The following is a 54,451-nucleotide window of genomic DNA, read 5'->3' on the forward strand; positions in this document are numbered from 1 at the left end:
TGATTTGATCCAGTAGAAGCAAGACTGCTTACTGATCAAAAGCATACACATACAATCAGTCGTACGTGACTTGGACAGACACGCTTTGCGCTCCAATAGAGACGGAGCGGGAACGGGCATCCTTCGGATACCCCGCCTCCCGCCACCGCTCTCCTGCGCAGAGCGCTTCTAGGAATTTATTCGGTTTGGTGATCATAGCGCGAGCAAAACACCTGGTCCCATCCCGAACCCAGCCGTTAAGTGCCGTAGCGCCGATGGTACTGCGTCTTAAGACGTGGGAGAGTAGGTCATCGCCAAACCTAATAAGTTCCTAGACTACAGTATCTCTCTACGATGATCAGAATAACAAAACCGCCGCAGCTCAACGCTGCGGCGGTTTTGTGTTTGAGGGGGGCGCCCCGATCCAGCAGAGCATTATGACGCCCGGTTACCCGGGGCTGCGTCTGGCATCCGCTTGACGCTGCCCAAAGCCCTGTCACAGTAGCGGCGACAGTCGACGTTGGGAGGCGGGGCATGGATATTAAGACGCTCTTTGGCTTGGACGGAAAGACCGCTTTGATCACCGGCGGGGCCACAGGCATCGGGCGGATGGCGGCCGAGGCTTTGGTGCGGGCCGGGGCGCGGGTCCTTTTAGCCAGCCGGAACGGAGAGGCCTGCGCGGCGGTGGCCGATGAGCTGAATGCGCTTGGCGCGCGGGGCAGCGCCGAAGGGTTCGCGGGCGATGTGGGGACTGAGGCTGGTGTGGATGCGCTCGTGGCTCAGGTTCAGGCGCGCAGCGATCAGCTGCATATCTTGATGAACAACGCGGGCGTGACTTGGGGTGCGCCCTTGGGGCAGTTCCCTTACCGGGCTTGGGATAAGGTCATGGGCGTCAACGTCGCCGGGCTTTTCGATCTTACGCAAAAGCTGTTGCCGCTTCTCAGCGCCGGGGCCACGGCGGATGATCCCGCGCGGATCGTCAATGTCGGGTCGGTCATGGGGGAGCGCGAGATGGGCGACGGTGCCTATAGCTATGCCGCGTCCAAGGCGGCAGTCATTCATTTGAGTAAAATCCTCGCCAAGGAATTGGCCGGGGAAGGGATCACCGTGAACGCACTGGCGCCGGGGCCCTTCGTTTCGCGTATGACGGCATTCGCCACGGGCGATGAGAAGACGCGGGCCGTGGTGGGGCAGGATGTCCCGCTTGGCCGTGTTGGGCGGGATGAAGATATCGCGGGCTGCATGTTGTTTCTTTGCGGACGCGGCGGCGCCTATGTCACCGGGGCCGTGATCCCGGTCAGCGGCGGCATCAATGTGATGTCGGGACCGAATATTTTTGAAAAGGCACTGTGATGCCGAACGATAGACCCCGAACGGAGACCCCATATGCGTGACGACAGCCATCTACCCCAAGCCCTGCGCGGCCTGCGCCTGCCGCTGGTCGCCTCGCCGATGTTCATTCTCTCGGGGCCTGAGCTGGTCATCGCGCAGTGTAAGGCGGGGATCGTCGGGTCTTTCCCGGCGCTGAATGCGCGGGAGGCGGAGGGTGAGCCGCCGTTGTTGGATGCTTGGCTGACCCAGATCACCGAAGCCTTGGACAAGCACAATCAAGAGAACCCCGACCGGCCCGCGGCCCCTTTCGCCGTGAACCAGATCGTGCATCGGTCGAACGCGCGGTTGGAGCGGGATCTTGAGATTTGCGTCAAACACAAAGTGCCGATCTGGATCACCTCCCTCGGCGCGCGGGTCGAGGTGAACGAGGCCGCGCATTCCTGCGGCGGGGTGACGCTGCATGACGTGATCAACAACCGTTTCGCACGCAAGGCGATCGAAAAAGGCGCCGATGGGCTGATTGCCGTGGCGGCGGGGGCCGGGGGCCATGCGGGGCCGCAATCGCCCTTCGCGCTGATCCGCGAAATCCGCGAATGGTTCGACGGGCCGCTTTTGCTCTCCGGCGCCTTGGCCACGGGCGAGGGGCTGTTGGCAGCCCGCGCCATGGGGGCCGATTTGGGCTATATGGGCTCGGCCTTCATCGCCACGCGAGAGGCGAACGCCGTGCCGGGGTACAAGGATATGATCGTCTCGGGCGGGGCGGATGACATTGTGACATCGTCGCTCTTCACCGGGGTGTCGGGCAACTATCTGCGCCCATCGATCGAGGCGGCGGGGCTGGACCCGGACAATCTGCCATCGGCGGATGCTTCTTCGATGAACTTCGGCTCGGGCTCGTCCAAGCCCAAAGCGTGGAAGGAAATTTGGGGCGCGGGGCAGGGGATTGGCGCTGTCAAAGAGATTGGTGGCGCGGCCGACCTGGTGGACCGTATCGAGGCGGAGTATCGCGCCGCTGGCGCAAGGTTGGCAGCGGAGTTCGCATAGTGAGCACGGATACCCAAACCCTAGACGAAGATGCTGTTTGCCGCTGGTTGGAGGCGAACCTGCCGGGTTTCGCCGGGCCGCTGGAAGTCACGAAGTTTAAGGCCGGGCAGTCCAATCCGACATTCCTGCTTTCGACCCCGGCGCATGACTATGTGCTGCGCCGCAAACCGCCGGGGGTGCTGTTGAAATCGGCCCATGCGGTGGATCGGGAGTTTCGGGTGCAGAAGGCTTTGGCGGGCAGTCAGGTGCCGGTCGCGCGGATGCATTTACTCTGTGAGGATGAGAGCGTCATCGGCTCGATGTTCTATGTCATGGACCATGTCCCGGGGCGCAACTTCAACGACCCCACGCTGCCGGAGCTTACCCCGGCAGAGCGTGGCGCGGTCATGGATGAGATGAATGGCGTGTTGGCCGCGCTGCATGAGGTCGATATCGACGCGGCGGGGCTGTCAGACTACGGCCCGCCGGGTAACTATTTCGAGCGGCAGGTGGCGCGCTGGTCGAAACAATACCGCGCGTCGGAGACCGAGCCGCAGCCGGATATGGATAGGCTGATGCAGCGCCTCAGCGCCGAGCAGCCCGAGGACGACGGACAGCGCACGCTGGTGCATGGCGACTACCGGATCGACAATATGATCTTCGACACCCATGGCACCGCCTGCCGTGCGGTTTTGGATTGGGAACTGTCGACCATCGGCCATCCCTTTGCCGATCTGGCCGCCGTTATCATGCAGTGGCAGATGCCCGTAGGGGCTGAGGGGCGCGGCTTGGCCGGGGTGGACCGCAGGGCGCTTGGTCTGCCCAGCGATGCCGAATTCATCGCCGCCTATTGCCGCAGGCGCGGGCTGAAGGGCATCGACAACTTCGGCTATTACCTCGCCTTTTGCTTTTTCCGCATGGCGGCGATCATTCAAGGTGTGTTGAAACGCGCCTTGGAGGGCAATGCCTCTAACCCCGAATACGGGTTGAAATTAGGGCAATACGTCCCGGTTTTTGCGCGCCACGGGCTGGAGGCGCTGGATCGCGACCGCTGACCGGGCGGCGGGGTGTTTGGCGCTTGAGCTTTGCGGTGAAAACCTGTTGCTAGGGCCGAAACACCCCGGCCCGAAAGGATGACCCATGACCAATGCTGCGCGGCAATTGCTTGATCTGTTGGATATCGAACAGCTTGAGGTCGATCTGTTTCGGGGCACGGGGGCTGGCGGTGAGACCTCGATGCGAATTTTCGGCGGTCACGTCATCGCGCAGGCGCTGATGGCGGCTTACCGGACGGTGCCAGACCGGGCCTGCCATTCGCTCCATGCCTATTTCATCCGGCCCGGCGACCCGAAGATTCCGGTAATCTATCAGGTCGACCGCGCCCGCGACGGGGGCAGTTTCACGACCCGGCGTGTGGTGGCGATCCAGCATGGCAAGCAGATCCTGAACCTCTCCGCCTCTTTTCAGGTCGAAGAGGAGGGGTTCGATTGGCAGCATGAGATGCCGCAGGTCTCCGCCCCGGAAAACTGGCCCGACCGGCCCGAACTGCGCGAGGCCTTTGCCGAAAAGCTGCCCGAGAAATACCGTGGGGACTTCCTGCGCGAGCGCCCCATTGAGATCCGCGAGGTCGAGCCGCGCGATTTCATGACGCCGGAAAAGGTCAGCGACCGCAACTATCTGTGGTTTCGCATGGGAGCCGCCGAAGGGCAGAACCCGGTGATGCAGCACGCGCTGCTGGCCTATGCCTCGGACATGAACCTGCTCGGCTCCTCTCTGCGGCCTCATGGTCTGACGTGGTTTCAGGGCAAGGTGATGACGGCCAGCCTTGATCACGCCATGTGGTTTCACGCGCCGATTCGTTTTGACGAATGGCATCTTTATGCGCTCGACGCGCCGTTCACCGGCGGGGCGCGGGGGTTCAATCGTGGGATGATCTACAATCAAAACGGGCAATTGGTGGCCAGCGTGGCGCAGGAGGGGCTGCTGCGCCCGATCCGGCCCAAGGGTGAGAGCTGAGGGCCGCTAGCTCTCTTTCGCCGCCCCAAAGCGCCGGTTCAGCTTGCCCATCCCGCCGATCCAACGGTCGTAATCCCGCGCCTTGCCCTGCATATAGTCGCGCACCTGCGGATGCGGCAGCACCAGAAAGACCTCATCGCGGATCGCCTGCACGCAGGCTTCGGCCACCGGTTCAGGCTCCAGCATGCCGTCAATCGCGGCGACATGGTCCTCCAACCCGCGCATCATCTCGGTCCGGACCGCTTGCGGGCAGAGCACAGAGACCTTGATTCCGTCGTCGCCATAGCTCATCGCCAGCCATTCGGCGAGGCCGACGGCGGCGTGTTTCGTGACCCCATAGGGCGCCGCGCCGACCTGATTGAGCAGCCCCGCCGCCGAGGCGGTGTTGAGCAGATAGCCACCCCCGCGCGCCCGCATCAGCGGCACCAGGTGCCGCGCCGCGCGCACATGGCTCATCACGTTGATCTCCCAAATGCGCTGCCACTCGGCATCCGGCACTTCGACACCGCCCTCGACCGAGATACCGGCGTTAGAGCAGAAAAGATCAATCGGCCCGATGTCACGCTCGACGGTGGCGATCAGCGCGGCGATCTCCGCCTCGCGCGCGACATCGACGCGGAAGGCCGTGCCGCCGACCTCAGCCGCCGTCGCCTCGGCCCCCGCGCTGTCGATGTCCACGCAGACGATATGGGCGGGCGCTTCCCTAGCAAAGCGCAGCGCTAAGGCCCGCCCGATGCCGCTGGCGGCCCCGGTGATGACAATGACGCGGCCCGCGAGCTCCATATCAGCTGTCGCTGCCAGAGCCGCGCGCGTTCGACGCCTGAAAGGCCTTCACCTCGGCCCGGGCGATCACCTGATGGTGCACCTCATCCGGCCCATCGGCAAAGCGCAGCGCGCGCTGCCATGTGTACATGCCCGAAAGCGGGCTCCACTGGCTCATCCCCGTCGCCCCATGCACCTGCATAGAGGCGTCGATGATCTCGCAGGCCTTTTCCGGCACCAGCGCCTTAATCATGCTGACCCAGATGCGCGCCTCTTTATTGCCCAAGACATCCATCGCCTTGGCCGCTTTCAACACCATCAGCCGCATGGCTTCAATGTCGATCCGCGCGCGGCTGATCGTTTCCATGTTCTTGCCGAGGTCGATGATCTTCTTGCCAAAAGCCTCGCGCCCGAGCCCGCGTTCGATCATCAGGTCCAGCGCCTTTTCCGCCGCCCCGATCGAGCGCATGCAGTGGTGAATCCGCCCCGGCCCAAGCCGCACCTGACTGATCTCGAAGCCACGCCCTTCGCCCCAAAGCACGTTTTCGCGCGGCACGCGCACATCGGTGAAACGGATATGCATATGCCCATGCGGCGCATCGTCATGGCCAAAGACATGCATCGGGCCGAGGATTTCCACCCCCGGCGTGTCCATGGGCACGAGAATTTGGCTCTGCTGGCGGAAAGTCTCGGCCTCGGGGGAGGTTTTCACCATGACAATCATGATCTTGCAGCGCGGATCGCCCGCGCCCGAGATGTAGAACTTCTCGCCGTTAATCACCCAATCGTCGCCATCCAGCACCGCGCTCGTCGAGATGTTGCGCGCATCCGAAGAGGCGACATCAGGCTCCGTCATGGCAAAGGCCGAGCGGATTTCACCCGCGAGCAGTGGCTTCAGCCAGCGCTCTTTCTGCTCGGGCGTGCCGACACGCTCCAACACCTCCATATTGCCCGTATCCGGGGCGGAGCAGTTCAGGCTTTCCGGCGCCAGCGGACTTTTGCCCAATTCGGCGGCGATATAGGCGTAATCGAGGTTCGCCAGCCCTTCACCGGTTTCGGCATTGGGCAGGAAAAAGTTCCACAATCCCGCCTCCCGCGCTTTTTGCTTGGCCCCGTCGAGCAATTCCAACTGACCGGGCGCATAGGACCAACGGTCGGCGCGGCCTTCGCCAAGGCGAAAGAACTCCTCGGTGATCGGATCGACATTCTCGCGGATGTGCTTGATGACCGCCGCCAGTAGCGGCTTGGCCTTCTCCGACATTTCGAGATTGTTCATATCCAAGGTCTGATCGATCATCCTATGCTCCCGGTGATGATGGTTCGCGGTTCTGCCCGGTTCCTCCACAGGCGGCCCTTTGGGGCGAGCCTATGCAATCGCCGCGGCCTTGCCAATCGCGGGCAGGGGGCGGCAGGCTTGACGCCGCGTCATTAAGCCGTTGAAACCCGCGCGCAGGCGCTTAAGTTCAGCCTATGACAGATGCATTGATCAAAGACGTCCTCACCCGCACCCGCCGCATTGCGGTGGTCGGTGTTTCCCCCAATCCGGCGCGGCCCAGCCACTATGTCGCTGAATACCTTGCGCAAAAAGGGTATGACGTGGTGCCGGTAAACCCGGTGCACGCGGGCAAGGAGGTCTTTGGCAAGACTATTGTCGCCACTCTGGCCGAAATCGACCCGCCGGTGCAAATGGTCGATATTTTCCGCCGGTCCGAGGATGTGCCCCCCGTCGTGGACGAAGCGCTGGAGGCTTTTCCCGAGCTTGAGACCATCTGGATGCAAATGGGCATCACCAATGCCGAAGCGGCGGCCAAGGCCGAAGCACGCGGCGTGGATGTGATCCAAGACCGCTGCCCCAAGGTGGAAATCCCGCGCCTTATGGGCTGATTATTTCCGCGCGGCCTTTTCGGCAATGCCGGAGGTCGATTGCCGCCGGGCCAACTCATCCAGCACATCGCTCAGCGGCACATCCCGCACCGCCAGCATAACGAGCAGGTGGTAGAGCACATCCGCAGCTTCCGAGGTCAGACCTTTGCGGTCATCTTTTACCGCCTCGACGATTGCCTCGACCGCCTCTTCGCCGAACTTTTCGGCGCATTTCTCTGGCCCTTTGGCCAGCAGTTGCGCGGTCCAACTGCTTGACGGATCGGCGCTTTTGCGGCTCAGAATGGTGGCGTAAAGGTCATCAAGTGTCATGAAAGCCTCATTGGAATGCCAGCGGCGGCCATATGCTGTTTGGCCTCCTGCACGGTATATTCGCCAAAGTGAAAGATCGAGGCTGCCAGCACCGCCGAGGCACCCCCTTCGATCACCCCGTCCACGAGATGATCCAAATTACCGACCCCACCGGAGGCGATCACCGGCACCGATACGGCATCGGAAATGGCGCGGGTCAGGGGCAGGTTGAACCCCTGTTTGGTGCCATCGCGGTCCATCGAGGTCAGCAGGATTTCCCCGGCGCCCTTGGCGGCCACGGTGCGGGCAAATTCCACGGCATCGATGCCCGTGGGCTTACGCCCGCCATGGGTGAAAATCTCCCATTTGCCGGGGCTTACGGTCTTGGCGTCAATCGCGCAGACGATGCACTGGCTGCCAAAGTGATCCGCCGCTTCGGCGATCACATCCGGGTTCGCCACGGCGGCGGAGTTGAAGCTGACCTTATCGGCCCCCGCCAGCAGCAAGGCCCGCACATCCGCCACGGTCCGCACGCCGCCGCCCACGGTCAGCGGGATATAGCAATGCTCGGCGGTGCGGGTGACCAGATCGAACATCGTGCCGCGGTTCTCATGGGTGGCGTGGATGTCGAGAAAACAAAGCTCATCCGCCCCCGCCGCATCATAGGCAATCGCGGCATCCACCGGGTCGCCCGCATCACGCAGGCCGACGAAGTTCACACCCTTCACCACGCGGCCATCGGCCACGTCGAGACAGGGGATGATGCGGGTCTTCAGCATGGCTCAGCCCTTCAACATCTTCATGGCGTCGGTCAGATTAATCGCGCCATCATAAAGCGCGCGCCCCGAGATCGCGCCCTCAATGACCCTGGTGTCCCGCAACGCGCCCAAGTCTTCGAGCGATGACACCCCGCCCGAGGCAATCACCGGGATCGAAACGGCCCGCGCCAGATCGGCTGTCGCTTCCACATTCGGCCCGCCCATCGCGCCATCGCGCATGATGTCAGTGTAGATGATCGCGGCCACACCCGCGTCCTCAAAGGATTTCGCGAGGTCGGTGGCCATCACATCGGTCTCCGTCGCCCAACCTTTGGTTGCGACCTTTCCATTCCGTGCGTCGATCCCCACAGCAACTTGCCCGGGAAAGGCGCGCGCGGCCTCACGGACCAGTTCGGGTTTCTCAACCGCGACGGTGCCCAGAATGACCCGCGCGAGCCCCTTATCCAACCAGCCCTCGATCGTCGCCATATCGCGAATGCCACCGCCCAATTGCGCAGGCACCTTGCAGGCTTTCAAAATCGCCTCCACCGGGGCGGCGTTCACCGGGGTCCCGGCAAAAGCGCCATTGAGGTCAACGAGATGCAGCCAATCACAGCCCGCTTCGACAAAGCTAAGCGCCTGTGCGGCGGGATCGTCGTTAAAAACGGTGGCACGGTCCATGTCGCCATGCACAAGGCGCACGGCCTGACCGTCTTTGAGATCGATAGCGGGGTAAAGGATCATGGCCGGGCCCTTGTTAGAGAAGTCGCTTTCCTTTTGCACGTCGCCAGGGATTTTGCAACGCGACCCTAGGTCAGTCTTGCCTGATTGAAAGTTGTGGCCAACACTAAAGCCAGATCGGGAGGAGAGATCATGAAACAGCTTTTTGCAGCGGCCCTTCTGGGCCTTGGCCTGACCGGCGCCGCCCATGCCGCGGATCCGGCAGTCGGTACGTGGAAAACCCAAGTCGATGACGGCGCCTATGCCCATGTCAAAATGGCCCCCTGCGGCGGGGCGATCTGCGGCACCATCGCGCGCACCTTCAACGGAAGCGGCGAATATAAATCTCCCAATATCGGCAAAACGCTCGTCATCGACATGAAGCCTCAGGGCGGCGGCAAATACGCCGGTAAGGTTTGGCGCCCGTCAAACGGCAAAATCTATATCGGGAAGATGGACGTCTCAGGCAACTCGCTGAAGCTCTCGGGCTGCGTCGCGGGTGGGCTGATCTGCTCGAAACAGACCTGGGCGCGCATCAAGTAAGGGCCGTGCATCTCTGCGAAGGTTTGAAGGCGCGGGGCTAGTCCTTCGCGCCTTCATTGCGTTTTGCGTGAGGAAAGCGCAGCGCAGAGGTATTTGTAAAAGGATGAAGTTGAAGAGGAACTTTCTTCATCTTCATCCTTTCTTAAATACCTTCCGACGTTTCAACAGGCGCGGCGCGGGTTAAGGCGCCCAAGTCAGGAAGTTCGAGATCAGCCGCAGGCCGGTGGTTTGGCTTTTCTCCGGGTGAAACTGCATGCCCAGCATCGTGTCGCGGCCGATGATCGCCGTGACTTCGCCGCCGTAGTCGACATGGGCCAGACGTTCGGCGGGGTCGGCGACGGCCATGTGATAGCTGTGCACGAAATAGGTGTGATCGCCGGTTTGCAGCCCGTCGAAGACCGGGTGGTCGTGATCGATCACCAAATCGTTCCAGCCCATATGGGGGACCTTGAGCTTCGGGTCTTTCGGGGTGATCTGGGTCACCTCGCCACCGATCCAGCCTAAACCGGGGGTGTCTTCATATTCGCGGCCCATGCTGGCCATCAGCTGCATGCCGACGCAGATGCCGAGGAAGGGGCGGCCTTTTTCCTCGACCGCCTCGACCATCGCGTCATAGAGGCCGCCGGCCCCTTTCAGGGCGGCCATACAGGCCGGAAAAGCGCCATCGCCTGGCAGGACCAGACGGTCAGCGCGGGCCACAACCTCGGCATCCGAGGTCACGATGACCTCACCTGCGTCATGCTCGCGGGCCATACGCTCAAAGGCTTTATGCGCGGAGTGCAGGTTGCCGGATTCGTAGTCGATGATTGCTGTCAGCATTGGTTTACAAGGCACCCTTGGTCGAGGGGATGGCGTCCGCTTTGCGTGGGTCGGTTTCGACCGCTTCGCGCAGGGCGCGGGCGACGGATTTGAAAGCGGCTTCGGCGATGTGGTGGCTGTTGAACCCGTGGAGCGCGTCAACATGTAGGGTGATGCCGCCATGGGTGCTGAGCGCTTGGAAGAACTCGCGGACCAGTTCGGTGTCGAACTTGCCGATGCTGCTGGTGGGGAAATCCACGTTCCAGATCAGGAAGGGCCGCGCAGAGAGGTCGAGCGCGCAGCGGATCTGCGCGTCGTCCATCGCCAGCAAGCAGGAGCCGTAGCGGCGGATGCCGCGTTTGTCGCCGAGCGCTTGGGTCAGTGCTTGGCCCAGGGTGATGCCCACATCTTCGACGGTGTGATGGTCGTCGATGTGCAGATCGCCCTTGGCACGCACCTTGATGTCGATCAGCGAGTGGCGCGAGAGTTGGTCGAGCATATGGTCAAAAAAGCCGATGCCGGTTTCATTGTCATAGCTGCCGGTGCCGTCGAGGTTGATCTCGACCGTGATGTCGGTTTCGGCAGTGGTGCGGGTCAGGGTGCTGCGACGCATGGGGCATCTCCGAAGGCAATTGCTGCGCCCTTATAGCAGGGCCTGCCGCCGCGCCAAGCCCAAGCGGTGAAACGCCTTTGGGCAGGGACAGCGCGATCGGGGATTGCGGGGGCAGGGCCCATATGTCAGCTTGAACCAAATCCCAGAAAGAGGCGCGACATGACCACCTGCGTATTCATCCAGATCCGCTGCCGACCGGGCACGACCTATCGTGTGGCCGAAGAGATCGCCCTGCGCGAAATCCATTCCGAACTTTATTCCACCTCAGGCGAATATGATCTTTTGATGAAGCTTTATATTCCCAAGGGCGAAGATGTGGGCGTCTACATCAATGACAATCTGTTGGACATCGAAGGCATCGAGCGGTCCTTGACCACGATGACCTTCAAGGTCTTTTGAGGTGGCGCGCCAGCTCATCCTGACAGCAGCCGTCTGTTCTGCTTTGTCGATCGCCGCGCTCGTGGCCTTTCCCGGCACGGCCACGGCGGGTACGCGGGTCTATGAGGGGCGCGAAGCCGCGGCCCTGCGCTGTGCCAATACGCTGGCGCTGACGGCCGTGGCACTTTCCGCGGCGGAGTTGATTGGCGAGGGGGAGAAGAATGTGATGCTGGGCGTGACCGTGCGCATTCTCGACCGCCATGTTGAGGGGACCTGGGCGCAGAAACGCGCCGCGATGGAGGTGATGCGCGATCGGCGCAGCGTGCCTGACACGCTTGAGGATTACCGCCGCATCGCCGAACGCTGTTTGGTGCAATTCCCCATCAACTGAATGCGAAAACCCGCCCATGAGGCGGGTTTTTCTTGAGGCGATTGCCTTGTCGTCAATGGGCGGCGGAGACGGAGGGTTTCTCGGTCGGGGGGGTGTCGAGCTTGACCTTCTGCCGCATCGCCACGCGGCGGATGGCGCGGTCGAATGTCTTTCTGACCCGCTGAGTGCGGCTGGCATTGGGCTGGATCGGGCCACCGACGGAGAGCATCACCGTCATCGGGCTGTTGTCGTCATGGCGCAGGTCCATGCCGTCCAGCTCCCCTTGGATGAGCACCTCAATCTCAGGCCAAGCGGGCAGGCTGTCACCTGTCACGATGCACAGGAGCGTGCCGGATCCGTTATGGGTCATCAGCAGTTGGGGGCAATCGACCACGCGCGCGATGGCCTCGGCCGCAGCGGCGATGGCGCGGGCGAATTCGGCAGTGTTGCAGGTCGCGTAAAGCTCATCAATATGTTCGATCTTGGCCGCGAAGACCTGACAGATATTAAGGTGTTGCCGCGAAAGCTGCGACAGGTAATTGCCCAAGGAGAAGGGCAGCACCAATTGATCGACCCCATTGATATGCACAGGATCCGCCAGCGCAAAATCGTGGGCACCGGGCTCGCCCGCGTCTTTCAAATGCTGCGGGTCAAGGCGCGGGGCGCGTTGGGTGTTCTCCAACATGCGCTCGGCGATATGCACGCGGGTTGCGATGTCCTTCACGTCGAAAGGTTTGGTCACATAGTCGTTGGCCCCGGCGGCAAAGGCGCTTTCGATCGCGGTCGCGTCGGCGCGCGAGGTCACCATCAGGATCGGCGTGTCTTGATAGGCTTCCAGCGTGCGAATGCGGCGGCATAGGGTGATGCCGTCCATCTCGGGCATCTCGATGTCCAAGAGCAGGCAGTCGAAGTGTTCTTTGGTGGTTTCGAGCAGTTCCAGAGCGGCAGCGCCGGAGGCGGCCAATGTCAAATGGGGGTACTCGGCTTCGCGGAAAACAACGGGCAGCAATTCGCGGATAAATGGGTCATCGTCGACAGCAAGAATTTTCATTTTTGGCACCTCTTTCGTGGGGCAGACGGGCAGTCCGGGTGTCTTTATAATCTGTTCATATCTAGTCGTATAAACCCGGCGAAATTGTGACGCTTCTGCACCAATACCTTGTGCCGTTGCATAAATTATTAACCATATTTTGAAGCCTCGCGAAACCATTGAATTGGCGAAGAGAGATGGCCGTGGCCCCTTGCTTTCCCGCATTACGGGAGGTGATTGCGTGGAAATTGTGCAGCCTTTCAGGCGTTATTGGGCGCATCCCAGTGCGAAATCGGGGCGAGAATTTGCGGTTCTTGTGATCGTGCGAATTTCACGCTGCGACTCGCGAGCCAAAAATGAGCGAGCGGGGGAACTTTATCGGCTGTGGTGCGTAACGCCCAGTTGACGCTTTGCCTGTCGCGCGCTCAACTGCGGCGCGATACGTGAAGAGGATGAGTTAAATGCGTTTGCCCGATGATGTTTTGGCGGAATTCTTGTTGCCTACGCGGGAGCTTAGGGAGGATTTGCCTTTCTTCACCAAAGTGCTTGGCATGCGGCTTGAGACGATTTTTCCCGCGGATGATCCTTCGGTGGCCAGTTTCTCGGGCCATGGGGTGCGGGTGAGGCTTGAGCGGGGGGCGGATGTGGCACCGGGGCATCTGCGCCTGCTGACCGATGCGCCAGACAGCATCGCAGGGGGGCAGCGAGAACTTACGGCGCCAAACGGCACCAAGATCGAGATCCTGCCGCGCAGCCCCCGCGTGGACCAGCCCGAGACACAGCATGAGTTTGCCGTGCGGCGGCTGGCGGACGAGGCCCCATGGGTGATCGGCCGCGCGGGGATGCACTACCGCGATCTCATCCCGTCGCGCCTCGGCGGCTCAATCATCGCCAGCCACATCCGCATCCCCGACGGCGGCCCGGTGCCGGACATGGTGCATTATCACACCGTTGGCTTCCAACTGATCTATTGCTACCGGGGCTGGGTTGATGTGCTTTACGAGGATCAGGGCGATGTGATCCGGCTCCATGCCGGGGATTGCGTGACCCAGCCGCCGGGCATCCGCCATCGCGTTGTCGAAGCCTCGCCCTCGATCGAAGTGATCGAGATCGGCGTTCCTGCGGAACATGTCACCACCATCGACCACGAGATGACCCTGCCGAACGGCAAAGGCGATCCGGCACGCGAATGGGACGGCCAGACTTTCGTGCATCACGTGAAGGAGGGGGCCGAGTGGCAGCCCTTCCGTATTCCGGGCTTCGTCGCGCGCGACACCGGGATCACCAAAGGCACCAAGGGCGTGGCCGGCATTCAGGTGGCGCGTTTCGACGGTGGCACGCCGCCGCCCGCCAAACATGACGCGGACATTCACTTCAGCTTCGTCATGGAAGGCAGCATGACCCTGAACGCCGAAGGGCAGGAGCCGCGCAAATTGGAGGCAGGCGATGCCTTCGTCATCCCGCCGGGCATGGTGGCGCAATATAGCAATTGCTCGCCCGACCTCGAATTGCTCGAAGCCGGGCTGCGCGGCGATTTCTCGACGACGCTTTTAGCCTAGGCGCGCGGCCACCTCGGCCTGCACCTTCTCGGCGGCGGCCTCTTTCACGGGGCCGTAGCCGCGGATTTCCATCGGCGCGGAAAGCACCGTCAGTGCCGCGTCATGGGGCAGGGCGGCCGCCTTTGCCATGATCTCTTCGTACCAGCCGATCAGACCGACCTCGAGCTTGCGGTCGGCACCGTAGCTGAACGGGTCGGCCCATGTGCCGCGCAACGGTTTCATCGCCGCCAGAAGGTCGAAGGCGCGGCCCATCCACGGGCCGAACTTGCGCTTGTTGGGGCGTCCGCGGCCATCCGTGCCAGTGGGCCAAGCGGGCGGGGCGAGGTGATAATGCACCTTGTAGTCGCCCTCGAAAGTATCGGCGATGCGCTCCTCGAAACCGCTTTGACGGTGCAGGCGCGCGACCTCGTATTCGTCCTTATAGGCCATCAGTTTGAACAGCGATTTCGCCGCCGCGCGCATCAGGTCGTCGGAGCCTTCGGGCAGCTTGCCCGCCAGCGCATCGAGCTTGGCCTCGTAGCGCTGGGCATAGGCGGCGTTCTGGTAGCCGGTCAGGAACTCCATCCGCCGCGCGATCAGGCTCTCGACACTGTCGTCGGACGCAGGCGCGGGGGCGAAATGCGCCTCGATCGCCTGCGGGTTGCCCGCCATGACCCGGCCAAAGCCAAAGGCGGCGCGGTTCTTGTCCGGAACAACACCGTTCAATTCGATCGCCTGCTCAAGTGCTGTGAGCGAGACCGGCACCAGCCCCTTCTGCCAAGCGAAACCGAGCATCATCACATTAGCAAAGACCGCGTCGCCCATCAGCTTCTCGGCCATTGCGTTGGCGTCGAAAGCGGCAAGGTTCTCGGCCCCCACGGCCTGCGCGATCACCGCCTCGCGGTCGTCGATGCGCAACTCGGCATCGCGGTTGAGCACCAGATCGCCGGTGGGCATCTCGGCGCGGTTCAGCACGATCTGCGTCCCGCGCCGGTAGTGGGCGGATGCCTTCGGCGCAGAACTCACAATCATGTCGCAGCCGATCACCGCGTCGGCGCCGCCCTGATCGATGCGCACCTGATGCACTTCCTCGGGCCGTTTGGCGAGGCGCACGTAGCCCAGCACGGTGCCGAATTTCTGCGCAAAGCCGGTGAAGTCGAGCACGCTAGAGCCCAGCCCCTCAAGATGCGCCGCCATTGTGATGAGCGCGCCCACGGTCACCACGCCGGTGCCGCCGACGCCGGTCACCAGCAGGTTGAAGGGCCGGTCGAGCTTGGGCAGTTCCGGCATCGGAAGCTGCGCCGAGAGCCCCGCCACGTCCAGCCCCGCGCCGGAGCGTTTGCGGCGGCTGCCGCCCTCGACCGTGACGAAAGAGGGGCAGAAGCCGTTGAGGCAGGAGTAATCCTTGTTGCAGGTGGACTGGTTGATCTGCCGCTTGGTGCCGAACTCGGTCTTCTTCGGCTCGACGCTGAGACAGTTCGACTCGAGGCTGCAATCGCCGCAGCCCTCGCAGACCAGATCGTTGATCATCACGAATTTCTTCGGGTCGTCCATGAGCCCGCGCTTGCGCTTGCGGCGCTTCTCGGTGGCGCAGGTTTGTTCGTAGATCAGCACGGTGACGCCCGGGATCTCGCGCAGCTCGCGCTGCACGCGGTCCAGATCGCCGCGGTGATCGAAACTGGTGCCCGCGGGGAAGTCGCCCCGGGGCAGCAGTTCCGGCCGGTCCGAGACCAGCGCGATCCGCTCCACGCCCTCGGCGCGGCAGGCCTGCGCGATGGCAGCGACGGAGACGGGGCCGTCCACCGGCTGGCCGCCGGTCATCGCCACCGCGTCGTTGTAAAGAATCTTGTAGGTGATGTTGGTCTTCGCCGCGACCGCCTGTCGGATCGCCAGCGAACCGGAGTGATACCACGTGCCCTCGCCGAGGTTCTGAAAGACGTGCTTGTTCCCGTTGAACATCGAAGTCGCGATCCACGGCACGCCTTCGCCGCCCATCTGGGCGAAACCGGCCGTCTCGCGGTCCATCCAGGAGGCCATGACATGGCAGCCGATGCCGGAGTTGGCCTTCGACCCCTCGGGCAGCTTGGTGGAGGAGTTATGCGGGCAGCCGGAGCAGAAATAGGGGGTGCGGGTGGCGCCCTCGACGTTCAGCAGCACGGGCGGCTGGTCGGTCAACGCGCGTGCTTTCTCTAGCAGCTTCTCTTTGGGGAAGAAGGCATCGAGACGTGCAGCGATGATCGGCACCAGCTTCAGCGGCGACAGCTCCCCTGTCCAGGGCACCAGTTCCTCGAGGTTTTCGTCATGTTTGCCGACCATCCGCGCGGGCTTGGAGCCGGGCCAGTCGTAAAAGGCCTCCTTGAACTGGCTTTCGATGATGCCGCGTTTCTCTTCGATCACGAGCACTTCGCGCTTGCCCTTCACGAAGTCGAGCGCGTCGTCCAGCGCCAGCGGCCAGACCATGCCGATCTTGTAGATGTCGATGCCCAGACGGCGGCAGGCGGCCTCATCAAGGCCCAGAAGCCGGAGCGCCTCCATCGTGTCGAGATGGCCCTTACCGGTGGTGACGATGCCGAAGGAGGCGTCCTGCGTCTCGTAGATATGCCGGTCGATCGGGTTGGCGCGCATGAAGGCCTGCACGGCGTCGAGCTTGTGATGCAGCCGCGTTTCGATCTCGGGGGAGGGGAGATCGCCAAGGCGCACATGCAGCCCGCCCGGAGGTGCGGTGTAATCGGGCTGGTTGAACACGCGGTCCGGCGTCAGCTCGACCGAGGCGCCGCTCTCCACGGTTTCCGAGATCGCCTTGAAGCCGACCCATGTGCCCGAGAAACGCGACAGCGCGATGCCGTATTCGCCGAAGGCTTGGTATTCGGCGACGGAAGCCGGGTTCAGCGTTGGCATGAACCACGACATGAAGCCCACGTCTGACTGGTGCGGCATCGACGACGACACGCAGCCGTGGTCGTCGCCCGCCACCACCAGCACACCGCCCTTGGGCGCGGAGCCATAGGCGTTGCCGTGTTTCAGCGCGTCGCCCGAGCGGTCCACTCCCGGGCCCTTGCCGTACCACATGGAGAAGACGCCCTCGACTTCCGCCTGCGGGTCGAGATGGGCCTGCTGCGCGCCCAAGACCGCGGTGGCGCCGAGGTCTTCGTTCACCGCGGGAAGGAATTTCACGCCCGCCTCGGCCACGCGGTCCTTGATGCGCCAGTATTCCAGATCGAGCCCGCCCAGAGGCGAGCCACGGTAGCCTGAGACGAAACCGGCGGTATTTAACCCAGCCGCGCGATCACGCCGGGCCTGATCCAGCATAATGCGCACCAGCGCCTGCGTCCCGGTCAGGAATACGCGACCTTCGGTCTGATCATAGCGGTCATCAAGTTTATAAGTGGTAAATTCGCGCGGTTGTTCTGTCATGGGGGTCTCCTCATTGGGAAGTATGCCGCAGGATGCGCGAATTTTTGCACCAGTTTTACTGGCTTTGTCCCGGATGTCTGAATAAATTATCCGAACGAAATTCACATAATGAAAGATTTATCCGATGACTGAAATGGACGCCACGGACCGGCAGCTTGTGTTTCTACTCCAACAGGATTCGCGCCTGCCCAACGCACAACTGGCAGAAAAGCTGAACATTTCTGCCTCCGCCTGCTGGCGGCGGGTCAAGGCGTTGGAGCAGGCGGGGGTGATCAAACGTTACGCCGCCGTGGTCGACCCCAAGGCGATGGGGCTGGGGTTCGAGGCGATGGTGCATGTGCATCTAACCCGCCATGACGCCTCGGCGCTCGCCAGTTTTATCCGCGCGATCCAAAGCCGGACGGAGGTGACGGAATGTTTCGCCACCACGGGCCAAGCGGATTATCACCTGCGCGTGCTGTGCCGCGATATCGACGCCTATAATGCCTTTTTGGAGAGCTTTTTGTTCCTGCATCCCGCAGTCAATTCGGCGACGACGAATGTGATCCTGCGGCAGATTAAATCCGACGCGCCGATTACTGGTTGAGGCGATCAGGGCAGCGCTTTCTGCGTTGGACATTTGCCACATGCGTGATCCATAAAGCGGCAGAGATCACACCCGAAGGAGAGACCCATGATGAGAACCCGTGCCGCCGTTGCCGTGGAAGCCGGCAAACCGCTTGAAATCATGGAGGTGAACCTCGAAGGGCCTAAACTCGGCGAGGTCTTGGTCGAGATCAAGGCGACCGGTCTGTGCCATACCGATGAATTCACCCGTTCGGGCGACGATCCCGAAGGCATCTTCCCCGCCATCCTCGGCCATGAGGGCGCGGGCGTGGTGCTGGAAGTGGGCGAGGGCGTCACCACGCTGGAGCCGGGCGATCACGTGATCCCGCTCTACACCCCCGAATGCCGGGAGTGTGAATATTGTCTCAGCGGTAAGACCAACCTGTGTCAGGCGATCCGCGTGACCCAAGGCCAAGGCAAGCTGCCCGATGGCACGACGCGGTTCTCGATGCTGGATGGCACGCCGATCCATCACTACATGGGCTGTTCGACCTTTGCCAATCACACCGTGGTGCCGGAGATCGCGCTGGCCAAAGTGCGCAAAGACGCGCCCTTTGACAAGATTTGCTACATCGGCTGTGGCGTCACCACCGGCATCGGCGCGGTGATCAATACCGCCAAGGTCGAGCTTGGCGCGCGTTGCGTGGTCTTTGGGCTGGGCGGCATCGGTCTGAACGTCATTCAGGGCCTGCGCATGGCTGGGGCGGATCAGATCGTGGGCGTCGACCTTAATGACGACAAGGAAGAGGCCGCGCGTTACTTCGGCATGACCGATTTCGTGAACCCCTCGAAAGTCGACGGCGATCTGGTCGGGCATCTGGTCGAGCTGACCAAGGGCGGCGCCGATTACTCTTTTGACGCCACCGGCAACACCAAAGTCATGCGCGACGCGCTGGAATGCGCGCATAAGGGCTGGGGCGAGAGCATCATCATCGGCGTGGCACCCGCGGGGGCCGAGATTTCGACGCGGCCTTTCCAGCTGGTCACCGGTCGGGTCTGGCGCGGCACCGCCTTTGGCGGGGCCAAGGGGCGGACGGATGTGCCCAAGATCGTCGATTGGTACATGAACGGCAAGATTGAGATCGACCCGATGATCACCCACAAACTGACTTTGGATCAGATCAACGAAGGCTTCGATCTGATGCACAAGGGTGAATCGATCCGCGCGGTCGTCGAGTTTTAAGCGTTGGGCTGGAGGGCCGCGCGCTCTCCAGCCTAGACCTCTGCCGCGAGGGCGAGGAACAGGTCGACATCCATATAGGTCTCGACATGATCGGCCAGCGCGTCCAGCGCCTCTTCCACGCCGGTTTCAAAATCCAGCGATGAGGTGACGCCGAAGCCGCCAAGATAGGCGCGGCGGAAGGCGTCCGAGCTGAAAATCCCGTGCATATAGCAGCCCTGCACCCGGCCCGAAGGGGAAGCCGCGCCCTCGGGCGTGCCGTCGAAACGGAGCCACGCGCGGGCGCAATCGGGGCCGGTGGTCTCTCCGATATGGATCTCATAGCCGGTGAGGGCGCTGCCGCTGGCCGGGTGCTGCCCGGACTTTTCCGCCAGATGTTTCAGCGGGGCCATCGTGGTTTCCACATCCAAATGCCCCAGCCCCGCCACCCGCGCCGCCGGGCCTTCGATCCCCTCGGGATCGGTGATGGTCTTGCCCAGCATCTGATAACCGCCGCAAAGTCCCAGCACATGGCCGCCGCGCCGGATATGGGCGGCAAGGTCGATGTCCCACCCCTCGGCCCGGAAGGCTTCGAGGTCGGAGATCGTGGATTTACTGCCGACCATCAGCACCAGATCGGCCTCGGCGGGGAGGGGGCTGCCAGGCATGATCATCCGCAGGTCGACGCCCGGCTCGGCGGCCAGCGGGTCAAGGTCATCGAAATTGGCGATCCGGGGCAGGCGCGGCACGGCGATAACACAGCCCGACCCGCCTGAGCGGGCGCGGGCGGGCAGGTCCATCACGTCTTCGGCGGGCAGGCGGTGGGCGGCGTCGAACCACGGGATCACCCCAAGGCTCGGCCAGCCGGTACGCGCGGCGATGTCATCGCGCCCCGCGTCAAAGAGGCTGCGGTCACCGCGGAATTTGTTCACCGCGAAGCCGCGGATCAGCGCGTTGTCTTTGGCATCAAGCACAGCCTGTGTGCCGACGATCTGCGCGATCACCCCGCCGCGGTCGATATCGCCCATCAGCACGACAGACACCCCGGCGGCGCGGGCAAAGCCCATGTTGGCGATGTCGCCCGCCCGCAGGTTCGTCTCAGCCGGGGAGCCCGCGCCCTCGATCACGATCAGGTCGCAGCTTTCGGCCAAACGGTGAAAGGATTGCAGCACCGCGGGCATCAGGCTGGCTTTGTTGCGGCCAAATTCCCGCGCCTCTTGCTGGCCTGCGATCCTGCCCTGCACCACCACCTGCGCGCCGGTGGCGCTTTGCGGTTTCAGCAGCACCGGGTTCATATCCGTATGCGGGGCCACGCCCGCCGCGCGGGCCTGCAACGCCTGCGCGCGGCCAATCTCGCCCCCGTCTTCGGTGACAGCGGCGTTGTTGGACATGTTCTGCGGTTTGAAAGGGCGCACCCGCAGGCTACGCCGGGTGCAGGCGCGGATCAATCCGGCGACGATCATCGACTTGCCGACATTGCTGCCGGTGCCTTGGATCATGATGGCTTTGGTCATGTCTGCTTGCCCTTGGTTTCGCGCAAATTGGCGCAAATCAGGGGCAGGGGAAAGCCCATCGCCGAGGGGCAGACACAAAAAAACGCAGCCCGAAGGCTGCGTCAATTGCGCCGCTTGGCGAGTATGTCTTAGGCGGCTTCGGCCTGAAGCGCGGCATTGCGGCGCTCGGATTCTTCACGCGAAAGGGCGACGGATGTCCGCACGCCTTTGCCGACGAATTCCATCAAACCTTCGACGACCCGCTCGTTGGGGTCGATACCGGCACAGCTCAGAACCTCGCGGCCATCGCGCGAGCGGGCCCAGCGGGCGATCTGTTCAGGACCGTTGCCATATTTCTTGTCATCGGCAATTGCGTCATCCAAAGCAGCTAGCACCACAGCAGCAAAGAGCTTGCGTGCGCGGTTGCCTTGCTCGTTGTTGAAAGCGGTGCCATCAACGAAATCTTTCATCTCGTCGTCCTTTCGATTATTCTTGCTCTTGTCATTCGGGCGTGGAGGCCCTTATGACGGATATCTTTTGATTCGGATACCTCTATTTAGCATATCTCCCATGCAGCTTGCGCATATCTAGTTGGTGTGGCAGCAGAGAATAACGCCTGCTTGCAGGGGACCATCCCTCCCGATATAGACCCGAACATCATATCATCAACCTTATGTCGTGGTTTTGTCACATGCCCAAGATTAACGGAAACGAGATCCGCCCCGGAAACGTCCTTGAACATAACGGTGGCCTCTGGGCGGCGGTGAAGGTCGATCACGTGAAGCCCGGCAAGGGCGGCGCCTTTGCCCAAGTCGAGATGCGCAACCTGCGCAACGGCTCCAAATTGAACGAACGCTTCCGTTCCGCCGACAAGGTCGAGCGCGTGCGTTTGGAGCAAAAAGACCAGCAATTTCTGTATGAAGACGACGGTATGCTGGTGGTGATGGACACTGAAACCTATGAGCAGGTGCAACTGCCTGCCGAGCTTTTGGGGGAGCGCCGCCCCTTCTTGCAGGACGGCATGATGATCGTGGTCGAATATCACGAGGAAGAGGCGCTGAACGCCTCGCTGCCGCAGAAGGTGACCTGCAAAGTGGCCGAGACCGAGCCGGTGGTGAAGGGCCAAACGGCGGCGAATTCCTTCAAGCCTGCCGTGCTCGACAACGGTGTGAAGATCACCGTGCCGCCCTTCGTGGGCCAAGACGAAGACATCGTCGTGAACACGGAAACCATGGAATATGTCGAACGCGCCTGACGCGACGTCATCTTTGGTAAAGGAGATCAGCCCCGGTTTTGCCGGGGCTTTTTGTTTCGCGGGGCCTTTCAGCGGCGCGCGGTGCTCAGGTCGCGGGGCCGGGCCAAGTGACCTCTGCACCTTCGGCCTGCATCGGGCCTTTGGCGCGGTCGAACCGCAGATGCGCCAAAGCCTGACCGCCCGCTTGGGTGTAAAGCGTGCCTGCGGGTTTGCCCTCTGCCGTGATTGCCGTGCCGGGGGCGGCGCTGCCGCTGACCTCGACCCGGGTCAGCCCTTTGCGCAACTCGGTCTTGTGTTTCATTCGGGCGGTCACCTCTTGGCCGACATAGCAGCCTTTGCGGAAATCCAGCCCGTTGATCCGATCAAACCCCGCCTCAAGAATAAAGGTATCGGGGGTGAGTTCGATCCCCGTCTCGGGGATCAGATGCGCCACGCGCAGAGCCTCCCAATCGGTAGCGTCCTCGGTTTGCGGGGTGTCGCGATAGGCGCGCCAGCCCATTTCGGGATGCCGCGGATCGGCTAGGGCGTCGTCGGGCGCAGGCCCGGTGCCGCGGTGCAGGTGCAGATCGCTGGGCGCGATCGTTACCTTGGCGCGCAGTTTGTACATCGACAGCCGCTGGGTCAGCATATCGCCAAGGCTTTCATCCACGTCCAGCAGAACGTCTTCGCCATCGGCGATCAGAAAGAAATCGGCCATATATTTGCCCTGCGGTGTCAGCAGGGCGGCATAGACCGGGCCTTGGTCCAGTTTGCCGACGTCATTGGTCACGATTCCTTGCAAAAAGTCGCGGGTGTCGGGGCCGGAGAGGCGCAGAATGCGGCGCGGGGTCATGCGTGTGTCCTTTGATTGCTGGCCATGACATATAACCTGTCAAAGCCATCCAAAAGGGGCAACCATGCGCGCGCCGATCTCTGTCGTCATTCCCAGCCTTAACGCGGCCACGGCGCTGCCCGCTTGCCTCGCCGCGCTCGTCGAAGGCTTGCAGGCCGGGCTGATCCGCGAGGTGATCTTGAGCGATGGCGGCTCCACGGATGGCACGCGTGCGCTGGCCGAAGGCTGGGGGGCTGAGGTCGTCTCGGGCGCGCCCTCGCGGGGCGGTCAGTTGCGGCGTGGGTGTGATGCAGCGCAGGGCGCATGGCTCTTGGTGCTGCACGCCGACACGGTGCTGGCCCCAGGCTGGAACGATGCGGTGCAGGATCACATGGTGCACAGGGCCGAAGGGGCGGGGTGGTTTCGGCTGCGCTTCGATCAGCGGGGGCTGGCGCCGCGTTTGGTCGCGGGCTGGGCGAACCTGCGCAGTGGTCTTGGCCTGCCCTATGGCGATCAGGGGTTGCTGTTGCCCCGCGCGCTTTATGACGCGGTGGGCGGCTATCCCGATCAGCCGCTGATGGAGGATGTGGCGCTCGCCCGCGCCCTGCGCGGTCGCTTGACCCGGCTCAATGGCGTCGCCGTGACCAGTGCCGAGAAATACCGCCGTCAGGGCTGGCTGCGCCGGGGCGGGCGCAACCTCTGGACGCTGGCGCGCTATGCGATGGGGGCCAGCCCCGAGGCGCTTGCCGAAAGCTACCGGCGTTCGTGAAAGGGGCGCGGGTTTCCCCACGCCCCGCGCATTCAGTTAAAGAACGCCGCGCCGATCCGCTGGAGCAGATTGGGCTGGCGCGCCCTTTCGCGGCGTTTCTTCGCGGAGAGGGCGCTGAGGCCGCGGGCGTCCGATACGGTCTTTCCGTCGCGATATTGCAGGCGGTAGAGGTCGGCATAGATGCCGCCGCGTTCCATCAATTCGTCATGGGTGCCCTCGTCGGTGACGCGGCCCCGGTCCATCACCACGATTTTATCCGCGCTGCGGATGGTCGACAGCCGGTGCGCGATGACGATGGTGGTGCGGCCCTTGGCGAGGCGATCGAGCGCATCCTGCACGACCTGTTCCGATTGCGCATCCAAGGCGCTGGTGGCTTCATCCAGCAGCAGGATCGGCGTGTCGCGCAGCAGGGCGCGGGCGATTACCACGCGCTGGCGCTGCCCGCCCGACAGGGCTGAACCGCGCGGCCCCACGCGGGTTTCCAGCCCCTGTTCCAACTGCGGCAGGAAGTCCGCCACATGGGCGGCTTTCAGCACCCGGTCGAGCTCTTCGTCGGTGACATTCTCGCGGCCCAGCACGATGTTCTCGCGCAGGGTTTCATCGAACAAAAGCGCCTCTTGCGTCACGACAGAGAAGAGGCCGCGCAGGTCCGGTATGGTCATCGCGCTGGTGTCGACCCCGCCGATCCGCACGCTGCCGCTTTGTGGATCCACCAGCCGGGTGAGCAGGTTGAAGATGGTCGATTTCCCCGCCCCCGAGGCGCCGACCAGTGCGGTCGTCTGGCCCGCTTTCGCGGTCAGGTCCAAGCCGTTCAACACCTTCGTGTCGCCATAGGAGAGCGAGACATCCGTCAGGGTCACATCGGGCGGGCCATCGGGCGCGGCCTGCGCTTTGTCCGGGCTGCGCAGATGCAGGGGCGCGTCGAGCAATTCCTTGATCCGTTCTAGCGCGGCGGCGGCCATCTGCCATAGGCCGCTGATCGCACCAAGGCGGCGCAGGGGGGAGAACATGAACCCCAGCGAGGTGAAGAAGGTCATGAACTCGCCAATGGTTTTGTTGCCCGCGATGATCTCGGACCCGCCGTAGACGATCACGGCCATGAAGCCGATGCCCGACATGATGTCGATCATCGCCGGGATCGCGGAGTTGCCAAAGGCGGCACGGACTTCGGTGCGGATGAAGGTGCGGGTCAACTCGCGGTATTGGCGTGCTTGGTAGTCTTCCAGCGCGTTGAGCTTGATTTGTACGATGCCGTGGAAAACCTCGTCCAACCGGGTCGAGAGGCTGGCCCCGATGTCGCGCGCCTCGCGGGAGCGGGCGCGGACGAAACGCTGGGCGATGGCGGCGGGCAGCACCATCAGCGGCACGCCGACCATCGCCAGAAGTGCCCAAATCGGGTCAATCGCGATGGCCACGCCCATGAGGATCACCAGCCCCACCAGATCGCGCCCCGCACCGGTGATCACCGCGCGCCAGACATCGCTGACCGCGTTCACATCCGATTGTACCCGCTGCACAAGAAAACCGGGCGGGTGGCTTTGGTGAAAAGCACCGTCTTGCTGCATCATCCGGTCGAGCAGGTCGATGCGCAGGTCCGCTGCCGTGCGCTGTGCCACGCGGGTCAGCAGCACCTTTTGCACCACCGTGGCGAGCGCCCGCAGCGCAAAGATCGCCACCAGCACCAGCCCGACCCAGACCAGCGCCCCGCGGTCACCACCGACGAAGACGCGGTCAAACATCGGCTCCATCAGTTTGGCCAGCACGCCCAGGGTGGAGCCTTCGATGATCATGAAGATCACCGCGATGGCCATCAGACCGGTGTGTTTCTTTAGATAGTCCCGCCAAAGCCAGCGCATCAACTGCGCGGAGGTGTAACTGTCATCATTCATACCGGTGCCTGATCCTTTTGGGCAGTCGGATCCCGTGTACGAAAGCCGCGCAGGCAGGGCAAGCCGTCGTGCAGGTCGGGCAAGGCGGGCAGGGGGTGGCCTGCGCGCGTGGAAGGGTGGCGCGGGGGCGCACCTTACCTAAGGTCTGATCGCGTGTTGACCCCGGCCTGCCGGGCAGTAAGCTGCGCCCGACCGTCCCCCGGTCACGCATTTTCAAAACGGCAGCCAATATCATGACAAAGCAGAATAAACTCGCCCCCGGTCGTTCGTACCTCGCCATTCCCGGCCCCTCGGTCATGCCCGACGCGGTGCTGAGCGCGATGCACCGCGCGGCCCCCAATATCTATGAAGGCGAGTTGGTCGAAATGATGCCTGCGCTGGCCGCTGACCTGAAGCGCGTGGCGCGTACAGATCGTCATGTGGCGATGTATATCAGCAACGGCCACGGCGCTTGGGAAGCCGCGCTGAGCAATGTCATAGCCCCCGGCGACCGGGTGTTGGTGCTGGCCACGGGGCGTTTCGGCCATGGCTGGGCCGAAATGGCAACGGGGCTGGGGGCGGAGGTGGATATCCTCGATTTTGGCCGCAACGCGCCTGTCGATCTCGCGCAGGTGGCCGAGCGTTTGAAGGCCGACAGCGGCCACCAGATCAAGGCGGTGATGGCGGTTCATGTGGATACCTCAAGCTCGGTCCGCAACGATGTGCCGGGCCTGCGCCGCCTGTTGGACGAGGCGGGCCACCCCGCGCTCTTGATGGCCGATTGCATCGCGTCATTGGGCTGTGAGCGCTTTGAGATGGACGCTTGGGGTGTCGATGTCATGGTGACCGCTTCGCAAAAGGGGCTGATGGTGCCGCCGGGCATGGCCTTCGTCTTTTTCAACGACCGGGCCGAGGGAGCCCGTGCGCGTCTGCCCCGCGTGAGCCGCTATTGGGACTGGTCGCCGCGCGCCCATGCGCAGGAGTTTTATCAATACCACGGCGGCACGGCACCGACGCATCACCTCTACGGCCTGCGCGCCGCCCTCGATATCATCCATGAAGAAGGGATCGAGCAGGTCTGGCAGCGCCATGAAACGCTGGCCCGCGCGGTTTGGGCGGCCTGCGAGGCGTGGTCGGCTGAGGGCAGCCTGCGGTTCAACATCGAAGACCGCGCCCTGCGCAGCCATGCCGTCACCGCGCTGCGGCTGCAAGCGCCCCATGCGACCGAGTTGCGCGATTGGGTGCAGGGCAATCTCGGCCTGACACTGGGCGTGGGGCTGGGCATGGCCCTGCCGGGGGAGCCCGCGTGGCACGGGTTCTTCCGCCTTGGCCATATGGGCCATGTGAACGGCCATATGATCATGGGGCTGCTTGGCGGGATCGAAGCCGGGCTTTCGGCGCTGAAAATCGACCACGGCCCGGGCGCCTTGCAAGCGGCGGCGGAGGTGATCGGCGGGGCTTAGGCCCCGCGCGCGTCCGCTAAGGCTTCGGGCAAGGCGGCGGCGAAGTGATCCAGCTCCTCCGCCGTGCTGCAACTGATGCGGATGCAGCGGTTTTGCGGGGCGGCAAAGGGCATCCGCACGAAGATCCCCCGCGCCACCAGCGCGTCGAGTACCGCCTTGGCGAAGGCACCATCGCGGCCACAGTCGACGGCGACGAAATTGGCGGCAGAGGGAAGGGTGCTGAGCCCGTTTTCTTCGGCGATTTGGGCGATCCGGCGGCGCGCCTCGGCGATCTTAGTCTGAACCTCTTTCAGGTAGCTCTGATCCTGCACCGCCGCCAAAGCCCCCGCCTGCGCCGCGCGGTTTAAGCCAAAGTGATTGCGGACCTTGTGAAAGGCGGTGATCAACTCGGGCGCGGCGATGGCATAGCCGATCCGCGCCCCGGCAAGGCCGTAGGCTTTGGAGAAAGTGCGCATCCGGATCACCCGCGGGTCATCGGCGGAAAGTTCGGGCGCTGTGCCCTCGGGGGCGCATTCGATATAGGCTTCATCCAGCAATAGCAGGCTGCCTTGGGGCAGGTCGTCGAGCGCGCGTGCCAGTGCCGCGCCCTCATGCCAAGTGCCCATCGGGTTGTCGGGATTGGCGAGGTAGACGAGCTTGGCGTCGACCTCCGCCGCCTTGGCGAAAAGCGCCGCCGGGTCTTCGTGATCGTCGCGGTAGGGCACCTTGTGCAGCACGCCGCCAAAGCCCGTGACGTGGTAGTTGAAGGTTGGGTAAGCCCCTTCGGAGGTCACCACCGCATCGCCTTCGCCCACCAGCAGACGGACGAGATAGCCCAGCAGCCCGTCGATGCCTTCGCCGACGATGATGTTTTCGGGCGCGATGCCGTGCAACTCGGCCAGCGCCGCGCACAACTCCACGCTTTCGGAATCGCCGTATTTCCACATCTCGGTCTCTGCCATTGCCGTGATGGCGCGGGGCGAGGGGCCAAAGACGTTTTCATTGGCGCCAAGCCGCGCTTTGAAGGGGCGGCCAAGGCTCCGCTCCTGCGCTTCGGGGCCCACGAAGGGGACATTGGCGGGCAGGCGTTGGGCGAGGGGGGTGAGGCGTGCATATGTCATGCGCCAAGGTGTAGGGGCGGGCCCGTAAGAGGGCAAGTGCCGCAGCACCTGCCGCCACGTTTTGCTGGTGCCGCGCGGTGATCTGCGCTGAACTGCGCCAAACATTCAGGAGAACAGCCATGCCCCGCGTCGCCACCCGGATCGAAGACCATATCGCCCATGTGACCCTCACCCGCGCCGACAAGATGAACGCGGTGGATGATGAGATGATCGAGGCGATCATCGCGGCAGGGCAGGAGGTTGCGGCTTCGGACGCCCGGGTGGTGTTGCTCTCGGGCGAGGGCAAAGGCTTTTGCGCGGGCATTGATATTGGCGGGCTCTCGGGGATGCTGGGGCAGGATGTCGAGGCATTGATCATGCCGCGCAGCCATGGCGAAGGCACGACGAACAAATGGCAAGAGGTGTCGATGGTTTGGCACCGTTTGGAAATCCCGGTCATCGCGGCGCTGCATGGGGTGGTTTTCGGCGCCGGGATGCAGCTGGCGCTTGGGGCGGATATTCGGATTGCCGCGCCGGATACGAAGCTCGCTGTGATGGAGATGAAATGGGGCATCGTGCCGGATATGGGCGGCATGGTGCTGCTGCCGCGTCTGGTGCGCTCGGATGTGTTGCGGCGGTTGACCTATACCGCCGCGCCGGTGGAGGCCGCGCAGGCGGAGCGTTGGGGGCTGGTGACGGAAGTCGCCGATGATCCGCAGGCGGCCGCGCACGAACTGGCGCAGGTGATCGCGGGCAAAGGGCCGAATGCGATCCGCACGGCGAAGCGGTTGATCGGATATGCGGAGACGGGCGCATCGGATGCGGATGTGCTCTTGGCCGAGTCGCGTGAGCAGGCGGCGCTGTTGGGCAAGACCGAGCAGATGGAGGTGATCGCGGCGGAGTTCGGCAAACGGCCCGCGGTGTTCAAGTAAGTCGGCAAGCGCGGCATTTGCGTTGCGCCTGACAGCCCGGAATCAAGGCCGCAAGGCCGCCGGGCAGCGCCAGACCGCCCGGACGGGCTGGCGCTTCGGCAATCGAAGTGCATTCCTGTGATCTCGTCGCCAACCCAGCGGCGATAAACTGCCCAACTGCCCCCTTTGCAGCGCCATCCCGCGGTCTGGCGCTGCCCGGCTTTGTTGGTCTCAGCCCAGTTCCGCCAGCCGGTCCAGTGCGGCCTGCAATTGGTCCGCCTCTTCCTGACGTGCCGCGAGGTTCGCCTGCGCTTCAGCCACGACCTCTTCCGGCGCAGAGGCGGCGAACTTGGGGTTGTTCAAACGCCCCTTCAGCCCACCGATCTCCTTGCCCAGCTTGTCGAGCGACTTTTGCAAACGCGCCTTCTCGGCGTCGATGTCGATCAGGCCTGCGAGCGGCAGGCCGAAGCTCGCCCCCGGGGCCGCGATCGAGACGGTGCCTTTCGGGAAGCTTTCGCTCCGCTCAAGGCTCTCGACCCGCGCCAGACGTTTGATCATCACCTCGTTGCGGTCCCAAGCGCCTTGTGCCGCCTCGTCCATCTCGGTCACCAGCATCGGCACCTTCAGCCCGGCGGGCACATGCATCTGCTGACGCGCGGAGCGGATGCTCTCGATCAGGCCGATCACCCAGTTAAGCTCCCGGTCCGCGTCGGCATCGAGCAGATCGGCGGTGGTGTAGGCGGGCCAATCGGTGAGGGCCAGCAGTTCATCGCGCTTGGCGGTGGTCTGCCAAAGTTCCTCGGTGATGAAGGGCATGATCGGATGCAGCAGGATCAGGCATTGCTCCAGCACCCAGGCCATGGTGGCGCGGGTTTCCGCAGCCTCGGGCGCGTCGTCCTGCAACAGAGGCTTCGACAGCTCCACGTACCAGTCGCAGACCTTGCCCCAGACAAAGGCGTAAAGCGCATTGGCCGCGTCGTTGAAGCGGAAGTTGCCGAGTGCGGCATCGACCTCCTCGCGCACTCGGGCGGTCTCGCCCACGATCCATTTGTTCAGCGTCGCGGTGGGCTGGGGCATCCCGGCGGGCATGGCCTCGAAGACGCCGTTCATCTCGGCGAAGCGATGCGCGTTCCACAGCTTGGTGCCGAAGTTGCGATAGCCCGCGATGCGCTGCGTCGAGAGCTTCAGGTCGCGTCCCATGGCGGCCATCGACGTCAGGGTGAAGCGCACGGCGTCGGCGCCGTAGTCGTCGATCAGCTCCAGCGGGTCGAGCACATTGCCCAAGCTCTTCGACATCTTCTTGCCCTTCTCGTCGCGCACCAGCGCGTGGACATAGACGGTGTCGAAGGGTTTTTGGTCGACCACGGCATATTGCATCATCATCATCCGGGCGACCCAGAAGAAGATGATGTCGAAACCGGTGACCAGCACGGAGGTGGGGAAGTATTTTTCCAGCTCAGCGGTTTGCTCGGGCCAGCCAAGCGTGCCGATGGGCCAGAGGCCGGAGGAGAACCACGTGTCGAGCACATCAGGATCGCGGCGCAGGGTCTTGCCGGGGGCCATGGCCTGCGCCTCTTCCTCGGTCGGCGCGCAATATTCGTTGCCCTCGTCGTCGAACCAAACCGGAATCTGATGTCCCCACCACAACTGGCGCGAGATGCACCAAGGCTCGATGTTCTCCAGCCAGTGGAAATAGACCTTGCGGTCCTGCTCGGGCAGAATAGTGACTTCGCCCGAGCGCACCGCATCGATAGCGGGCTGTACGATCTTGTCGGTGGCGACGAACCATTGGTCGGTCAGCATCGGCTCGATCACCACCTTGGAGCGGTCGCCGAAGGGCTGCATGATCTTCTTGGCCTCGACGAGCGGCACAAGGTTCTCTTCCTCGGTGCGCATCTCGCCGCCCTCGCCGGGCTCTACGGGGGCCTTCTTGGCGGCGCGGCCAAGGCGGGGATCGGTCGCCTCGGTCATCACGGCAAGCCCCTCGGCGGTCACGTCCTCGACCACGCGCTTGCGGGCCTCGAAACGATCCAAGCCGCGGTAGGCGTCCGGCACCAGGTTGATCTCGGTCGCGTCCTCGGGGGCGGCTTCGGAGCCCTCGGCGATGGCCTGCGCGCGGGCGGCGGCCTCTTCGTAGGGCAGGCCATCGGCGCGCATCCGGCCTTGGGTGTCCATCAGCGCGTAAAGCGGGATGCCGTTGCGCTTGGCCACGCCGTAGTCGTTGAAGTCATGCGCGCCGGTGATCTTCACCGCGCCCGAGCCGAAGTTCTTGTCGGGGTATTCATCGGTGATGATCGGAATGAGGCGGCGTTGCTCTTTCGGGCCAACGGGAATTTCGCAAAGTTTCCCGATGATTGAGGCGTAACGCTCATCCGATGGATGAACTGCAACAGCACCGTCGCCCAGCATGGTTTCGGGCCGGGTGGTGGCGATGGAGATATAGTCGCGCTCTTCCTCAAAGAGCACGTTGCCGTCCTCGTCGCGCTCGACATAGGTATAGGTTTCACCCCCCGCCAGCGGGTATTTAAAATGCCACATGTGGCCGTCGACCTCGGTGCTCTCGACCTCGAGGTCGGAGATCGCGGTCTCGAAATGCGGATCCCAGTTGACCAGCCGCTTGCCGCGGTAGATCAGCCCCTTGTTGTACATGTCCACGAAGACCTTGATCACGGCGTCGTGGAAGTTGCCCTCTTCGCCCTCGGGCGCACCGGGCGCGCCAGACATGGTGAAGGCGTTGCGCGACCAGTCGCAAGAGGCGCCCAGACGGCGCAGCTGGTCGATGATCGTGCCGCCGGATTTCTGCTTTTGCTCCCAGACCTTGGCGGTGAAGGCCTCGCGCCCCAGCTCGCGACGGCCCGGCTGGCCGGTGGCGGCCAACTCGCGTTCCACCACCATCTGCGTGGCGATGCCCGCGTGGTCTTGGCCGGGCTGCCAGAGGGTGTCGAAACCCTGCATCCGGTGCCAGCGCACGAGGATATCTTGCAGTGTGTTGTTGAACGCATGGCCCATGTGCAGCGAGCCGGTGACATTCGGCGGCGGGATCATCACCGAGAAATGCGCGTCCCGCTGCGCATTCGCGCCCGCTTTGAACGCGCCCTTGGTCTCCCAATCGGCGTAGATGCGGCTTTCGGCCTCAGCGGCGTTGAAGGTCTTTTCGAGTGCCATGGTCATGATCCCTTTTGTTGCGCCCCGTTTAGCGCTCTGGCGCGGTAAGGGAAAGACCCCTGACAGGGGGGGGGAGGCGCGGGGGCAGGGCTTAGCCGCTGCGGTCGATCTTGGTGCTGAGGTGGATCAGGCTCTCACTGCCCTTGACGCCGCGGGTCTCGCCGATGCGGTCTAGGGTCTCGTCCAACTCCTGCGTGGTTTGCGCCGCGATCTGCACCAGCAGGTCAAAGCGGCCCGAGGTGGTGTGCACCACTTGCACCGCAGGCAGGCTGCGCAGCCGCGCCAAGACCGCGGGGCCTGCGCGCAGCTCGATATTGACCAGCGCCGTGGCATGTAGCGGCGCGCGGGCCGCTTCGCCCAAACGCAGCGTATAGCCGAGGATGGCGCCGCAGCGTTCCAACCGTTCCAGCCGGGCTTGAACGGTGGTGCGGGCAAGGCCCAGACCGCGCGCCAGATCGGCGACCGGCTGGCGGGCATTGGATTGCAGCGCCGCGATCAAAGCGCGGTCGGCATCGTCAAGTTGTGCTGTCATGTCGTCACTTCGCCCAAAGTTCGCATCACTTTAGGCGGTATGACACGATGAATCGACCGAAATCCGCGCTTCACTGGGGAAAAGCAGTGAAGAGGCCCCCATGCAGCATATCGCCCCCCTTTCCGATAGTCCCGCCGCCTATTTGGCGAAACACAGCCCCGATAGGCCGGTGTTGTTTCTGGCCCCTTCAGTGCTGCAAGCCACCGCGCGGCGGTTTCAGGCGGATTTCGACGGGCTGGTGACCTATGCGGTAAAGGCCAACGACCGGGCGGAGGTGCTGTCGAACCTTGTCGCGGCAGGGATCACCACCTTCGATGTCGCCTCCCCGGCAGAGATGGCGGCGGTGCGGGCGGTCTGCCCGCAGGCGGTGCTGCATTACAACAACCCCGTGCGCTCGACCTCCGAGGTGGAGGCCGGGATCGCGGCGCGGGTCTATAGCTGGTCGGTCGACGACATGTCGGAACTGGCCAAGCTGCGCGACGTGCCGCGCGACAATGAGGTGGCGGTGCGTTTCGCCTTGCCGGTGAAGGGCGCGGCCTATGACTTCGGCTCGAAATTCGGCGCGGCCCCTGAAGAGGCGGCGGCGCTTTTGCGCGCTGTGGTCGAGATGGGGTTCACGCCGTCGATGTGTTTCCACCCCGGCACGCAGTGCAACGATCCGCAGGCTTGGGTGCAATATGTCCATGCGGCGGCGGATATTCTGCGCATGGCCGGTGTCTCGATCGACCGGTTGAACATCGGCGGGGGCTTCGCCGTGGACCGCGGATTTGATGCGCCAGACCACCGAGCCGTCTTCGCCGCCGTCAAAGCGGCGCTGGCCGAGAGCTTTGGCGCGGATGCGCCTGCGCTGCTCTGCGAGCCGGGCCGGGCGATGGTGGCCGATGCCGCCGTGCTGGCCACCCGCATCAAAGGGATGCGCAACGACGGGCGCACCGTCTTTCTGAACGATGGTATCTATGGCGGGCTGCCCGATCTGCGCGACATGGGGCTTTCGGGGCTCATCGATGTGGTCGGCCCTGATGGCACGCGGCGTCAGGGGGCAGCCAAGCCGCGCGTGGTCTTCGGCCCGACCTGCGATTCGCTGGACCGTCTGCCCGATGGGCTGCCGCTGCCCGAAGATGCGCAGACCGGGGATTACCTCCTGTTCGGCGGCATGGGGGCCTATTCCATCGCCATGTCGACCGCCTTTAATGGCTATGGGTTGGCGGGGGTGACGCTGGTCTCAAGCCTTGAAGGCGCGCTTATCCGCAAGGCGGCCTGAGCCTCTGGACACTGGCGACGCGCCCGCTACTGTTGCGCTGAAAGAGGCAAGGCAGCAGGGGCGGCGTCAGATGGAGAAGTTCGGGAAAAGCCAGCCGGTCAAACGGGTGGAAGACCACCGCTTCCTGACCGGTGCGGGCCGCTATGTCGATGATATCGCCCCCGCCGAGGCGCTGCATGGCGTCTTTTTCCGCGCGCCCGTGGCCCATGGGGTGATCACTGAGTTGGACGTAGATGAGGCCCGCGCGGCGGATGGCGTGCATCTGGTGCTGACCTGCGCCGATCTGGAAGCGGCGGGGATGAATATCGCTCTGCCCCATACGGTCGTCGACAACCGCGATGGCAGCAAAGGCGCGGCGCCGTTGCGCCCGATGCTGGCCAAGGACCGCGTGCGCTATGTGGGCGAGCCGGTGGCGCTGGTGGTGGCCGAAAGTTTGCAACAGGCCCGCGATGCAGCGGAGATGATCCTTTTCGACGCCGACGATCTGCCCGCCAAGATGGATGTCGCCCCGGGCGGTGAGACCCTGCACGCAGAAGCCCCCGACAACCGCGCCTTTGACTGGCATATGGGCGATGAGGCCAAGGTTGAGGCGGCTTTTGCCAAGGCCGCCCATCGCGTCAAGTTGGAGGTCGGGGACAACCGCATCATCGTCAACTCCATGGAGCCGCGGGGCTGCTATGCAGAATGGACCGAGGGCCGCTTGCATGTGGCGCTGGGCGGGCAGGGCGTCTGGGCGCACAAGGGGTTTCTAACCAAAGCCTTCGGCCTGCCCGAAGACGCGGTGCGCGTCACCAATCCCGATGTCGGCGGCGGTTTCGGCATGAAGGCGATGACCTACCCGGAGTATTTCTGCGTGGCCCAAGCCGGGCGGGCCTTGGGCCGTCCGGTGCGCTGGATGTCAGAGCGGACCGAAGCCATGCTCACCGACAACGGCGGGCGTGATCTGGTGTCTTGGGCCGAGTTTGCCTTTGACGAAAACCACAAGATTACCGCCTACCGTGTCGATACGCGCTGCAACCTTGGGGCTTATAACAGCCAGTTCGGCCAGCCGATCCAGTCGCAGCTCTTCTCCAAGGTCTTGATGGGCGTCTATGACGTGCAGGACACCTATCTGCATGTCGAAGGGTTCTACACCAACACCGTGCAAGTCGACGCCTATCGCGGGGCCGGACGGCCTGAGGCGATCTATGTGCTGGAGCGGTTGATGGACCGCGCCGCGCGGGAGTTGGGCGTCGATCCTTGGGAGTTGCGGCGGATCAACTTCATCAAGCCTGAGCAATTCCCCTATACCACTGCCACGGGCGAGCTTTACGACGTGGGCGATTTCGCGCGGCTGCTGGCTCGGGTGGGGCAAGAGGCCGACCGCGACGGTTTTGCCGCGCGGCGGGCGGCGGATGCCAAACGCGGCCTGCTGCGCGGGCAGGGGCTGTGTTACTATATCGAGAGCATTCTGGGCGACCCCTCCGAAGGGGCCAAAGTGGTTTTCGAGGGCGATGGCCGGGTGACGATCTATGTCGGCACCCAAAGCAATGGGCAGGGGCATGAGACGGTCTATGCGCAGTTCCTCTCGGACCAGACTGGCATCCCCGCCGAGCGGATCGACGTGGTGCAGGGCGATAGCGACCTGATCAAGAAGGGCGGCGGCACCGGCGGCTCACGCTCGGTCACCACGCAGAACACGGCGACCTTGGCCACCGTGGCGAAGATCACCGAAGTCTTCACCGCGTTTCTGGCCGAAGAGTTGGGCGTCGCTGCTGCGGATATCACTTTTGACGACGAAAGCTTTCGCGCGGAAGGGTCGAACATTAGCCCGACCATGCTGGAGGTTGCCGAGATGGCCCGCGCCAAGGGCCGCGACGATCTGCTCAGCCACCATGAACGCGCAAGCCTGCCGGGGCGCAGCTATCCCAACGGGGCGCATGTGGCCGAGGTGGTGATCGACCCCGAGACCGGGGTGGTGACGCTTGACCGCTACACGGTGGTCGATGATTTCGGCAATCTGATCAACCCGATGCTGGCCGAGGGGCAGGTCCATGGCGGGGTGGCGCAGGGCATTGGCCAAGCGGTGCAGGAGCGGGTGGTCTATGATGAGGACGGCCAGCTTTTGACCGCCACCTTCATGGATTACGCCATGCCCCGCGCGGCGGACCTGCCGATGATCTCTTTCACATCCGAACCGGTGCCCTCCACGGCCAATGTCATGGGCATGAAGGGCTGCGGGGAGGCGGGCACCGTCGGTGCCTTGGCCGCGGTGTCGAATGCGGTGCAGGATGCCCTTTGGGAACGCGGCGTGCGGCAGGCGGATATGCCGTTTACCCCGCACCGGGTCTGGGAGATGCTGCAAGGTGCCGCAATCGCAGCCGAGTAAAACCCTGTTCCAACGGCTCTTCGGGCGGTTCTGGCGGCGGCCTGAAAGCGACTTCGGCCCGCGCCGGGGGGCGGTGACCCATGTTATCATCCTCGACGGGACCATGTCCTCGCTCGAACTGGGGCGCGAGACCAATGCGGGCATTGCCTATGGCCTCTGTCGCGAGATGGGCAGCGCCCTGTCGATTTATTACGAGCCGGGGCTGCAATGGCGCGATTGGCGCAGCGCTTTGGATGTGATCTTGGGCCGCGGGATCAACCGGCAAATCCGCCGTGCCTATGGTTATCTCGCCTCGCGCTACCGACCCGGAGATCGGATTTTCCTGCTGGGCTATTCGCGCGGTGGCTATGCGGTGCGCTCGCTCGCCGGGGTGATCGAGCGTGTGGGGCTTCTGCGCGCCGAGGTGGCGACAGAGCGTAACATCCGCGATGTTTACCGCCATTACGAGGCGCATCATCTGAGCAAGGCGGGCGAACTCTTTGCACGGGCCAACTGCCACCCCGAGGTAGAGATCGAGGCAATCGGCGTTTGGGACACGGTCAAATCGCTGGGCCTCAACGCGCCGTTGTTCTGGCGGTTCTCGCAGCCGCTGCACATGTTCCACAACCATGACCTGAGCCGTAATGTGAAGAACGGCTTTCAGGCACTTGCGCTCAACGAAACCCGCGTCGCCTATGCCCCGGTGCTATGGACCACCCCCGAGGGCTATGACGGGCGGCTGGAACAGGTCTGGTTCCCCGGCACCCATGGCGACGTGGGCGGCCAGTTGGGCGGGCATGAGGCCGCGCGCCCCTTGGCCAATATCCCGCTGGTCTGGCTGCTATCGCGGATGGAGGACAGCGGCCTGCCGCTGCCCGCAGGCTGGGCCACGCGGTTCGATCAAGACCCCGCCGCGCCCTCCATCGGGCGCTGGCGCGGCTATGGCAAGATGCTGGTGACCCGCCGCCGCCGGGTGGTGGGCGCGGATCCGTCCGAGCGGCTGCACGACAGCGTGGAGCAGCGCCGCGAACAAGCCGCGCCGCAACCGGGGCTGCTGGCCCGGATGCAGGGGGTGATTTCCAGCCTCTAACCGGGGTCGCGGTCCGAAGGGTGGTTGATGCCATCGCTATAGGGCAGCGGTTCCATCTCCCAAGGCAAGACCCCTTCGATCGCACCAAGGTTCACGCCGCATTCATCGGGGTTCGAGCGGCGGCGGTGGTGGGTGTAGATGCCGCAGGTCTTACAGAAGTAGTGCTGTGCGGTATGCGTGCCCCAAGTGTAGAGCGTGAGGTTCTCCGCCCCTTTCAACACGGTCACCGTCTCGGCCGGTGCCGTTACCGTGGCGGCGGCGCGGCGGCAGCAAAAGGAGCAGGTGCAGCGCGCGGCCGAGGCCAGACCGCGCGGAAACAGCGCTTCGATCACCACGGCTCCGCAGTGGCACGAGGCGCGGCGGGTTTCGGAGGTTTCGGTCATTTGCGTCTCACTTTCGGAATGCGACTTTCGCTCAGGTCATAGTCTGCGGCGGCATGGGGCGGATGGCCGTGGGTCTGCCGCCAAAAGGCAAAGCCGCCCCGCCGCAGCCAGAGCGGCAGGGTTAGAACCAGCCCCGCGATGAACCCGCCCGCATGGGCCCAATAGGCCACCCCGCCGGTGCCCGGTGTGGCCCCAATCCCGCCGATGAACTGCATGCCGAACCACAGGCCCAGCATGATCCACGCAGGGATTGCGAAGATGCGGAAGAACACGATGAAGATCACCAAAATGTCGACCTTGGCGCGCGGGAAGAGCAGCAGGTAGCCCCCCATCACCCCCGCGATCGCGCCTGAGGCTCCGACCATGGGCACCCATGAGAGCGGTTCTGTCACGACTTGGCCCAGACCCGCGGCGATGCCGCAGGCAAGGTAGAACAGCAGATAGCGACCATGGCCCATCTCATCTTCGACATTGTCGCCGAAGATCCACAAAAACAGCATGTTACCCGCCAGATGCATCCAGCCGCCATGCAGGAATTGCGAGGTGATAAGGCCGAAATACCCCTCCCCATGGCTCAGCCGCGCGGGCAGCAGGGCGTAGCTGTAGTAAAACTCGGCCAAGGCACGCTCATCCGCCATCAGCGACAGGGAAGACAGGAACACGCCAATGTTCAGCGCCATCAGCGCATAGGTGACGAAGGGCGTTCGGCCCGAGGGGTTGTGATCGCGGATCGGGAACATGCGGGCCAGCCTTTGCCAAGTCGTCCGCAGCGTCAAGCGGCGCGGGGGATCTTCATGACCTTAGCTGCGCCCGCGGGGGCTTCTGTCAAGCGGAACCGAGCAAATCCCGCGCGATCCGCTCAAAAATACCGGCGCCCACGGAGATCAGATCGTCGGGGAAATCGTAATCGGGGTTGTGCAGGGCGGCATAGCCCTCGCCGGGGCCGAGGCAGAGCATCGCGGCCTTGGCATCGCGCCCGAACAGGCCGAAATCCTCGGAGGCGCGCATCGGTAGGTTTTTCTGCCCGTGTGACACGCCGAGCGCGTCCATCGCCGCGGCGGCGATCGCGTAGGCGTCGGGGTGGTTGATGGAGGCGGCGAAATGGTCCGATTCCGCGAAAGCTGCCGTCAGCCCATGGACCTCGGTCACGCGGGCGACTTCGGCGTGCAAGGCCGCTTCGATCTCGGCCAGCGCATCGTCGCGGGTGCTGCGTAGGGTGGCATAAAGCGCGGCTTCGCCCGGGGCGACGCCAAAGGTCGGCTCACCCATGCGCAGGTGGGTGAGGGTGACGAGGCGGAAGTCATCATCAAGCGGCCCGCCGGGGCCGAGCGCTTGCAGCGCCGGGATCAATTCGGCCAGCGCAGGCGCAGGGGAGGTGCCGTCTTCGGGGCTGGCGGCATGGGCGGTCTTGCCGTGCAGGGTGAGGGAGATGCCTTTTGAGGCGCAGTTGATCAGCGCGGGCGCGGTGTCGACATGGCCAAAGGGGCGGCCCGGCTCGACATGGATGGCAAAGGCGTAATCGGCAGCGATCTCGGCATAGGCGGGATCGTTCACCACCGCCCGCGCGCCGCTGCCATCCTCCTCGGCCGGTTGGAACATCAGCACCACGCGGCCCTTTGCGACGGGGCGGCGCGCGATCATCCGACCGAGCGCCAAGAGCATGGTCATATGACCGTCGTGGCCGCAGACGTGGGACTTGCCCGGCACCTTAGAGACCCAAGGAATGTCATGTTCCTCGGGGATCGGCAGGGCGTCGAGTTCCGCGCGGAAGAGCACCGTGGGGCCGGGCGCATCGCTGTCGAAAACCGCCGCCACCCCATGTCCGCCAAGGCCGGTGAGGATGCGCGTAGGCGCGAGCTTTTCCAGTTCCGCCGCGATGGTCCGGGCGGTTTCCACTTCCTCGCCCGAGATCTCGGGGTATTGGTGGAGCGCCCTGCGAAACTGCGTCAACTCTTCAATATCGCGGTTCGTCAGCATGGCGCTCCCCCTAATTGCGCGGCCCGTTCAGGCCATCATCCCCAAGAGCTGTGCATTGCCGCCCGAGGCGGTGGTGTCAACACAGACATGGCGCTCGGCGCGCACGCGCGCGGTGTCGGGCTTGCCGCGCAGAAGCGGAATGATCGCCCCTTCGCGGGTCGCCAGCGCCTTGTCGATTTGCCGCGCCGCCTCCTCATCGCCCCACCAGAGCACGCCGCCATAGGCCGGGCCGGTGGTGAGCGCTTCGGGGTCGATGGGGCCTGTGGCCTCAACCGCGACACCGCCGAGGGCGCGCACCGCCTTGGCCTGTGCGGTGGCCGCCTCGGCCCCCGGACCCATGCAGAGAAGCGCAGGCCGGGGCAGGGTCGACAGGCGGTTGCTCTCGCCGGTCGGCCCGGGCATCGTCTGGGTCTCCAGCACGGTCGGGGTATGCGCGGGCAGGGCGGGCAGCGTGGTCTGTTCGCTGTCCCATGTGCCCGAGGCCTCCCGATGGTCGGGGGCGGCGAAACGCGGCAGGTAGTTCGGCCCGCCCGCCTTCGGCCCGGTGCCCGAGAGCCCTTCGCCGCCGAAGGGCTGGCTGCCGACGATGGCGCCGATCTGGTTGCGGTTGACGTAGATGTTGCCCGCCTCGATCCGCTCCGAGACATGTTGCACCCGGTCGTCGATCCGCGTGTGCAGGCCGAAGGTGAGGCCATAGCCGGTGGCGTTGATCGCGTCGATCACGGCGTCGAGCTCATGGCTCTTGAAGGTCGCCACATGCAACACGGGGCCGAAGATCTCGCGCTTCATGTCGCTGATGCCATCCACCCGCAGGATCGCGGGGCCGACGAAGGTGCCGCCTTCGGGGGCCTTCAGCTCGGCAATCACGCGACCCTTGGCGCGGGCGGCCTCGACATGCTCCAGAATGGTTTTGCGCGCAGCCGCGTCGATCACCGGGCCGACGTCTGTCGACAGATGCCACGGATCGCCCATGCGCAGCGCCTGCATTGCGCCCTTCAGCATGGTGATCAGGTCCTCGGCGATGTCCTCCTGCACGTAGAGGCAGCGCACGGCGGAGCAGCGCTGGCCCGCGGACTGGAAGGCACTTTCGACGATGGCCTGCACGGCCTGCTCGGGCAGGGCGGTGCTGTCGACGATCATGGCGTTGAGGCCGCCGGTCTCGGCGATGAGCGGGGTGCCGGGGGCGCAATGCTCGGCCATATTGGCGCGGATGCGCAGGGCGGTGGCGGTGGAGCCGGTGAATGCCACGCCGTTGACGCGGGCGTCGCCCGTGAGTGCCGCGCCCACCTCGCCGCCGCCCGGCAGCAGTTGCAGCGCCGCGCGCGGCACGCCGGCTTCATGCAGCACTTTGACGGCAAGCTGTGCGATCAGCGGGGTTTGCTCGGCCGGTTTGGCCAGTACGGCATTGCCTGCGGCCAGTGCTGCCGCGACCTGCCCGCAGAAGATCGCCAGCGGGAAGTTCCACGGCGAGATGCAGGTGAAGAGGCCCGCGGGCGGCTCGTTGGTGGCTTGACCTGCGTAGTAGCGCAGGAAATCCACCGCCTCACGCAATTCGGCCACGCAGTCGGGCAGACCCTTGCCAGCCTCGCGGGCGAGGATGGCGAAGATCTCGCCGTAGCGGTCCTCGAGCATGTCGGCGGCGCGCAAAAGCGTGTCGCGGCGGGTGTTGAGAGGCGCGTCCCAAGGCGCGGCAGTGTCGAGCGCTGTGGCCACATCGGCCTTGGAGGCAGGGCGCACGGTCCCGGGGGAGGCACCCCCGGTAGGGTTGGCGACGGTTTCAGCCGCCTCGGGCGCAGCTTCGCCCGCCAGTAGCGGTGCGGCTTCCCATGTCGCTTCCGCGAAGGGCGCGCGCGCCTTCTCGATCGCGACCAGTGTCGGGGTATGCGCCAGATCGAAGCCGCGCGCATTGGCGCGCTGCGGCTGGAACACTTCCGGCCCTTTCGGGATCGTTGGGGCGTTGTCCTGAAGTTGGTCGAAGGGATCGGCGGCCACGACTTCGGGCGGCACGTCCTCGTCAACGATCTGGTTCACGAAGCTGGAGTTCGCGCCGTTCTCCAAGAGACGCCGGACAAGATAGGCCAGCAGATCGCGGTGCGCACCGACGGGAGCGTAGATGCGGCAGCGGGTGCCGTGTTTCTGCATAACGATGTCATGCAGGGTCTCGCCCATGCCGTGCAGGCGTTGGAACTCGTAGGCCTCTGGATCGTCGGCCATATGCAGCACAGCGGCGACGGTATGGGCGTTATGGGTGGCGAACTGCGGGTAGATGCGGTCGGTCATGCCCAGCAGTTTCCGGGCATTGGCGATGTAGCTCACATCCGTCGCGGCCTTGCGGGTGAAGACCGGGAAGCCGTCGATCCCCTCGACCTGCGCTTGCTTGATCTCGGTGTCCCAATAGGCGCCTTTCACCAGCCGCACCATGATGCGGCGGTCATGGCGCTGCGCCATGTCATAAAGCGTGTCGATTACCACGCCGGCGCGGGGGCCGTAGGCCTGCACGACCACGCCGAAACCGTCCCAGCCGGCCAAGGCAGGCTCGCCCATCACCGTGTCGATCACCTCGAGCGAGAGTGCCAAACGGTCGGCCTCCTCGGCGTCGATATTGAGGCCCATTCCGGCGGATTTCGCCAAGAGCGCCAGCGCCCGCAGGCGCGGCACCAGATCGCGCATCACGGCCTCTTCCTGCGCCAACTCGTAGCGCGGGTGCAGGGCCGAAAGCTTGACCGAGATGCCGGGGTTCTTGCGGATGTCGTCATGGGTGCAGGCATCTGCAATGGCCGAGATCGCGCGGGAGTAGCTGAGGTGATAGCGCTTGGCATCGGCCTCAGTCCGCGCGGCTTCGCCCAGCATGTCGTAGCTGTAGGTGAAGCCCTTCTTCTCCATGCCGCGGGCGCGTTTCATCGCGGCCTGAATGTCCTCACCCAGAACGAACTGGCGGCCCATCTCGCGCATGGCGCGGCTGACGGCGGTGCGGATCACCGGCTCCCCCAGACGTTTGATCGCCGCGCGCAGGTGGCGCACCGGGCCGGGCTGGTCGTCGTCCAGCACGCGGCCCGTCAGCATCAGCGCCCATGTCGACGCGTTGACGAGGCTGGAGGTCGAATGCCCCATATGACGGCCCCAGTCCGAGGGGGCGATCTTATCCTCGATCAGCGCGTCGATGGTCTCGGCATCCGGCACGCGCAGCAGCGCTTCGGCCAGACACATGAGCGCCACGCCTTCCTCGGTGCTGAGCCCGTATTCGGCGAGGAAGACCTCCATCATGCCGGGGGCCGAGGTGCCGCGGATGTCACGCACCAGACCCGCCGCATCGGCGGTGATCTTGGCGCGGTCCTCGGGCGAAAGATCGGCCTGTGCCTTGAGCTCGGTCAGCAGCGCGTCAGGCTCGGCATAGGTGCGCGCGTCGATGGTTTGGCGAAGGGCGGGGGCGTGATCGAGGGCCATGGCAAGCTCCAGTTGATGTTTGGACCAGAATACCGCATGTTGAGAAGGCTAATCGACTTAATATGTATTGCATTATAGTCGTTATGACCGAACTACCGGGGTATCACATGCCAAATGAACTTTTCAATCTGGACCGGTTCGACAGCGCGATTCTATCGGTGTTGGCCGAAGACGGGCGCATCAGCATCACCGATCTTGCCCGCCGCATCGGCCTGTCGAAATCCCCCACCCAAGCGCGTCTGCGCCGGTTGGAGGAAAGCGGCGTTATCCTTGGCTATCGTGCCCTGTTGGACCCGATCCGGCTGGGGCTGGATCACGTCGCCTTTGTCGAGGTGCGCCTGAACGACACGCGCGAGGCGGCCTTGCGGGCTTTTAACCTCGCCGTGGCCAAGGTGCCTGAGATCGAACAGGCCCATATGATCGCGAGCCATTTCGACTATCTGATTAAGGTGCGGACGCGGAACATGTCGGAATATCGCCGCTTTCTGGGGGAGGTGATTTCAACCCTGCCGCATGTGGCCAGCACCTCGACCTATGTGGCGATGGAGGCGGTGAAGGAAACCATGCTGGCCGATACGGCCTGAAGCATCGTGCCAGAACCATGGGGCCGGGGGCATTCGCCCATTTACACCGCCCGCGTGATGCTTATTGTGCGCCCCGATGCGGGCGTGATGGAATGGTAGACATACCAGACTTAAAATCTGTTGGGGCGTAGCCCCGTGTGGGTTCGAGTCCCACCGCCCGCACCATCCTTTTCAAAGACTTAGCTTGCTTGGGCCAGCGTCGCAGGCTCTGCCAATTGCGTGGCGCCGGGGATGAACACGGTGAAGGTCGTGCCCTGACCGAGCGTGCTTTTGACCGTGATGTCGCCACCATGGGCGAGGGCAAGTTTCTTGCAGATCGCGAGCCCCAGCCCGGTGCCGCCCTCGGCGCGGTCATCGGCGTCTTCGATCTGGGTGAAAGCCTCGAAAATGCGGTCCAGATCCTGCGCGGCGATGCCAACGCCATTGTCTTCGACCTCGAAAACGAACCCGCCCGCGTGCAGGCGCGCGCGCAGATAGATGTCCCGCGCCTTGGAGAATTTCAGCGCGTTGCCGACGATATGGCCCAGCAGTTGCAGGCTGCGGCGGCGGTCAGCGGTGACGGTAAGCGGCGGGGTGTCGATATGCAGCGTGGCGGTCTTGTCATGCGCGGCGCCGTGGTGCTCTTCGACCACTTCCTCCAAAAGCGTGCGGGTGTCGAAGGCGGTCTTGTCGAGCGCGAGGTCGTTCAACTCCATATTCGTATAGTCGAGGATGTCGTTGATAATGGTCAACAATTGCCCGCCCGCAAATTTGATGCGCTGGCCGTAGAGCTCCGCCTGATCGCCCATCTTGGTGAAATGCTCGGACTCCGGTTTTTCATCCGGGCCCAGCTTGGCGAGGTTGTGGCGTTTGAGTTCCGACAGGAAGCTGGCGTAGCCGATCACGATGGTCAGCGGGGTGCGCAATTCGTGGCTCAGCACGCTCATGAATTCCGATTTCGCCCGGCTGGCGCTTTCGGCGGCATCGCGGGCCTTTCGCAGTTCCTCGACGCTTTCGTTGCGGGTGCGGTTTTCGACAACATAGCTAAAGAGCGCGGCCAGCGCGATGATGGCGGCGGTGCCGGCGATGATCAGCGCGATTAATCTATATTCAACCGGGTTGGCGTAAACCGGCTGCGCGGCCAGCGGGGTGACCTGAAAGGCGGCCATGCCGGTGAAATGGAGCAGGATGATCGCCAGCGCCAAAAGCGCGGTCATCCACAGCACGCTGCCCTTGCCCCCACGGCCCGCTGCGCCAAGCGCGAGGGTCGCAAGGACAACCGCGATGATGACGGAGGCGGTCAGATAGCCCATGTCCCACTGGATCGCGCCCTGCACGCGATAGGCCACCATGCCGGTATAATGCATGGCCGAAATCGCCAGCCCAAAGATCGTCCCGCCCAGAACCGTGGCCCGCCGGGATTTGAGCAGCCCGGCGATGACGACGCCCAGAATCGAGCCGACGATGGCGATGATCAGCGACAGGAAGGTGAGCGAGAAATGGAACGTCGCCGGCGCGTCGAGCTGATAGGCGAGGATCGCAATGAAATGGGTGCACCAGATCGTCACCCCCGCTGTCATCGCGGTCAAATAGCACCAAATCAACGCTTGGCGACGCGGCTGTTCAAGCACATGCCGATAGAGCCGTGCCACCACCCAGCTGCCGAAGATACAAAGAAGTGCCGCAAGCAGCACGAGCCCGAGGTCGTGATCGTGATGAATTGTATGGGCGACCCGGAACATCTTTATCCTATCTGATATTAACACTTGGTTAATTGCTGTCGGAATAGGGCGAAAATAAGTCTCTCGCAAGTTCACACTGTGCCTACATTTTTTAACTCCGTGGTAAGACCTTGCCGCTAATCCTCCACCAAGGTCGGCAGTGGGGCGGGATGAGGCAGAGGTGGCGGATGGCAGGGTCAGGGAAAGGAGGGAGATCGTTTAACCTCTTACAGCGCATGGTCTTTTGCCTGCGGGGCTATGTTTCTCGGAGGTCGGGCTCCGCTGTGCGGTGCGGCGCGTCGGGATCCAACGTGCCGCGTGAGAGGGTCAGCATGTCAGACGGAGATACCACTGCTGCGGAGGACAGCCTTACCTCAGGGCAACTCCCGCTCATCTCCATCGTTTTCGCGGCAGAGCGGCGCATGTTTAGGCAGAACCTTGATGGCCCGCCCAAGGCAAGGCTTCGCGGGGCGCTTATCCACTCTCCCGGCCTCGCGGGCGGGAAGGGGGCCGCGGGTGAGCCCATCCTATCCCCCGTGAAAGCCGATATGGCCGAAATCGACGTGGTATTCACTCCCGATGGGCGCGTTTGCCGCGCCAATGAGGCGGCTTGCGGTGTCACCTATGGGCTGGGAGATTGTCTGATCGGGCAACATATCAGCGATCTGTTCGGGCCGCGGCTTTGCGATGGGGCCGAGATCGACACGCTTTGGGCGCAGGCGCTTGAGGGGCTGGTGCCGCAGGGCGGCTTTCAGATGCACCCGGGGGAGGAGACGGCCCGCATTGTCCACGGTTGGCTCACGGCGGCGCGGGATCCCGAGGGGCGGGGGCATGGCGTCCGGTTTCGGGGTGTCGAAGCGGCGGCGAATGGCGTGGGGCCAGTGCGCGCGGTCTCAGGGGGAAAGCGCGCGCGGCGCGGTTAGCCGAGCGCCTTCGCCGTAGAACGAAACAGCGGCGCATAACCCGCGCCGCTGTTCCTACATTTCTGATCAGTCGCGCTTACCGGCGAAACGTTCGGCCCAGCTTTCGCGGTCCTCATCGCTGATCTTGGCAAAAAGCACCTCGGGCACTTCAAACCCGTGGCCGGGGGCAAGCTTGCCCAGGGCCGCGGGCACATCGTCGGGCCACGGCATGTCGTCGACCTTCATCGCCTCCAGCATTGAAGCCGAGGCCGTGGGGATGAAGGGTGCGGAAAGCACGGCGTAGAGCGGGATCAGGTTCAACGCCAGCCGCACCTGCGCCGCCGCGCGGTCGGGGTCGGTCTTGAAGGTGGTCCAAGGCGCTTGGGCTTGCAGATATTCGTTGCCCGCCGCCCAAATGCCGCGCAGTTCGGCGGCGGATTTGCGGACCTCCATCGCCTCCATCAACGTCTCGTAACGGGCGACGCGGGCGGTGATGTCTTCGATCAGCGCCTGCTCCGCCTCGCCGTATTCACCGGCCTCGGGCACCGCTTCGCCGAATTTCGAGCGGCAGAACTTGGTAATCCGGCTGACGAAATTGCCCAGCACATCGGCGAGGTCCTTGTTCACCGAGGCTTGGAAGTTTTCCCAAGTAAACTCGGCATCCGACGTTTCCGGCGCATGGCTCAGCAGCCACCAGCGCCAGTAGTCCGCCGGCAGGATTTCCAGCGCCTGATCCATGAAGACGCCGCGCCCGCGCGAGGTCGAGAACTGGCCGCCGTCATAGGTCAGGTAGTTGAAGGACTTGATGTAATCCACCAGCTTCCACGGCTCGCCCGAGCCCTTGATCGTGGCCGGGAAGCTCAGCGTATGGAAGGGGACGTTGTCCTTGCCCATGAACTGGGTGTAGCGGACCTCATCGGCGCCCTTGTCGGTGCGCCACCAGCTTTCCCAATCGGTCCCTTTGCCCGCATCGACCCATTCCTGCGCGCAGGCGATATATTCGATCGGCGCGTCGAACCAGACATAGAAGACCTTGCCCTCCATCCCCGGCCAATCCTGATCGCCGCGTTTGACGGGCACGCCCCAGTTGAGGTCGCGGGTGATGCCGCGGTCCTGCAGCCCGTCGCCGTCATGCAGCCACTTCTTGGCGATGGAGGTGGTCAGCACCGGCCAGTCGGTCTTGCTGTCGATCCAAGCGTCGAGTTCGTCCTTGAGTTGGCTCTGCTTTAGGAACAGATGCTTGGTCTCGCGCATCTCAAGATCGGTGGCACCCGAAATGGTCGAGCGTGGGTTGATCAGGTCCTCGGGGTCGAGCTGTTTGGTGCAATTGTCGCATTGATCGCCGCGCGCATCCTCGAAGCCGCAGTTGGGGCAGGTGCCCTCGACATAGCGGTCGGGCAGGAAGCGCCCGTCGGTCGGCGAATAAATCTGCCGTTGGGAGACCTCTTCGATTAGCCCGCGGTCGGCCAGCGCGCCCGCGAAATGCTGCGTGAGCTTGCGGTTCTGCGGGCTGGACGAGCGGCCAAAGTGATCGAAGGACAGGCCGAACCCTTCGGCGATGCGAGCCTGTGTTTCATACATCTCGGCGCAATATTCATCGACCGGTTTGCCCGCCTTCGCGGCCGCAAGCTCGGCGGGGGTGCCGTGCTCGTCCGTGGCGCAGAGGAACAGAACATCCTGCCCCCGGCCACGCTGATAGCGCGCGTAGAGGTCCGCAGGCAGCTGACTGCCCACAAGGTTACCCAGATGTTTGATCCCGTTGATATAGGGGATGGCGGAGGTGATGAGGTGGCGTGTCATATAAATATTCCCGTGCTTGGCGCAGCCTTATCGCAAGGGCTGCGCCAGTTCCAGCAAAAGACGGGACCGGTCAGTCGCGGTCCCGCGCGCGGCCCAAGAGCCGCCCGATGAGAAAGCTGGTCCGTGGCGCGTAGACGTAGGGCGTCCGCTCGGCTAAGGTGGGGCGCGCACGCATCCGGGCAAGGCCAAAGACCACCAACCCCCCATGCGCCGCCGCGATCATCGCGAAAAGCGCCGCCGCGCCGAAATTGTCGATCAGGACCGAGGCGAGATAGGGCGCGCCGATGGCACCCAGAGCGAAAAAGAACATCAGGGCGGCGGAAAGCTCGACCCGTTCGTCGGAACTGGCAAAGTCATGGGCATGGGCGGCAGAGACCGAATAGATTGGAAAGGTCGTGGCGCCGAAGAGCCCGGCGGAGAGCATGATCCCCGCCGTGCCATAGCCCGCGCCCATCACGGTGACCGCACAGCCGCCCATCGCGGCGACCGAAAGCCAGATCAGCACCCAGCGGCGGTCGAACTTATCGGCCAGCATCCCCATCGGGTATTGCGCAAGCGCACCGCCCAGCACGAAGGCGGCAAGGAACCACGCGATCTGCGGCGCGCTGAGGCCGACTTCTTGGCCGTAGATCGGCCCGACCATGCGGAAAGATGCGCTGGAGACGGCGGCCACGATGACCCCCGCCGCCGCCAGCGGCGAGCGGTCAAAGGCGAGGCGCGGGCGCAGCCGCGGCTGGCTGGGTGTTTCGGGCGGGCGAACCTTGGTCAGCGTCAGCGGCAAGAGGGCGGCACAGCAGCCGATGGCCAGCAGGTTGTAAGAGACGTAAGACGCCGGGGCGAGCACGCCCACGATCAACTGCGCGGCGAGCGAGCCGCTCATGTCCACCACCCGGTAAACGCCCATGGTGCGCCCGCGGGTCTCATTGGTGACCTTGGCCTGCATCCATGCTTCGATCACCGTATAGCAGCCCGCCACGCACATGCCTGACGCGACGCGCATCAGCCCCCATGCGTAGGGGTCCACCACCATCATATGCGCCATTAACCCGATGGATCCGGCGGCGGTGAAGGCGGCAAAGGCGCGGCTGTGGCCAACGCTTCCCATCAACCTCGGTGCCCACCAGCAACCGATGAAAAATCCCAGAAAATGGGCCGAGCCGAGCATACCGATTTCCTGTCGGCTGAACCCAAGCTGCGTGCCCGATAACACGTCGATCGGCCCCACCCCTCCGGTGGAGAGTTGCAGAAGGATGACCGAGAAGAACAGGGCGGCGAAGGATATGAGCAGGCGCATGGGCGCAGATTGCGTCCATTGCTGCCCAAACGGAAGGCCGAAAACTACCGGGGCTGCGCTTTTGTCGGGGTGCTAGGATCGGCGCGGGGCAATTGACCTTGCGAAGGCCGGGCAGGCGGCTAGGTTGCGGGAAAATCACAAGCGAGGACCAAAAGATGAAGATGAAAAAGCTCGGCTCTAGCGATATCGAGGTCTCGCATTTCTGTTTGGGCTCCATGACATGGGGCACCCAGAACACCGCCGAGGAGGGCCATGCGCAGATCGACCGCGCGCTGGAGGCCGGGATCAACTTCATCGACACTGCCGAGATGTACCCCGTGAACCCGATCAGCGCCGAGACGATTGGCCGGACGGAAGAGATCATCGGCCAGTGGTTCGCCCGCGACAAGCGCCGGGACGAGGTGGTTCTGGCCAGCAAACACTCCGGCGAGGGGATGCAGCACGCCCGCAACGGCGCGCCGATTTCCTCCGACACGATCCCCGGCGCCATCGAAGGCTCGTTGAAGCGCTTGCAGACAGATTACATCGACCTTTACCAATTCCACTGGCCCAACCGCGGCAGCTATATGTTCCGCAAGAATTGGCACTACGACCCGTCGAGCCAGAACCGGGCCGAGACCATTGCGCATATGGAAGACGCCCTCGGCGCGCTGCAGCGTGAGGTTGAGCGGGGGACGATCCGCGCCTTTGGCCTGAGCAACGAAAGCGCTTGGGGGCTGACCCAATGGGCCGCCGTGGCCGAACGGGTGGGCGGGCCGTGCCCGATCTCGGTGCAGAACGAATATTCGCTGATGTGCCGACTGGCCGATACCGATGTGTCCGAGACCTGCGTCAATGAACAGATCGACATGCTGGCCTTCTCTCCGCTGGCCGCGGGCTTGCTGACCGGGAAATATCAGGGCGGGAAGGTCCCCGCCGGGTCGCGTCTGTCGCTGAACGAAGATCTGGGCGGTCGGGTCACCCCCCGCGCCTTTGAGGCGGTCGCGGCCTATCTTGACGTGGCCGAGAAACATGGGCTCGACCCGGTGCAGATGGCGCTGGCATGGTGTGCGACGCGGCCCTTCATGGGCTCAGTGATCTTTGGCGCGACCAGCCTTGAGCAGCTTGACGTGGCGCTTGGCGGGGCGGAGCTGACCTTGAGCGATGAGGTGATGGCCGACCTTAATGCAGCGCATAAAGCCCATCCGATGCCCTATTGATGGGCCGCCTTGGGATGCATTTGGCGCGGCGGGGGGGCATGTTGCTGCTCTTGGGCGCCCTCGCGGCGTGTAGCGGCGGCGAAGCGCCGCCCGCGCAGACTGGGTTTCGCGATGCGGAGGCTTTGATCGGGGCCACCAGCCGCTATGACGCGGCGCGTTTTGGCGGCAAGTGGCAGGTCCGGGCGGCATTCCCCGGTGACGCCAACCTGCAAGCCGTGACCTTCGCGCCGCAAGGGCCGACCCTGATCGAACAGCGCCAGATCTGCGACAGCGCCGGATGCCGCAACACCCGCACCCTTTGGGCGTTAAGCGCGGAGGGGCCGGGCCGCTACACAATGCGCGCCGCCGTCGGCGGGGCCGAGCGGCCTTTCTGGGTGCTTTGGGTCGACGAAGGGTTCCGCACGGCGGTCATCGGCAGCCCCGATGGCGGATATGGCTGGATCCTTGACCGTCAGGCGACGGGCGGGGCGGACCGGATCGCCGCCGCGCAGGAGATCTTGGCCTTCAACGGCTATGACCTCGGGGCCCTAAAGATGAGGCCCTAAGACACTGGCCCTGCCGCCCGCCTTCGGCCTATAGGCTGTTATGGACAGTGCTTTCGCCCCCGATCTGTGGATCCTCGTCACCCTTGCCGCCGCCGTCTTTCAGACCGGGCGCTTCATGCTGCAAAAGCATCTGGCGACCGATACGCTTTCGGCAGGCGGGGCGACCTTTTCGCGGTTTCTCTATTCCGCGCCCTTCGTGGCGCTGTTGCTGCCGCTCTATCTGGCTCTGAGCGGGCAGGGAGTGCCGCCGCTTGAGGCAGGCTTCTGGCTGTACGGGGCGATGGGCGGCACGGCGCAGATCATGGCGACGGTCTGCGTGGTGCTATTATTCAAGCAGCGCAACTTTGCCGTGGGGATCACTTTCAAGAAAACCGAAGTCATCCAAACCGTTCTGATGGGTTGGATCGTGCTGGGCGAGGGCGTCTCGGGCGCGGGGTTCGGGGCCATCGCCCTTGGCGTGCTGGGGCTGCTGTTGCTGTCCGGCGGGGCCGAGGCGCGGGGGCTGCGCCTTAGCGATCTGCGCAACCGTGCGGCGGGGCTGGGCATCGCCTCGGGCTTTCTCTTCGCGATCTCGGCAGTCTGTTATCGCGGCGCCTCGCTCGCCGTGGCCTCGGGCGATCCGCTGTTGCGGGCGGGGGTGACTTTGGCCGCGGTGGTGCTGATGCAAACGTTGATCATGGCGCTTTGGCTACGCTTGCGCGAACCGGGGCAGATGCGCCGGGTCTGGGCCGCGCGGCGGGTGGCGGTCTGGATCGGGCTGACCTCGATGGGCGGGTCGCTCTGTTGGTTCATCGCCTTCACCCTGCAAAATGCGGCCTATGTGAAAGCCTTGGGGCAGGTGGAACTGATGCTGAGCATTGCGGCCACGACCCTGTTCTTCCACGAGCGGATTTCGCGCCGGGAATGGGCGGGAATGGCGGTGCTGGCCCTGTCGATCCTGACGCTGGTTTTGGTGACCTAGCCCGTCATCGGGCGGCCATGCAGGCGCAGGAACAGGCTTTCTTCGTCGTTGTTCTTGAAAAACGGGACCGAGGCAGGCGGGCTGGTGTCACGCGCGCGGGCGGCGACCTCGGCCAATACGACCTCGGTGATGAAGGGCATGTCGAAAGACCGCGCCCGGCTCAGCGGCACCCATTGCAGATGTGACAGCTCATCACAGGCGGCGTCAAAATCATCGGGGTCGCTGGCGATGTCGTCGGCATCCACCAGAAAGAAACGCGCGTCGAAACGGCGCGGGCGGCCCGGCGGTGTCAGGGCGCGAAACACGAATTGCAGGGCGGAGGCATCGGGCAAATGGCCCGTGGCTGCAAAGCTCTGCCAGTCGGGCGGCACATCCCCCTGCCATGCGCCCTTGCGGCCCAGCACCAGACCGGTCTCTTCCCAAAGCTCACGAATGGCGGCAACGGCGATGGCATGGGCGAGCGACGGTTCGGCATCATCACAAAGCCTGCCATGGCAAAGCGCGTTCACCGGGGCGGCAAGGGGCACATGGGCATCGCCCGCGTCCACTGCCCCGCCGGGAAAAACGAATTTATTCGGCATGAAGGCCGCCTTGGCCCCGCGTTGCCCCATCAGGATATGCGGGGTCTCATGGCGGTCACGCAGCACGATCACCGTGGCGGCGTTGCGGATTTTGGTCTTGTCGATGGTCATGCGGTAGCGCTCCGGCAGTCAGGGGCCGAAGGGCGGGCCGCCTTAGTTTGACCGGCCGAAGCCGCCCATCCTTTTGGCCCATTGAAAGCCGATCATGGCCCCCTTCAGTCTGGGCAGAAGGTAAAGCGACAGCGCCGTGCAGCCAACCGCAAAAATGGTGAACAGGGTCAGAGGTTCGGGCCGCCAAACCACATAGGCGATGTGCAGCCCCGGTGCCAAAAGGTGACCGACCAGCAGAATGGTCAGATAGGCCGGGCCGTCATCGGCGCGGTGGTGGTGGAACTCCTGACGGCAAACCGCGCAGTCGTCGTTCACTTTCAGATAGCCATGCAGCAGCTCTCCGCCCCCGCAGGAGGGGCATTTGCCACGCCAACCGCGCAGCATGGCAGGCAAGCGGGGCCGCTCTTCGCTGGCATCGGTCTCTGCGGTGTCGGGGGACAAGTGCTGGGTCTGTGACATGGGGCGATCCTCTGGTTGAGGGATAGATGCAGTCTGGGGCGTGAAATGAAAAGACCGGAGGTTGCCGTTGCGGCGCCATGTCGCGCAGGGCGGGGCTTTGCCAATTTTTCGAAAAAAAGTTTGAAAACCTGCGACGGAAGTTTCGGGCTCCGCCGTTTGACCCTGTGATCGCGGCGCAAAAGCGTGAGACGATCTTTAAAAAACGAGGAGTATCAAGATGACCATTCGTACCAATATGAAGATCGCAGCCCTCAGCGGATTGTTGGCCGTGGGTGCCGTGGCCGCCACCGCCCAGCAAAGCGGGCAGGACCGGTTCCAGCAGCTTGACGCAGATGGCAACGGTGCGATCACGCAGGCAGAGTTTCAGGCCCATGCCGAGGCGCGTTTTGCCAAGGTTGATGCCGATGGCGACGGTTTCGTGACCGGCGAAGAGCTGAAGGCCGCAGGCGATGCACGCCGCGCCGATCGCGCCGCCAAGATGGTTGAGCGTTTCGACACCGATGGCAACGGCAGCCTCGACGCCTCCGAATTGGAAGCCATGGGCGACAAACACGGTGGCAAGCGCGGCGGCAAAGAGGGCGGCAAGCACGGTCATAAGGGCGGTGACAAGGGCGCCCGCATGATCGAGCGTATGGACGCCAATGACGACGGCAAACTCTCGATGGAAGAGATGACGCAGCGCCACGATCCGGCCAAGATGTTCGAGCGTCTGGACAAAGACGGCAACGGCAGCATCAGCGCCGAAGAGTTCGAAGCGGCGAAAAAAATGCATGGCAAGCGGCACCATAAGGGTGACAAAATGGACCATGACAAGCCGCAGCAGGACTAAATGAAGCTTTGGGCGCGCTTGATCATGGCGCGCCCGGACCTTAGCCATGGACGGGATGCAGGATTTGCCCAACGCGCAGCAAGATGCGGATGCCGAGTTGTTGCAACGCTATGCCAATGGCGATGCGGCGGCGGCGCGGTTGCTGACCGCGCGGCTGGTGCCGCGCCTCCACGGCCATGCGCTGCGCGTGCTCGGTGACCGGGCCGAAGCCGAGGATGTGGCCCAAGAGGCGATGCTGCGGCTTTGGCGTCAGGCGCCGAAGTGGCGCGCGGGCGAGGCCAAGGTGACCACTTGGCTCTACCGTGTCGTGGCCAACCTCTGCACTGATCGTCTGCGCCGCCGGGGCTCGGGGGTGTCCGGGCTCGATGATGTGGCGGAACCTGCCGATCCGACCCCCGGTGCCGCGCAGCAGATGCAGCAGGCCGCC

General features: G+C 63.9%; 50 protein-coding genes, 1 tRNA gene and 1 rRNA gene (1 of these 52 cut by a window edge). 27 read left to right on the top strand and 25 right to left on the bottom strand.

The genetic code is table 11. The features are described from left to right. The first annotated feature begins 184 nt into the window (after positions 1-184). The 5 genes from rrf (at position 185) to ACGYLI_RS10850 (ending at position 4,350) form a co-directional block, all read left to right on the top strand. Positions 185-299 (top strand): 5S ribosomal RNA (rrf, locus tag ACGYLI_RS10830). A 214-nt stretch (positions 300-513) separates the two neighbouring features. Continuing rightward, on the top strand, positions 514-1,332 hold the full coding sequence (locus ACGYLI_RS10835; RefSeq protein WP_394419182.1) for an SDR family oxidoreductase: 819 nt from the start codon (positions 514-516) through the stop codon (positions 1,330-1,332). Between the two features lie 33 nt (positions 1,333-1,365). After that, positions 1,366-2,355 carry an NAD(P)H-dependent flavin oxidoreductase gene (locus ACGYLI_RS10840; protein ID WP_394419183.1) on the top strand — a complete coding sequence of 330 codons (990 nt, stop codon included), beginning with the start codon at positions 1,366-1,368 and terminating at the stop codon, positions 2,353-2,355. Then, complete coding sequence (locus ACGYLI_RS10845) at positions 2,355-3,389, top strand: phosphotransferase family protein (protein ID WP_394419184.1); 1,035 nt, start codon at positions 2,355-2,357, stop codon at positions 3,387-3,389. Before ACGYLI_RS10840 ends, ACGYLI_RS10845 begins: the two co-directional genes overlap by 1 nt. Positions 3,390-3,474: 85 nt before the next feature. Further along, on the top strand, positions 3,475-4,350 hold the full coding sequence (locus ACGYLI_RS10850; RefSeq protein ID WP_067265201.1) for an acyl-CoA thioesterase II: 876 nt from the start codon (positions 3,475-3,477) through the stop codon (positions 4,348-4,350). A gap of 6 nt (positions 4,351-4,356) precedes the next feature. Here ACGYLI_RS10850 and ACGYLI_RS10855 read toward each other — a convergent pair whose 3' ends face one another. Together ACGYLI_RS10855 and ACGYLI_RS10860 are read right to left on the bottom strand one after the other, a co-directional pair. Then, positions 4,357-5,133, bottom strand: coding sequence for an SDR family oxidoreductase (locus ACGYLI_RS10855; protein ID WP_394419185.1), 777 nt, complete (start codon positions 5,131-5,133; stop codon positions 4,357-4,359). 1 nt (position 5,134) lies between these two features. Beyond that, on the bottom strand, positions 5,135-6,409 hold the full coding sequence (locus tag ACGYLI_RS10860) for an acyl-CoA dehydrogenase family protein (protein ID WP_394400453.1): 1,275 nt from the start codon (positions 6,407-6,409) through the stop codon (positions 5,135-5,137). Positions 6,410-6,582: 173 nt separating this feature from the next. On the opposite strand from ACGYLI_RS10860, the gene ACGYLI_RS10865 reads away from it, so the two are divergent. Further along, positions 6,583-6,996 carry a CoA-binding protein gene (locus ACGYLI_RS10865; RefSeq protein WP_394419186.1) on the top strand — a complete coding sequence of 138 codons (414 nt, stop codon included), beginning with the start codon at positions 6,583-6,585 and terminating at the stop codon, positions 6,994-6,996. Here the strand turns inward: ACGYLI_RS10865 and ACGYLI_RS10870 are convergent, their stop codons facing one another. From ACGYLI_RS10870 to hisA, 3 genes are read right to left on the bottom strand one after another with little or no spacing between them, the layout of a single operon-like run. Next, positions 6,997-7,305: a phosphoribosyl-ATP diphosphatase gene (locus ACGYLI_RS10870; RefSeq protein WP_394419187.1), complete on the bottom strand. Its 309-nt coding sequence runs from the start codon at positions 7,303-7,305 to the stop codon at positions 6,997-6,999. It abuts the gene before it with no gap. Continuing rightward, entirely contained in the window at positions 7,302-8,063 is a 762-nt protein-coding gene (gene hisF, locus ACGYLI_RS10875) for an imidazole glycerol phosphate synthase subunit HisF (protein WP_067265192.1), read from the bottom strand. Before hisF ends, ACGYLI_RS10870 begins: the two co-directional genes overlap by 4 nt. 3 nt (positions 8,064-8,066) lie before the next feature. Next, positions 8,067-8,786 carry a 1-(5-phosphoribosyl)-5-[(5-phosphoribosylamino)methylideneamino]imidazole-4-carboxamide isomerase gene (gene hisA / locus ACGYLI_RS10880; protein ID WP_394419188.1) on the bottom strand — a complete coding sequence of 240 codons (720 nt, stop codon included), beginning with the start codon at positions 8,784-8,786 and terminating at the stop codon, positions 8,067-8,069. Between the two features lie 129 nt (positions 8,787-8,915). Here hisA and ACGYLI_RS10885 point away from each other — a divergent pair, with 129 nt between their 5' ends. After that, positions 8,916-9,305 (top strand): DUF2147 domain-containing protein, encoded by a 390-nt coding sequence (locus tag ACGYLI_RS10885; RefSeq protein WP_394419189.1) that lies wholly within the window; start codon positions 8,916-8,918, stop codon positions 9,303-9,305. Between the two features lie 180 nt (positions 9,306-9,485). Here the strand turns inward: ACGYLI_RS10885 and hisH are convergent, their stop codons facing one another. After that, positions 9,486-10,124, bottom strand: a complete 639-nt coding sequence (gene hisH, locus ACGYLI_RS10890; protein ID WP_394419190.1) for an imidazole glycerol phosphate synthase subunit HisH — start codon at positions 10,122-10,124, stop codon at positions 9,486-9,488. Positions 10,125-10,128: 4 nt separating this feature from the next. Then, complete coding sequence (hisB, locus tag ACGYLI_RS10895) at positions 10,129-10,716, bottom strand: imidazoleglycerol-phosphate dehydratase HisB (protein WP_394419191.1); 588 nt, start codon at positions 10,714-10,716, stop codon at positions 10,129-10,131. A gap of 159 nt (positions 10,717-10,875) precedes the next feature. Here hisB and ACGYLI_RS10900 point away from each other — a divergent pair, with 159 nt between their 5' ends. Then, the gene (locus ACGYLI_RS10900) at positions 10,876-11,115 is read left to right on the top strand and encodes an Lrp/AsnC family transcriptional regulator (protein WP_007120503.1); all 240 of its coding nucleotides are present in this window, start codon (positions 10,876-10,878) and stop codon (positions 11,113-11,115) included. 1 nt (position 11,116) lies between these two features. Then, positions 11,117-11,485 (top strand): hypothetical protein, encoded by a 369-nt coding sequence (locus ACGYLI_RS10905; protein ID WP_394419192.1) that lies wholly within the window; start codon positions 11,117-11,119, stop codon positions 11,483-11,485. A 52-nt stretch (positions 11,486-11,537) separates the two neighbouring features. Here the strand turns inward: ACGYLI_RS10905 and ACGYLI_RS10910 are convergent, their stop codons facing one another. Then, positions 11,538-12,515, bottom strand: a complete 978-nt coding sequence (locus tag ACGYLI_RS10910) for a PleD family two-component system response regulator (RefSeq protein ID WP_394419193.1) — start codon at positions 12,513-12,515, stop codon at positions 11,538-11,540. 440 nt (positions 12,516-12,955) lie between these two features. Between ACGYLI_RS10910 and ACGYLI_RS10915 the strand changes: the two genes are divergently transcribed. Continuing rightward, positions 12,956-14,053 (top strand): cupin domain-containing protein, encoded by a 1,098-nt coding sequence (locus ACGYLI_RS10915; RefSeq protein WP_394419194.1) that lies wholly within the window; start codon positions 12,956-12,958, stop codon positions 14,051-14,053. Here the strand turns inward: ACGYLI_RS10915 and ACGYLI_RS10920 are convergent. After that, entirely contained in the window at positions 14,045-17,446 is a 3,402-nt protein-coding gene (locus ACGYLI_RS10920; RefSeq protein ID WP_394419195.1) for an indolepyruvate ferredoxin oxidoreductase family protein, read from the bottom strand. The two genes, ACGYLI_RS10915 and ACGYLI_RS10920, sit on opposite strands and share 9 nt — an antisense overlap. Positions 17,447-17,570: 124 nt before the next feature. Here ACGYLI_RS10920 and ACGYLI_RS10925 point away from each other — a divergent pair, with 124 nt between their 5' ends. Then, complete coding sequence (locus ACGYLI_RS10925; RefSeq protein WP_394419196.1) at positions 17,571-18,032, top strand: Lrp/AsnC family transcriptional regulator; 462 nt, start codon at positions 17,571-17,573, stop codon at positions 18,030-18,032. A 90-nt stretch (positions 18,033-18,122) separates the two neighbouring features. Continuing rightward, a complete protein-coding gene (locus ACGYLI_RS10930) occupies positions 18,123-19,235 on the top strand; it encodes an S-(hydroxymethyl)glutathione dehydrogenase/class III alcohol dehydrogenase (RefSeq protein WP_394419335.1) in 1,113 nt (370 codons plus the stop codon). 32 nt (positions 19,236-19,267) lie between these two features. On the opposite strand, the gene ACGYLI_RS10935 is transcribed toward ACGYLI_RS10930, so the two are convergent. Both ACGYLI_RS10935 and ACGYLI_RS10940 read right to left on the bottom strand, forming a co-directional pair. Further along, positions 19,268-20,725 carry a cobyric acid synthase gene (locus tag ACGYLI_RS10935; protein WP_394419197.1) on the bottom strand — a complete coding sequence of 486 codons (1,458 nt, stop codon included), beginning with the start codon at positions 20,723-20,725 and terminating at the stop codon, positions 19,268-19,270. Positions 20,726-20,853: 128 nt separating this feature from the next. Next, a complete protein-coding gene (locus tag ACGYLI_RS10940; protein ID WP_007120494.1) occupies positions 20,854-21,174 on the bottom strand; it encodes a DUF6280 family protein in 321 nt (106 codons plus the stop codon). Positions 21,175-21,395: 221 nt separating this feature from the next. Between ACGYLI_RS10940 and efp the strand changes: the two genes are divergently transcribed. Then, on the top strand, positions 21,396-21,959 hold the full coding sequence (efp, locus tag ACGYLI_RS10945; RefSeq protein ID WP_067265157.1) for an elongation factor P: 564 nt from the start codon (positions 21,396-21,398) through the stop codon (positions 21,957-21,959). An 85-nt stretch (positions 21,960-22,044) separates the two neighbouring features. Here efp and ACGYLI_RS10950 read toward each other — a convergent pair whose 3' ends face one another. Beyond that, on the bottom strand, positions 22,045-22,791 hold the full coding sequence (locus ACGYLI_RS10950; protein ID WP_394419198.1) for a YgfZ/GcvT domain-containing protein: 747 nt from the start codon (positions 22,789-22,791) through the stop codon (positions 22,045-22,047). Between the two features lie 64 nt (positions 22,792-22,855). Here ACGYLI_RS10950 and ACGYLI_RS10955 point away from each other — a divergent pair, with 64 nt between their 5' ends. Then, positions 22,856-23,539 carry a TIGR04283 family arsenosugar biosynthesis glycosyltransferase gene (locus tag ACGYLI_RS10955; RefSeq protein ID WP_394419199.1) on the top strand — a complete coding sequence of 228 codons (684 nt, stop codon included), beginning with the start codon at positions 22,856-22,858 and terminating at the stop codon, positions 23,537-23,539. A gap of 32 nt (positions 23,540-23,571) precedes the next feature. Here the strand turns inward: ACGYLI_RS10955 and ACGYLI_RS10960 are convergent, their stop codons facing one another. Then, the gene (locus ACGYLI_RS10960; RefSeq protein WP_067265149.1) at positions 23,572-25,428 is read right to left on the bottom strand and encodes an ABC transporter ATP-binding protein; all 1,857 of its coding nucleotides are present in this window, start codon (positions 25,426-25,428) and stop codon (positions 23,572-23,574) included. Positions 25,429-25,661: 233 nt separating this feature from the next. Here ACGYLI_RS10960 and ACGYLI_RS10965 point away from each other — a divergent pair, with 233 nt between their 5' ends. Further along, positions 25,662-26,870, top strand: coding sequence for a pyridoxal-phosphate-dependent aminotransferase family protein (locus tag ACGYLI_RS10965; RefSeq protein WP_394419200.1), 1,209 nt, complete (start codon positions 25,662-25,664; stop codon positions 26,868-26,870). Here the strand turns inward: ACGYLI_RS10965 and ACGYLI_RS10970 are convergent. Continuing rightward, positions 26,867-27,970, bottom strand: coding sequence for a pyridoxal phosphate-dependent aminotransferase (locus tag ACGYLI_RS10970; RefSeq protein WP_394419201.1), 1,104 nt, complete (start codon positions 27,968-27,970; stop codon positions 26,867-26,869). The genes ACGYLI_RS10965 and ACGYLI_RS10970 overlap by 4 nt on opposite strands. A 119-nt stretch (positions 27,971-28,089) precedes the next feature. Between ACGYLI_RS10970 and ACGYLI_RS10975 the strand changes: the two genes are divergently transcribed. Beyond that, positions 28,090-28,881, top strand: coding sequence for a crotonase/enoyl-CoA hydratase family protein (locus ACGYLI_RS10975; RefSeq protein WP_394419202.1), 792 nt, complete (start codon positions 28,090-28,092; stop codon positions 28,879-28,881). Positions 28,882-29,091: 210 nt separating this feature from the next. Here ACGYLI_RS10975 and ACGYLI_RS10980 read toward each other — a convergent pair whose 3' ends face one another. Further along, a complete protein-coding gene (locus ACGYLI_RS10980; RefSeq protein WP_394419203.1) occupies positions 29,092-32,025 on the bottom strand; it encodes a valine--tRNA ligase in 2,934 nt (977 codons plus the stop codon). Positions 32,026-32,116: 91 nt separating this feature from the next. Then, complete coding sequence (locus ACGYLI_RS10985; RefSeq protein ID WP_394419204.1) at positions 32,117-32,557, bottom strand: Lrp/AsnC family transcriptional regulator; 441 nt, start codon at positions 32,555-32,557, stop codon at positions 32,117-32,119. A 100-nt stretch (positions 32,558-32,657) separates the two neighbouring features. Here ACGYLI_RS10985 and ACGYLI_RS10990 point away from each other — a divergent pair, with 100 nt between their 5' ends. The 3 genes from ACGYLI_RS10990 to ACGYLI_RS11000 all read left to right on the top strand — a co-directional run bounded on the left by ACGYLI_RS10990 (position 32,658) and on the right by ACGYLI_RS11000 (position 37,255). Continuing rightward, positions 32,658-33,818: a type III PLP-dependent enzyme gene (locus tag ACGYLI_RS10990; protein WP_394419205.1), complete on the top strand. Its 1,161-nt coding sequence runs from the start codon at positions 32,658-32,660 to the stop codon at positions 33,816-33,818. 70 nt (positions 33,819-33,888) lie between these two features. Then, on the top strand, positions 33,889-36,186 hold the full coding sequence (locus tag ACGYLI_RS10995) for a xanthine dehydrogenase family protein molybdopterin-binding subunit (protein WP_394419206.1): 2,298 nt from the start codon (positions 33,889-33,891) through the stop codon (positions 36,184-36,186). Beyond that, positions 36,164-37,255 (top strand): DUF2235 domain-containing protein, encoded by a 1,092-nt coding sequence (locus ACGYLI_RS11000; RefSeq protein ID WP_394419207.1) that lies wholly within the window; start codon positions 36,164-36,166, stop codon positions 37,253-37,255. Before ACGYLI_RS10995 ends, ACGYLI_RS11000 begins: the two co-directional genes overlap by 23 nt. On the opposite strand, the gene ACGYLI_RS11005 is transcribed toward ACGYLI_RS11000, so the two are convergent. The 4 genes from ACGYLI_RS11005 to putA all read right to left on the bottom strand — a co-directional run bounded on the left by ACGYLI_RS11005 (position 37,252) and on the right by putA (position 43,059). Next, positions 37,252-37,638: a GFA family protein gene (locus tag ACGYLI_RS11005; protein ID WP_394400489.1), complete on the bottom strand. Its 387-nt coding sequence runs from the start codon at positions 37,636-37,638 to the stop codon at positions 37,252-37,254. The genes ACGYLI_RS11000 and ACGYLI_RS11005 overlap by 4 nt on opposite strands. After that, positions 37,635-38,378: a rhomboid family intramembrane serine protease gene (locus ACGYLI_RS11010; RefSeq protein ID WP_271689547.1), complete on the bottom strand. Its 744-nt coding sequence runs from the start codon at positions 38,376-38,378 to the stop codon at positions 37,635-37,637. Before ACGYLI_RS11010 ends, ACGYLI_RS11005 begins: the two co-directional genes overlap by 4 nt. Before the next feature lie 85 nt (positions 38,379-38,463). Continuing rightward, on the bottom strand, positions 38,464-39,615 hold the full coding sequence (locus ACGYLI_RS11015) for an amidohydrolase (RefSeq protein WP_394419208.1): 1,152 nt from the start codon (positions 39,613-39,615) through the stop codon (positions 38,464-38,466). Between the two features lie 27 nt (positions 39,616-39,642). Continuing rightward, positions 39,643-43,059 carry a bifunctional proline dehydrogenase/L-glutamate gamma-semialdehyde dehydrogenase PutA gene (gene putA, locus ACGYLI_RS11020; protein WP_394419209.1) on the bottom strand — a complete coding sequence of 1,139 codons (3,417 nt, stop codon included), beginning with the start codon at positions 43,057-43,059 and terminating at the stop codon, positions 39,643-39,645. A gap of 107 nt (positions 43,060-43,166) precedes the next feature. Here putA and ACGYLI_RS11025 point away from each other — a divergent pair, with 107 nt between their 5' ends. After that, positions 43,167-43,643 (top strand): Lrp/AsnC family transcriptional regulator, encoded by a 477-nt coding sequence (locus ACGYLI_RS11025; protein ID WP_394419336.1) that lies wholly within the window; start codon positions 43,167-43,169, stop codon positions 43,641-43,643. Between the two features lie 78 nt (positions 43,644-43,721). Further along, positions 43,722-43,808: transfer RNA gene (locus ACGYLI_RS11030), tRNA-Leu, on the top strand. Positions 43,809-43,822: 14 nt separating this feature from the next. Here the strand turns inward: ACGYLI_RS11030 and ACGYLI_RS11035 are convergent. Beyond that, positions 43,823-45,364, bottom strand: coding sequence for an MHYT domain-containing protein (locus ACGYLI_RS11035; RefSeq protein ID WP_394419210.1), 1,542 nt, complete (start codon positions 45,362-45,364; stop codon positions 43,823-43,825). A 311-nt stretch (positions 45,365-45,675) separates the two neighbouring features. Here ACGYLI_RS11035 and ACGYLI_RS11040 point away from each other — a divergent pair, with 311 nt between their 5' ends. Further along, positions 45,676-46,266, top strand: coding sequence for a PAS domain-containing protein (locus tag ACGYLI_RS11040; protein ID WP_394419211.1), 591 nt, complete (start codon positions 45,676-45,678; stop codon positions 46,264-46,266). Positions 46,267-46,332: 66 nt separating this feature from the next. Here the strand turns inward: ACGYLI_RS11040 and metG are convergent, their stop codons facing one another. Next, a complete protein-coding gene (metG, locus tag ACGYLI_RS11045; RefSeq protein ID WP_394419212.1) occupies positions 46,333-48,045 on the bottom strand; it encodes a methionine--tRNA ligase in 1,713 nt (570 codons plus the stop codon). A 70-nt stretch (positions 48,046-48,115) separates the two neighbouring features. Next, positions 48,116-49,339 carry an MFS transporter gene (locus tag ACGYLI_RS11050; RefSeq protein WP_394419213.1) on the bottom strand — a complete coding sequence of 408 codons (1,224 nt, stop codon included), beginning with the start codon at positions 49,337-49,339 and terminating at the stop codon, positions 48,116-48,118. Positions 49,340-49,494: 155 nt separating this feature from the next. Here ACGYLI_RS11050 and ACGYLI_RS11055 point away from each other — a divergent pair, with 155 nt between their 5' ends. The 3 genes from ACGYLI_RS11055 to ACGYLI_RS11065 are packed head-to-tail and all read left to right on the top strand — an operon-like array spanning position 49,495 to position 52,044. After that, positions 49,495-50,538: an aldo/keto reductase gene (locus tag ACGYLI_RS11055; protein ID WP_394419214.1), complete on the top strand. Its 1,044-nt coding sequence runs from the start codon at positions 49,495-49,497 to the stop codon at positions 50,536-50,538. A gap of 38 nt (positions 50,539-50,576) precedes the next feature. Then, entirely contained in the window at positions 50,577-51,083 is a 507-nt protein-coding gene (locus ACGYLI_RS11060; RefSeq protein ID WP_394419215.1) for a lipocalin family protein, read from the top strand. 40 nt (positions 51,084-51,123) lie between these two features. After that, entirely contained in the window at positions 51,124-52,044 is a 921-nt protein-coding gene (locus ACGYLI_RS11065; protein ID WP_394419216.1) for an EamA family transporter, read from the top strand. Here ACGYLI_RS11065 and ACGYLI_RS11070 read toward each other — a convergent pair. Both ACGYLI_RS11070 and ACGYLI_RS11075 read right to left on the bottom strand, forming a co-directional pair. After that, complete coding sequence (locus ACGYLI_RS11070; protein WP_209219340.1) at positions 52,041-52,736, bottom strand: NUDIX hydrolase; 696 nt, start codon at positions 52,734-52,736, stop codon at positions 52,041-52,043. The two genes, ACGYLI_RS11065 and ACGYLI_RS11070, sit on opposite strands and share 4 nt — an antisense overlap. 42 nt (positions 52,737-52,778) lie before the next feature. After that, positions 52,779-53,195 (bottom strand): DUF983 domain-containing protein, encoded by a 417-nt coding sequence (locus ACGYLI_RS11075; protein WP_394419217.1) that lies wholly within the window; start codon positions 53,193-53,195, stop codon positions 52,779-52,781. 217 nt (positions 53,196-53,412) lie between these two features. Between ACGYLI_RS11075 and ACGYLI_RS11080 the strand changes: the two genes are divergently transcribed. Next, positions 53,413-54,024, top strand: a complete 612-nt coding sequence (locus tag ACGYLI_RS11080; protein ID WP_394419218.1) for a calcium sensor EFh — start codon at positions 53,413-53,415, stop codon at positions 54,022-54,024. A gap of 46 nt (positions 54,025-54,070) precedes the next feature. After that, positions 54,071-54,451, top strand: the 5' portion of a protein-coding gene (locus ACGYLI_RS11085; RefSeq protein ID WP_394419219.1) for an RNA polymerase sigma factor. Its footprint extends 216 nt past the window's final position; only the first 381 of its 597 coding nucleotides appear in the window; its start codon is at positions 54,071-54,073; its stop codon lies off the right edge, out of view.

Source organism: Sulfitobacter sp. 1A13421 (genome assembly GCF_043557285.1).
Taxonomy (GTDB): domain Bacteria; phylum Pseudomonadota; class Alphaproteobacteria; order Rhodobacterales; family Rhodobacteraceae; genus Sulfitobacter; species Sulfitobacter faviae.

Bases quoted from the DNA above. Each gene is read 5' to 3' on its own strand.
- ACGYLI_RS10865 (WP_394419186.1), top strand. From the start codon at position 6,583: ATGACAGATGCATTGATCAAAGACGTCCTCACCCGCACCCGCCGCATT.
- hisF (WP_067265192.1), bottom strand. From the start codon at position 8,063: ATGCTGAAGACCCGCATCATCCCCTGTCTCGACGTGGCCGATGGCCGC.
- ACGYLI_RS10910 (WP_394419193.1), bottom strand. From the start codon at position 12,515: ATGAAAATTCTTGCTGTCGACGATGACCCATTTATCCGCGAATTGCTG.
- ACGYLI_RS10980 (WP_394419203.1), bottom strand. From the start codon at position 32,025: ATGGCACTCGAAAAGACCTTCAACGCCGCTGAGGCCGAAAGCCGCATC.
- ACGYLI_RS10990 (WP_394419205.1), top strand. From the start codon at position 32,658: ATGCAGCATATCGCCCCCCTTTCCGATAGTCCCGCCGCCTATTTGGCG.
- ACGYLI_RS11010 (WP_271689547.1), bottom strand. From the start codon at position 38,378: ATGTTCCCGATCCGCGATCACAACCCCTCGGGCCGAACGCCCTTCGTC.
- ACGYLI_RS10940 (WP_007120494.1), bottom strand. From the start codon at position 21,174: ATGAAAGATTTCGTTGATGGCACCGCTTTCAACAACGAGCAAGGCAAC.
- ACGYLI_RS10970 (WP_394419201.1), bottom strand. From the start codon at position 27,970: ATGACATATGCACGCCTCACCCCCCTCGCCCAACGCCTGCCCGCCAAT.
- ACGYLI_RS10960 (WP_067265149.1), bottom strand. From the start codon at position 25,428: ATGAATGATGACAGTTACACCTCCGCGCAGTTGATGCGCTGGCTTTGG.
- ACGYLI_RS10925 (WP_394419196.1), top strand. From the start codon at position 17,571: ATGACTGAAATGGACGCCACGGACCGGCAGCTTGTGTTTCTACTCCAA.
- ACGYLI_RS11060 (WP_394419215.1), top strand. From the start codon at position 50,577: ATGTTGCTGCTCTTGGGCGCCCTCGCGGCGTGTAGCGGCGGCGAAGCG.
- ACGYLI_RS10885 (WP_394419189.1), top strand. From the start codon at position 8,916: ATGAAACAGCTTTTTGCAGCGGCCCTTCTGGGCCTTGGCCTGACCGGC.
- ACGYLI_RS10955 (WP_394419199.1), top strand. From the start codon at position 22,856: ATGCGCGCGCCGATCTCTGTCGTCATTCCCAGCCTTAACGCGGCCACG.
- ACGYLI_RS11055 (WP_394419214.1), top strand. From the start codon at position 49,495: ATGAAGATGAAAAAGCTCGGCTCTAGCGATATCGAGGTCTCGCATTTC.
- ACGYLI_RS11040 (WP_394419211.1), top strand. From the start codon at position 45,676: ATGTCAGACGGAGATACCACTGCTGCGGAGGACAGCCTTACCTCAGGG.
- ACGYLI_RS10900 (WP_007120503.1), top strand. From the start codon at position 10,876: ATGACCACCTGCGTATTCATCCAGATCCGCTGCCGACCGGGCACGACC.
- putA (WP_394419209.1), bottom strand. From the start codon at position 43,059: ATGGCCCTCGATCACGCCCCCGCCCTTCGCCAAACCATCGACGCGCGC.
- hisA (WP_394419188.1), bottom strand. From the start codon at position 8,786: ATGATCCTTTACCCCGCTATCGATCTCAAAGACGGTCAGGCCGTGCGC.
- ACGYLI_RS10920 (WP_394419195.1), bottom strand. From the start codon at position 17,446: ATGACAGAACAACCGCGCGAATTTACCACTTATAAACTTGATGACCGC.
- ACGYLI_RS10835 (WP_394419182.1), top strand. From the start codon at position 514: ATGGATATTAAGACGCTCTTTGGCTTGGACGGAAAGACCGCTTTGATC.
- ACGYLI_RS10870 (WP_394419187.1), bottom strand. From the start codon at position 7,305: ATGACACTTGATGACCTTTACGCCACCATTCTGAGCCGCAAAAGCGCC.
- ACGYLI_RS10950 (WP_394419198.1), bottom strand. From the start codon at position 22,791: ATGACCCCGCGCCGCATTCTGCGCCTCTCCGGCCCCGACACCCGCGAC.
- ACGYLI_RS11075 (WP_394419217.1), bottom strand. From the start codon at position 53,195: ATGTCACAGACCCAGCACTTGTCCCCCGACACCGCAGAGACCGATGCC.
- ACGYLI_RS11065 (WP_394419216.1), top strand. From the start codon at position 51,124: ATGGACAGTGCTTTCGCCCCCGATCTGTGGATCCTCGTCACCCTTGCC.
- ACGYLI_RS11025 (WP_394419336.1), top strand. From the start codon at position 43,167: ATGCCAAATGAACTTTTCAATCTGGACCGGTTCGACAGCGCGATTCTA.
- ACGYLI_RS10915 (WP_394419194.1), top strand. From the start codon at position 12,956: ATGCGTTTGCCCGATGATGTTTTGGCGGAATTCTTGTTGCCTACGCGG.
- ACGYLI_RS10965 (WP_394419200.1), top strand. From the start codon at position 25,662: ATGACAAAGCAGAATAAACTCGCCCCCGGTCGTTCGTACCTCGCCATT.
- ACGYLI_RS11015 (WP_394419208.1), bottom strand. From the start codon at position 39,615: ATGCTGACGAACCGCGATATTGAAGAGTTGACGCAGTTTCGCAGGGCG.
- ACGYLI_RS11080 (WP_394419218.1), top strand. From the start codon at position 53,413: ATGACCATTCGTACCAATATGAAGATCGCAGCCCTCAGCGGATTGTTG.
- ACGYLI_RS10930 (WP_394419335.1), top strand. From the start codon at position 18,123: ATGAGAACCCGTGCCGCCGTTGCCGTGGAAGCCGGCAAACCGCTTGAA.
- ACGYLI_RS10850 (WP_067265201.1), top strand. From the start codon at position 3,475: ATGACCAATGCTGCGCGGCAATTGCTTGATCTGTTGGATATCGAACAG.
- ACGYLI_RS11070 (WP_209219340.1), bottom strand. From the start codon at position 52,736: ATGACCATCGACAAGACCAAAATCCGCAACGCCGCCACGGTGATCGTG.
- hisB (WP_394419191.1), bottom strand. From the start codon at position 10,716: ATGCGTCGCAGCACCCTGACCCGCACCACTGCCGAAACCGACATCACG.
- ACGYLI_RS11035 (WP_394419210.1), bottom strand. From the start codon at position 45,364: ATGTTCCGGGTCGCCCATACAATTCATCACGATCACGACCTCGGGCTC.
- ACGYLI_RS10995 (WP_394419206.1), top strand. From the start codon at position 33,889: ATGGAGAAGTTCGGGAAAAGCCAGCCGGTCAAACGGGTGGAAGACCAC.
- metG (WP_394419212.1), bottom strand. From the start codon at position 48,045: ATGACACGCCACCTCATCACCTCCGCCATCCCCTATATCAACGGGATC.
- ACGYLI_RS10935 (WP_394419197.1), bottom strand. From the start codon at position 20,725: ATGACCAAAGCCATCATGATCCAAGGCACCGGCAGCAATGTCGGCAAG.
- ACGYLI_RS10860 (WP_394400453.1), bottom strand. From the start codon at position 6,409: ATGATCGATCAGACCTTGGATATGAACAATCTCGAAATGTCGGAGAAG.
- ACGYLI_RS10975 (WP_394419202.1), top strand. From the start codon at position 28,090: ATGCCCCGCGTCGCCACCCGGATCGAAGACCATATCGCCCATGTGACC.
- efp (WP_067265157.1), top strand. From the start codon at position 21,396: ATGCCCAAGATTAACGGAAACGAGATCCGCCCCGGAAACGTCCTTGAA.
- ACGYLI_RS10985 (WP_394419204.1), bottom strand. From the start codon at position 32,557: ATGACAGCACAACTTGACGATGCCGACCGCGCTTTGATCGCGGCGCTG.
- ACGYLI_RS11005 (WP_394400489.1), bottom strand. From the start codon at position 37,638: ATGACCGAAACCTCCGAAACCCGCCGCGCCTCGTGCCACTGCGGAGCC.
- ACGYLI_RS10855 (WP_394419185.1), bottom strand. From the start codon at position 5,133: ATGGAGCTCGCGGGCCGCGTCATTGTCATCACCGGGGCCGCCAGCGGC.
- ACGYLI_RS10840 (WP_394419183.1), top strand. From the start codon at position 1,366: ATGCGTGACGACAGCCATCTACCCCAAGCCCTGCGCGGCCTGCGCCTG.
- hisH (WP_394419190.1), bottom strand. From the start codon at position 10,124: ATGCTGACAGCAATCATCGACTACGAATCCGGCAACCTGCACTCCGCG.
- ACGYLI_RS11050 (WP_394419213.1), bottom strand. From the start codon at position 49,339: ATGCGCCTGCTCATATCCTTCGCCGCCCTGTTCTTCTCGGTCATCCTT.